Consider the following 56,895-nt stretch of genomic DNA (forward strand, 5'->3'; position numbering starts at 1 on the left):
GGGCGGGCCTCACAGGATCCAGAAGCCCTTCAGCGGACCGCCGAGGTCGAACAGGTACCACGACTCCGGGCCGATCAGCGTGTGCTCGACCTGGTACCCGTCGTACCGGGTCGCCTCGAACGAGATCACGTCCGACGGGTGGTAGTTGGCGATGCTCAACCCGTTGACGTAGTGGGAGTTGTCCGGGCTGCCCACCTCGAACACCTGGTTCTCCCCGCCGCACTGCGCCCCGCGCCACCCGAGCCCGCCGACCAGCGCGTCCACGCACAGCAGGGGCAGGCCCCACTGCTTGAACCGCAGCCCGCGCACCTTGCCGCCCTGCCCGTAGACCATGGGGTCCACGCTCTGGTCCCACCCGGTCTCGGTGTGCTGCCCGCACTTCCACCGGCCCCAGGTGCCGTTGACCCCGCGGGCCTGCGTGCACACCACGTGGTTGGAGTACTGCCCAGCCGGCGGCAGCCCCGGCCCCGCCGAGTCCGTCCACGTCGCCGACGCGGGCGCCGCCAGCCCGACCACACCCGCCGCCGCGGCCACCAGCGCCACCGCGACCCGCTTCACCGACCTGATCACGCGTGCTCCCCCCATCAGACGAACGACGACCAGGTCGCGGTGCCGTTGTAGAACGTGTTGATCTGCGTGCGCGGGTAGCTCCAGCCCCAGCACCCGTACTGGATCCAGCAGTGCTGCACGGCCTTCTGCATCACCGACACCGCGGACCGCCCACCCGGCCGGTCGGCGTAGTTGGTGTAGAACCCGGGCGAGAAGTTGGCCGTGCCGTCGTTGTAGTCGATGAAGTCCAGCCGGTTCTTCCACCCGGTGACGACCACGTAGTCGTAGTACCACTCCACGTACTGCCGCCACGTGTACACCTGGAACCCGGTGGTCGAGTAGTACGTCACCTTCACGTACGCCCAGTTGTACTCCGAGGCCTGCGCCCCGACCCCGGTCTTCGCCGCGGTCCCGGCACCGCCTGCGAGCGCCGCCTTGGCGGGCTGCCCCCGGTCGAACTCGACCTTGGTCCGGGCCGGGTCCACCACCTTGTCCGCGACCTCGGGCACCGACGCCAGCAACGCCCGATCCGCCGCCGAGGCCCGCAGGTGCACCACCCGGTCCGCTGCGGCGAACAGCTGCTCGGCGCTCGGCCCCGCCGCCGCGGAGGCCGGGCTGACCAGCCCCACCACCCCGAACACCGCGGCCAACGCGGTGATCACCCCGCCCCAACCCCTCCGCACGCCCATGCGACATCCTCCACTCCCCCGGCGCCCTCGCAGCCGGACCCCGACCCTCCCAACCCCCAGTGGCCCCCCTCTGGACGTCCTCTGGACGCGGGGTCAGCGGGGGTCAGCGGGGGATGCGGGCGGCGATGCCGTCGAGGAGGAAGTCGAGGCCCGCGTCGAAGGTCTCGTCGGGGGTGAGGTGGGGGCCGTCGTGGACGACCCTGGACAGGGCGGGGTACTTGCCCTCCGCGAACTGCCTGAGCAGGTAGGGGCCGTGGGCCACCTGCCACTCGCCCTTGTCCATCCCGGACGAGCGCTCCGCGCGGCGCTCGGCGGTCTCCTTGCGGACGGCGCCGATGACGTAGGCGTTGACGGCGGCGACGGCGGGGACGACGAGGTCCAGGGGGAGGTCGGCCAGGGCGGTGAGGACGGCGTCGCCGGTGGTGAGGGTGTTGGGGCCGAGGTGGGGGCGCCCGCCGAGCAGGTCGGTGAGCCAGTCGTGGCGGTGGGCGGCGCGGCGGGTGGCGGCGGCCAGGGAGCGCAGGACCTCGCGCCAGCCGTCGCCGGAGGGGCGGACCTCGGCGTGGACGGCGTCGAGCATGAGGTCGAGGAGTTCGTCCTTGGTGGCGATGTAGCCGTAGAGGCGCATGGGGCCGACGTCGAGGACGGCGGCGACCTTGCGCAGGGACACCGCGTCGAGGCCGTCCGCGTCGGCCAGCCGGATCGCCGCGCCGACGATGCGCTCGCGGCTCAGCGGGGCGGGCACCGGGCGGTCCGGCGGCTCCGGGCGCTCCCACACCACCATGCCGCAGACGGTACAGCGGGGTGCGCGATACGACGAATCGACTGATACAGTGTATTGACCAATACAGCGTATCGACTGATCGGGGAAGCGGGGTCGCCGTGGAGATCGCCATCGTCGGCGCGGGCCTGGGCGGGCTGGCACTGGCCCGCGTCCTGCACGTCCACGGCATCGGTGCCGCCGTCTACGAGCGCGAGCCGTCGCGCGGCGCCCGCGGCCAAGGCGGCATGCTCGACATCCACTCCGGGCAACGCGCCCTGGACGCCGCGGGCCTCACCGACGGGTTCCGGTCGATCGCCCGCACCGCGGGGCAGGACATGCGCCTGCTCGACCCGGACGGCACCCTCCTGTTGCAGGAGGACACCCCCGACGACGCCCCTTTCCTGCGCCCGGAGGTCGACCGGGCCGACCTGCGCGACCTCCTGCTGGACTCCCTCCCCAGGCACACCGTCCACTGGGGCCGCGCCGTCGCCTCCGCAGAAGGCGGCACCCTGCGCTTCACCGATGGCACCACTGCCCGCTACGACCTGCTCGTCGGCGCCGACGGCGCGCAGTCGCGCATCCGCCCCCTGCTCACCGACGCCCGCCCCACCCACACCGGCCAGACCATCGTCGAACTCGGCATCCCCGACGTCGACACCACCCACCCCGACCTCGCCGCCGCCCTCGGCCGCGGCAACTACTGGGTCCTCGGGGACGGCCAGAGCATCGGCGCGCAGCGCAACGCCAGTGGCCGCGTGCGCGTCTACGCCAGCTTCTACCGCACCGACGAGGACTGGATCACCACCAGCGGCATCCCCTTCGACGACCCCACCGCCGCCAAGTCCCGCCTCGTCGACCTGTTCGCCGACTGGCACCCCCAGTTCCACGCCCTCATCCAGGCCTGCGACGACGAGGTCGTCCCCCGCCAGGTCCACACCCTCCCCCCGGGCCTGACCTGGCCGTCCCATCCGGACACCACCCTCATCGGGGACGCCGCCCACCTCATGCCCCCCGTGGGCGAGGGCGCCAACATGGCCCTGCTCGACGGCGCCGAACTGGCCGGGGCGATCGCCGCCGACCCGGCCACCGCCGTCGAGCGGTACGAGCGGGAGATGTTCGCCCGCACCGCCGAGGCCGCCCACCAGTCGGCCCGCTTCCAGGAGCTGCTCTCGGCCCCCGGCGCCGCCCAGCGCATGCTCGCCTTCTTCCGACCCGGCTGAGGACCCCGCCCGCGAAACAGCGCGGACACCGGCGCGCAACCTCTGCGAACAGATGTGTACGCAAATCGTTGTCGAGGACGCGGCCATTGCGGTGAACGAGCTTCCGCGCCCCTCGGCGGCGGTCTTAACATCCCCCCTGGACCCGCCCTGACCTGGGCGTTTCCCCTGGTCAACCAGGCACATCGAACCGAGGCGGGGCCATGGGGTCGGTCGGGGTGGGTCGGGCGGGCAGGGCGGGCAGGGTGGGTCGGGCGGGCAGGGCGGTCGGGGCGGCCCTGGTGGCGGTCGCGCTGTGCGCCGGGGCGATCGTGCCGGTGTCGGCGGCGCCCGCCGCCGCGCCGGAGGAGGACAGCCGCACACCGCTGTCGGAGGTCGGCAAGACGCCCGAGCCCCAGGTGCCCGAACGCACCTGGGACGTGGGCGGGCGCGGGTCCTTCCAGGACCGGATCGCGATCTCCGTGCCGCCCTGGCACGACGTGGCGCCGGTGCTGTCGCTGGACTACGACTCCTCGGCGGGGAACAGCTGGGTCGGCATGGGTTGGACGCTGTCCGGCGCGAGCCGCATCACCCGCGTGGGCGCCAGGCAGGGCGCGCCCCGGTACGACGGGACCGACACCTTCACCGTCGACGGCCAGGAACTCGTCGCCTGCGCGCCGGGCAGCGCCAGCCCCAGCTGCGCGGCGGGCGGCACGCACTCGACCGAGAACGAGAGCTACGCGCGGTTCGCCCTGACCGGCACCGGCGCGGCGAGCCGGTGGACCGTCACCGCCAAGGACGGCTCGAAGCGCGTCTACGCGCCCGTGCTGCTCGCGGGCCCGGACCTGGTGCACCGGTGGGGCGTCAGCCAGGTCGTCGACACCTCGGGCAACACCACCACCTACACCTGGGGCAGCAACCGGTTCGGCTGCTGCTGGGACCACCTCGACTCCATCGCCTACAACGGCACCGCGATCACGCTGCACTACGAGCCGCGGCCCGACCCGGACCAGGAGGCCATCGGCAACGGCGCGCTGACCACCGCGCTCGGCCGGGTCAAGACCATCGACGTCACCGTCGACGGTGCCCGCCTGCGCTCCTACCAGCTCAGCTACACCACCAGCGCGAGCACGTCCCGCTCGCTGCTCACCGCCGTCCGCCAGTTCGGCCGCGACGCCACCCTCGACGCGTCCGGCACGGTCACCGGCGGCACGGCGCTGCCCGCCACCACCGCCACCTACCAGGCGGGCACACCCGGCTTCACCGCCACCGGCAACGACACCACCATGCCCTCGCACACCGGCGCCAAGTACCTCTCCCTGGACGTCAACGGCGACGGCAGGACCGACATGCTGGAGCTCTACCCCGGCTGGTCCTACGAGCGGAAGACGTGGCTGTCCACCGGCAGCGGCTTCACCCTGGCCTCGACCGCGACCGACCTGGCCTACAACGCCGACACCCGCTTCCTCGACGGCGACGTCACCGGCGACGGCAAGGCCGACCTCATCGAGCTGTTCCCGTACGGCACGAGCTGGGGCAGGCGGGTGTGGGTGTCCACCGGCACCGGCTTCACGGCGGGCGCGGTCGGCTACTCGAAGGGCCCGTTCAACAAGAATTCCCGCTTCCTCGACGTCGACGTCAACGGCGACGGCCGCACCGACGTGCTGGAGCTGTACTCCTGCGGCTTCTACCCGCTGAACTACTGCCGCGCGACCTGGCTCTCCGACGGCAGCGGCTTCACCCTCGGCGCCGACGAGGCGGGCATCCCCTACGACGTGGACCGGCAGTTCCTCCCGCTCGACGCCGACGGCGACGGCCGCACCGACCTGCTGGAGGTCTACTCGGCGGGCTTCGGCGCGGGCGGGCGGCACCTGTGGCTGTCCAACGGCACCGGGTTCACCTCGGGCGCGACCGACACGGCGATGGGGTGGAGCACGCCCACCGCGGACGGCAGCGGCAGCCGGTTCCTCACCCTCGACGTCAACGCCGATCACAAGACCGACCTGGTGGAACTGCTGCCCTCGGGTCTCACCTACACCCGCCGGACGTGGCTGTCGACCGGCTTCTCCTTCGTGCTCGGCGGGACGGACACCAGCATGCCCGCGGGCACCACCTCCCGGCACCTGGCCGTCGACGTCAACGGCGATCACCGGGTCGACTTGGTGGAGGTCTACCCCTGCTGCTTCAGCGCGTCGGCGCAGCGGCGCACGTGGGTGTCGACCAGCACCGGGTTCACCCTGGGCACGAGCGACACGGGCATGGGCAGCTTCTCCTGCAGCAAGGGGTCCTGCGGCAGCGACTTCCTCCCGATGGACGTCAACGGCGACGGCATGGTCGAGATGGTGGAGCTCTACACCTCGGGGTGGAACCGCGGGCGGCGGGTGTGGAGCATCGGGGGGTCCACCCCCGACCTGCTCACCTCCAGGACCGGCGAGTGGGGCGCCACCACCTCCGTGGCCTACACGCCCTCGTCAGCGTGGGCCAACTCGAACAACCCGCCGATCACCCAGTCCGCCACGGCCGTGACCGAGGGCGACGGCCGCGGCACGGACGCGACCACGCGGTTCGCCTACTCCGGCGGTGCGTACGACTGGTCGGAGCGGGTGTTCCTCGGCCACCGCGCGCAGCGCGAGACCCTGCCGTGCACGGCGGGTGAGACGGCCTGCCCGTACACCGAGACCCGGTACCGGCAGGACCTCGCCGCCATCGCCGAGCCGGAGCGGGTGGAGTGGCGCACGGGCGCGGGCGCGCTGCTCAGCTCCCAGGACTTCGAGTTCACCACCAACGGCGCGACGATCCCCCGCACGGCGCTGCTCACCGGCACGTGGGAGACCGCCTACACCGGCGCCGCGACTGCCTGCCCCGGCGCGGACTGCAAGCGCAAGCACACCAGCAGGCAGTACAACGCCCACGGCGAGGTGACCCAGGAGGTCGAGCACGGCGACGAGGAGGTCACCGGGGACGAGCGCACCACCGTGCGGACCTTTGTGCCGAACACCGCCGCATACATCGTGGGCAAGCCCGCCGTCGAGACCGTGCGCGCGGGCGTCGGCCCCTCGGGTGCCAAGCTCACCGAGAAGCGGCACCACTACGACGGCGCGACGACGTGGGACCAGGCACCAACCAAGGGGCTGGAGACCAAGACCGGCGACTGGCTGTCCACCTCGGACTCCTTCGTCGAGCAGACCCAGGAGCACGACGCGTGGGGCAACCTCACCGCGCGGGTCAACCCGCTCGGCGCCCGCACGGCCATGGCCTACGACCCGGCCCACCACCAGTACCAGGTCGCGGAGACCAACGCGCTCTCCCAGCAGGTGACCGCGGAGTGGGACGCGGTGTGCGGCCTGCCCACGAGGGTCACCGACGTCAACGGCCAGGCGACGACGATGACCTACGACGCCCTGTGCAGGCTGGCGCGCAAGGACTCCCCCGGCGGCGAGTTCGAGGCGCACAGCTGGGTGGACGTCGGCAACCCCGCCTCCCAGCACGAACGCGTGGAGGAACCCGCCGCCGACGGCACGGGCACCCCGCGGTGGACCAAGCGCTACCTCGACGGCCTCCAGCGACCGTGGCGCACCGTGGAGAAGGGTCCCGACGCCGCCACCGGGGACATCCACGAGGACACCACCTACAACCCCCGCGGGCAGATCGCGGCCACGACGGCCAAGTACTACTGGGTGGCGGGCCAGCCGAAGCCCACGACCTACGCGACCACCAACGACTACGACGCCATCGACCGGCTGACGAAGGTCACCACGCCGGACGGGGCCACGCAGACCAAGCGCTACGGCCTGTGGTCGACCACGACGACGGACGAGCGCGGCCACGTGTCGGTGGACCGGGTCGACGCGCAGGGCAGGCGCACCGCGCACGAGGAGGTGATCGGTGGCGCCACCACCACCGCCACCTACGCCTACGACCTGCGGGGCTACCTGACCCGCTCCACCGACCCCGCGGGCGGGGTGATCACCTACACCACGGACTCCCTGGGCCGGGAGACCCGCGTCGACGACCCGGACGCGGGCACGACCACCCACGAGTGGGACGCCGCAGGCCGCTCGACCGCCCAGGTCGACGCGCTCGGCCAGCGCACCGTGCACACCTACGACGCCCTCGACCGCAAGACGAGCAAGACCACCCGGGCGGGCACGGCGGGCGCCGTCACCGTCACCTGGGCCTACGACCAGCAGCGGGCGGGCTTCCACAACACGGGCGAGGTCACCTCCACCACCGACCCGTCCGGCACCTCCACCACCGACTACGACCAAGCAGGCCGCGCCGTGAAGCGGGTCCGCACGACCGGCGGGACGGCTTACACCTTCCAGCACGGGTTCGACCCCGCCGACCGTCCCCTGTGGACGACGTACCCCGATGGCACCACCGTCGGCACGCCCGCCGCCCCGCTGCGCTACGACGGCGCGGGCAGGCTCGCGGCGGTCCCCGGCTTCGTCACCGCAGCCCGCTACACCGCCGACGGCGAACTGGCCAGGCTGGAGAACGCGAACGGGACCGTCACGACGCGCTCGCACGACCCGGGGCGCGGCTGGCTGACCGGCATCTCCACCGCGCTCGGCGCCACGACGATCCAGGACCTCGCCTACACCAGGGACGCCCGGGGCAAGATCACCCGGATCACCGCCCCGACCCCCGCCGACTCGTGGACCTACACCTACGACGACGCCGGCAGGCTCACCGGCGCCACCAACGGCGTGGCGGCGAACAACCAGACCCTCACCTACGACGGCGCGGGGAACATCACCGGCAACTCACGCCTGGGCGCGTACGGGTACGCCGCCTCCCGGCCGCACGCGGCCACCTCGGCGGGTCCCCACACCTACGCCTACAACGCCGTCGGCGCGATGACCGCGGGCGCGGGCCGCACCCTGACCTGGGACGGCGACAACCGCCTGGCTGGCACGACCCGGGCGGGCACCACCACGACGTTCAGCTACGACGCGGACGGGGAGCGCCTGGCCCAGACCACGGGCGGCGCCACCCGCCGCTACTTCGGCGACGACTACGAGGTGGACGTGGCCACCGGCACCGCCACCGTCCTGGTCAGGGTCGGCACGACGGTGGTGGCGCGCTCCGAGGGCGGCGCCCGCCGGTGGGTGCACACCGACCACCTCGGGTCCGTGCAGGCCGAGACCGACGCCACCGGGGCGCAGGTCCACCGCTCGGCCTACCGCCCCTTCGGCGAGGTGCTGTCGGCCACCGGCACGAGCACCCGCGGCTTCACCGGCAAACCCACCGACGCCTCGGGCCTGGTGTACCTCGACGCCCGCTACTACGACCCGGAGCTGGGCCGGTTCACCGCGCCGAACCCCGTGGTGGACGGTGCGGACAACGTCGGCCTCAACCGCTACGCCTACGCCGCCAACGACCCGGTGAACCACACCGACCCCACGGGCCTCGACTGCGAGGAGGGCGGCAAGCGCTGCGACCGGGAGAACTACAACAAGCCCAACTGGCAGCAGAACGGCTGGTACTGCGGCCCGGCGGCGGTGCAGGTCGCACTGTCCGCGCAGGGCGTCATCAAGTCCCAGGACGAGATCGCCTCGGCCCTGGGCACCACCACCGACGGCACCGCGTCCTCCTACGACACCCGCCGCGTACTCAACCAGATGCTCGGCACCACCTACTACGACGTCAAGCTCATCGGCGGCAGCACGGCCACCCCCGAGCAGCGCGAGACCCTCAAGAACGACATCGTCCAGGGCGTCCTGCGCAACCACCTCCCGGTCGTCAACGTCGCGGGCACCGCCACCGACACCGACGGCGACTCCCACTCCTACGCGGGCGGCCACTACCTCACCGTCACCGCGTTCGACGACCACGGCGACAAGGTCAAGATCGCCGACTCCGCCGACTCGCACGGCGTCGGCTGGTACTGGATCTCGACCGGCAACCTGGCGGACTGGATCGCCACCCGCGGCTACGCCGCCTGACCGGCCCGCCGCCAGGGAGGTCAGTGCCGCTGGTCGACGGCGTAGTCGGCGGGGAGGGTGCCGAGCTTGGCGGCGATGCGGGCGAGGGCGGCGCGGTCGGCCTTGGTGAGGCGGTCGAGGACGAGCTCGCGGACGGCCCGGACGTGCACGGGGGCCGCGGCCTGGACGACCTCGAAGCCGAGGTCGGTGAGGATCGCGAGGGTGTAGCGGCCGTCGGCGGGGTCGGGGGTCCGGGTGACCCAGGAGCGGGCCTCCAGGCGCTTGACGACGTTGGAGAGGCGGGAGAGGGAGCCGTTGGTGAGGTAGGCCAGCTCGCTCATGCGCAGGGTGCGGGCGGGGGCCTCGGAGATCTGGCTGAGGGTCATGTACTCGAACAGGGTCAGGCCCGCCGCGCGGTGCAGGGGGGCCTCCAGCCTGCCCGGCATCAGCAGCGCCAGGGAGATCAGACCGGTCCAGGCGTCCTTCTCGGCCGGGTCGAGCCAGCGCGGTGGCGGGGGGTCTGCTGTCACCGCCCCACTGTACTGACCGCTGTTGGCACTGACCGCTTGTCGACACTGAGCACGGTTGACTTCAAGCGTGAACTCAAGGCATGCTGGTTTCAGTTCACGCTTGAAGTCAATCGGATCAGGAGCCGCACCATGGCCGTATCGTTGATCAACCCCGAGGGCCACGTCACCGTGCCCGTCTACCACCACGTCGCGGTGGCGACAGGCAGCAGGCAGGTGCACATCGCGGGCCAAGTCGCGTGGGACGGGGACGGCGAGCTGGTGGCCCCCGGCGACCTGGCGGGCCAGGTCGCACAGGTGTACCGCAAGGTCGCCAAGTCCCTCGCCGCCGCGGGCGCCACGTTCGCCGACGTCGTGCGCATCACCTGGTACGCGGCGGGGTGGAAGCGCGAGATGTACGACGACTTCCTGGCGGGCATCGAGCAGGCGCGCCAGGAGCTCGACATCACCACACCGCCCGCGGCCCTCATCGGCGTCGACGTCCTCTTCGAGCCCGGCATCCTGGTGGAGGCCGAGGTCACCGCGGTGCTGAGCTGATCGGCACCCCGCAGGAGCCCCCACCGCCGGAGGAGCGGCGGCGGGGGCTCAGTCGTGTCAGCGGAACGCGGCGACGTTGCGCGCCACCCAGTCCGCGAACGGCCTGGGCGCGCGGCCCAGCACGTGCTCCACGTCCGGGCTGATGCGCACCTCCGCGGGCAGCGGCGCGCCGATGATGTCCAGGGTGTCGTCGGCCAGGTCAGCGGGGACGGCCCGCACCATGAACGCCTTGGCCTGCTCCCTCGTCAGCTCCTGGAAGCCGACCGGCTCCCCGATGGCGTCGGCGATGGCAGCCGCCTGCTGCCGGGGGGTGATCACCTCCGGGCCGGTCAGCTCGTACACCGCCCCGGAGTGCTTGTCCGCCACCAGGCACGCCGCCGCGACCTCCGCGATGTCGAGCGGGTCGACCACCGGGATCCCCACGTCGCCGAAGGGCGCGGCGACGACCCTGTCCGCGCGCACCGACCCCGCCCACCCGAGCGCGTTGGAGGCGAAACCGCCGGGTCGCAGGATCGACCACGTGGCACCGGCCCCGCGGACCGCGTCCTCGATCTCCCGCACGACCACCCGCGTCGTCCCGCGCGGCCTGGTCGACACCCCCTGCGACGACAGCAGCACCACCCGTCCCACACCACCGGCCACCGCCCGGGCCACGACCTCGGACGGCCCCGCCGACCCGGCGTGCATGTCCCCGGACAGCAGCAGGAACAGCGCGGAGGCGCCGTCCAGCGCCCGCTCCACCTGCGCGGGGTCGGAGAGGTCGGCGGCCACGTGCCGCACCCCGGCGGGCACCTCCGCCGGCCGCCGCGACACCGCCGTCACGTCCTGCCCCGCCCCGGCCAGCACCCGCGTCAACGCGCCGCCCACGTTCCCGGTGGCCCCGGTCACCACGATCATGTCCCGCTCCTCGCTCGTTCTCCCTGTGCTCCGGCGACGCTAGGGAAAGCGGCTAACTCGTCGTAAGCACGTACCTCCGGGTAAGCTCCCGACATGGCGGAAGGCGCGCAGTTCACGGGCAGCGGCACCGGCGACCGCTATGACGTCTTTCACGCCGACTGCCCCGCGCGCGGGGTCATCGACCACATCACGAGCAAGTGGGGCATCTGGGTCCTGGTCCGGCTCCAGTCGGAGGACCTGCGCTTCTTCGAGCTGCGCGAGAGCATCCTGGGCATCAGCGAGAAGATGCTGTCGCAGACCCTGCGCGCCCTCATCGACGACGACCTCCTCTGGCGCCGCGTCGAGCCCACCACCCCGCCGCGGGTCACCTACGGGCTGACCGAGTTCGGCCGGGAGATCACCGAGCCGCTGCAGGAGCTGTTCGACCGGGTCACCACCCGGCTCGGCGGCCGGTAGCGCGCGCTCGACGCCCCGGGCGGCCAAGCGCCTGAAATTCGTCTAGACCATTGACCGGCCTCCGCGGCGCGTGCCACAGTGCAATCACCGTTCGTCGACGATGGTCGCCCCGTGCACCGCTTTTCGCATTCCCCCTCGGAACACCCACCCCGAACAAGGGAGTCGCCGTTGCGCACCCGTAGAAGGCCGCGTCTCCGCAGGAAGCTGTCGGCGCTCGTCGCCGCGCTCGCGACGACCACGTCGGTGGTGGTGCTGGGCGGCGCCACCCCGGCCGCCGCCGTCGGCCCCGCCCTGCTCCCCCTGTCCATCACGAACTCCACCGGCCGCGCCGACGCCGTGCACCTGTACGTGCTCGGCACGAACCTGAGCACCGGCAGGCTCGGCTACGTCAACGCGGCGGGCACCTTCACCGCGTGGCCCGCGGGCGGCAACCCGCCGACCCCCGCGCCCGACGTCTCCATCCCCGGCCCCGCGGGCGGCGCCAGCAAGACGATCCAGGTGCCGCGCGGGATCTCCGGGCGGGTGTACTTCTCGATGGGCCAGAAGTTGAACTTCTACCTGACCCCGGACGGGCTCGTGCAGCCGGCGCCCTGGGCCGCGGGTGACTCCAACCGCGACATCCTGTTCGACTGGAGCGAGTTCACCTACAACGACGCGGGCCTGTGGTTGAACAGCTCGCAGGTGGACATGTTCGCCATCCCGCACACGGTGAGCGTCACCCCCGGCTCCGGAGCGGTGAAGTCCACCGGCACGGTGGTCTCCGGCGGGCGCAACGGCGTCATCAACGGCATCAAGGCGCAATCGGGTTGGGGCGGTTCGGTGTACACCCGCTCCGACGGCACCGTGCTGCGCGTGCTGGCCCCCGGCAAGGCGGCCGACGCCGGGCTGCTCAGCAGCACCTACCTCGACCCGTACATCACCTCGGCGTGGAACGCCTACACCACCAAGACGCTGACCGTCGTGCCCTTCGGCGACCAGCCGAACCTGAAGTACTTCGGCCGCACCTCGGGCACCACGATGACCTTTACCAACGCGGCGGGCCAGCGGGTCGCCTCGTTCGCCAAGCCGTCCTCGGCCAACGTCTGGGGTTGCGACGGCGCCCTGGCCGCGCCGAACGACCAGGTCGTCGGCCCGATCTCGCGCACCCTGTGCGCCGCGCTCAACCGCGGCACGCTGGGCACGGTCGACACCCAGCCCAGCACCGACGCGAGCGCCTTCTACCGCAGCAACCCCACCAACCAGTACGCCCGGCTGGTGCACGCGAACATGCTCGACGGCAAGGCCTACGCCTTCGCCTTCGACGACGTCGGCGCCTTCGAGTCGCTGGTGCACGACGGCAGCCCCCGCGCGGCGGGCATCACCCTGGACAGCTTCACCGGCGGCGGCACCACCCCGCCCCCGTCCTCGGGCACCCGCCTCATCAGCGACTGGAACGGCAAGTGCATCACCGTGCCGAACCAGAGCTACGCCGACGGCACCCGCTTGCAGACCTGGGGTTGCGACGGCTCCGCCGCCCAGAGCTGGACCTTCACCGGCGGCACCATCAAGACCCAGAACAACATGTGCGTCGACGTCGCGTGGGGCTCCACGGCCAACGGCGCCGCCATCCAGATCGCCACGTGCAGCGGCAACCCCGCCCAGCAGTTCGTCCTCAGCGGCGCGGGCGACCTGGTCAACCCCCAGGCCAACAAGTGCGTCGACATCTCGGACTGGAACGGCAACAACGGCGCCGTCCTCGCCCTGTGGGAGTGCGCGGGCACGGCCAACCAGAAGTGGCACACCGGCTGACGCCCGCTCCGGTGTCACCAGAGGTCGACGTCGTCCTCGTCGTCGACCGGGTGCTGACGGGCGGGGCGGCGCGGTGGGGGTGGTTGCCTGCGCACGGGCGCCGGTTGGCGCAGCGGCGGAGGGTCTTCCGCCGCGTGGTAGAGCGTCTGGTCGGGTGCGTCGGGGACGCGGTCCGGCGGGAAGTGCTTGGTGATGATGGACATGGCCTCCGTCCCGGCGCCCAGGGGGGCGAAGGCCTCGGCCGCCCGGTGGGCCGCCTGGCTCCTGGCCGCGCCGACCGTCTGCTTGATCAGCTGGGTGAGGCGGGCGGGGCCGAGGTCGCAGGCGCGGTGGCCGAGGGTGATGTCCTCCAGGGCGCCGGTGATGCCGACGGTGACGGTGACCGACCTGTCCGGGGACGCGACGGTCACCTGCTCGGTGTGCACGCGCTCGGTGAGCGCGGCGGCGCGGGCCTGGATGTCGGCCACGCGGGCCCGCAGCTGGTCGAGGGGTTCCACGGTCGTCCTCTCAGTCCACCACCGCGGCGAGGCGGCGGGCGATGCGGGCGGGGTCGGCCGGGGCCGCGCTGAGCCAGCCGTTGTCGGAGATGGCCAGGTAGCGGCCGCGCGGGGTGTCGAACCAGGTGATGACCGGGGCCAACCTGGTGCGGGCGGCGGTGACGCCGAACTGGCCACCGGAGACCCGCTCGTCCACCAGCTCGGCGAGGCGGTCGGCGTCGGTGCGCTTGCCGTGCGCCCGCTCGAACCCGTCCGCCCAGTCCGGCTCGCGGCCGCTCTGTCCCACCGGGACGGACAGGGCCTGCCCCGGGCCCGCGGGCGCCTCGGGGAGCAGGGCCACGACCTCGTCGAGGACGGCCCCGGGGCGCGTGCCCAGGACCGAGAGGGCGCCGTCCGGGTGCATCACGCCCACGACGCCCTGCCCCCGGGCCACCGCGCCGCGGGCCCGCAGGAGACCGGACGCCCCCGTGGCCGGGCAGGGGCGGTCGAGGTAGCCGACGACGTCGACGGCGAGGTCGGACTCGGCCAGCACGCCCAGCAGGACCGCCAGTTCCGGGTCCACACCGCGCGCCGACCACAGCCCGCGCGCGGTGAGGCTGTCGCGGACCCGCTCCGCGACGCGGGCGCGCTCGGCCATCGTCGCGCCCGCGCTGGGGGCGCCGAGCGGGTGCGGCAGCCTGCCCAGCCCCAGCGCGGACCAGGTGATGTCCAGCTCGGCCTCGTCGAGCCGGTGGGTCGTGGCGATCACTGCGCCTCCCAGGTCGCGCGCTTCTTGAACGAGGCCCCGATGACCGGGGGCGGCAACCGCAGGTCGTCCTCGTCGTCGAACAGGGACTCACCCTCCACGTAGGAGGGTGCCTTGCGCTCCAGGTCCTCCGCGCCCTCGCGGGACCCGCCCGCCGCGCCGCCCGCGCCACCGGGCGGGACCTGGCGGGAACCCTGCCCGCGGGCGCCACCCGCGTGCTCGTCGGGGACGCCCGCCGCGCCGCCCGCCTGGTACCGGCCTGCACCCGCGCCCGCGCCCTCGCCGGTGGGCCCGAACCCGCGCGCGCCCTCGGCACCGCGGCCCCCGAGCCCGCCCACGCCACCAGAACCCGCACCGCCTGCACCGAGCCCGCCGACCGAGCGGCCGAGACCCGACCCGCCACCGACCCCGCCGGGCTCCCCCGCGAGGCCCGCGCCGGATCGCCCAGCGCCGGGCAGCCCCGTGCCGGCGCGCCCGGTCGCGGGCAGGCCCGTGGTGGGCTTGCCCGAACCGAGGCCGCTGGGGCCGCGCCCGATACCGCTGAGGTCAGCAGGCGTGCGACCAGAGCCGCCGATCCCCGCACCGCCCGCACCGAGCCCACCCGCGCCGGGCTCGACGAGACCGCCGGTCCCGCGGGGGCCCGAACCGATCCCGCCCAGCCCACCCGCGGGCAGCCCACCCGTCGCGGGTACGCCGACCCCACTGGGCCCGCTGCCGATGCCCGCCACCCCGCTCGCGCTCGTCCCGGCGGAGGACTGGGCGCCCGCGGACCGGCCGACGCCGCTCGGGCCCGCGCCGCCGGTGAGCCCGGCGGCGAAGGCCTGCGCGTCGAACGCGGGCGCCGACCCGGGGGCCGATCCGGTGCTGGGGCGGGTGATCGACCCCGGGCCCGCCCCGGCGGTGAGGTCACCGGCCCCGAACGCGGCCGCCGAGGTGCCCCGGTTGCCCGCGGGGTCGCCGCCCAGCCCCAGGGACCCGCTGAACGAGCCCGACGGCCCGCCGCCCCCGCCCGGCTGCGCGGCAGCGCCTCCCGGCGGGGCCCCGACGCGGGTCGGCACCGCGGGCGCGCCCACAGCCACCGGTCGTTCCGCCACCGCACCACCCGGGCCCACCGCCGAAGCCTCGGTGGGGGTCGTCGGAGAGAGCGTGCGACCGGGCTCGGACGCCGGGTCCGTGCTCGGCTCGACGAGCACCGCGTGCTTCACGCCGCCGTCGGTGGCGCCGAGCCGGTCCGGTGGCCGGTCGAAGGCGGGCAGGGCCGCGTCGACACCGCGCGACTCGGCCTCCAGCGACGTCATCACCTCCACCGCCTGCTGGTGGGCCTGGTCGGCCCGCGCGGACAGGGCGGACAGGTCCGCGAGCGCGGCGTAGAAGCCGACCGGGCCCGCCACGGCGATCCCCTGCGCGATGGTGGCGTCCCAGTCGAACAGCACCGGCTCGGGCATCAGCGCCCGCGCCCTGGCCGCCAGCTCGCCCTGGGCGTCGATGCCGCGCGCCACGTCGCAGGCCGTGGCCGCGGTGTCCTGGCCCCAGTCGGCCAGCTCCGCCGCCGCCCGCCGGGCCTGGTCGGCCGACTCGCCCTGCCACCCGGACTCGGTGCCGCGCACCTCCTCGGCGAACTGCCTGGTCGAGCGGCCGATGGCGTCGGCGAGGTCGACCCACTCGCCCGCCAGCGCCGCCGCCGCGGCCGGGTCGGTGTCGTCGTGCACCGCCCGGTACAGCTCCTCGTGCGACCGCGAGGCCCAGTTGACCTCCTCGGTGATCGCAGGCTCCCCCCGCCTCACCACGTCCCCTCCCCGCTGATCCGCCGGAACGCGCGCGCCGCGCCCTCGTCGCTGTCCTGGAACGCCCTGATCGCCGCGTCGACGGCCACCAGCGCCGCCGACACCACCGCGAGGTAGTCGGTGAGCACCCCGGCCATGGACCCGTCCGCGCCGTCGGCCGTGCCGCCGAACTTGCGCCCCATGGCCCAGCCCACCTCGTGCCCGCCCAGCGGCACCGGCCGGTTCAGCGACCGGGCCCGCGCCAGCCACCCGGCGGCGTCGTCGTGCTGCTCGCGCAGGGCCCGGCGCAACCGGTCCCCCGCCTCGGGGTCGAGCAGGACCCGCCCGGCGGCGACCTCCTCGGCCAGCGCGCGCACCGACGCGGTGGCCGCCCGCAGCTGCTCCGGCACGGCCCCCACCTCCCCGGTCACGTCGGTCTTCTCGGTCACCGCTGCCGCGTCCTCTCGTCCTCACGGGCCTCTTCGGCCTTCTTCTGCAGCTCCCCGAGCTGGCGCAGCAGCTCGATCGGGCCCTTGCCGAACTGGTCGGCCGCCCCGCCGTACCCGCCGCTGGACAGCGCGGCGTAGGCCTGCGGGTACTCGGTGCGCAACCGCTCCTGGACCCACGCGGCCCGCTCGCGCAGCACCTGCGGGCCCGAGCCCTCCCGCAGCCACTGGTCGACCTTCGTGTAGTCCTGGCGCGCCTGCTCCCAGGTCACCGGCGCGCCCTCGGTCCGGCCGGGGCCCGCCTCACCGGTCGGCCGCCCCTCGGGCGTTCCGTCCTCGGTGGGGCGCCCACCCGCGGCGCCGTCCTCCGGCGGGCGGGAACCCGCGCCGGGGAGCGCGGCAGGCGCGCTGTCCGTCCGCTGTGGACCAGGCGGGGGTGCCTGCGCGCCGTCGTTGGGCCGCGCCCCGGTGCCGGGGCTGCCCAGCGAATCCGGCGCGGTGTTCGTCCGCGGCGGCGGTCCACTGGGGACGGCATCCGGACGCGGCTGCGCACCCAGACCACCGGGCGCGGTGTTCGTCCGCGGCGGCGGCCCGCTCGGAGCGGCGTCCGGGCGCGGCTGCGCACCCAAGCCACCAGGCGCCGTGTTCGTCCGCGGCGGCGGCCCGCTCGGCACCGCATCCGGGCGCGGCTGCGCACCCAGAGCACCAGGCGCGGTGTTCGTCCGCGGCGGCGGGGCCGGGACAGCTCCGCCCTCGGGCAGGGTGTTCGCCCGCGGCGGCGGGCCACCGCCGGGTTCACCGGGGCGCGGCTGCGCGCCGAGCCCGGCCGGAGCGGTGTCGCTGCGCGGCGGAGGTCCGAACGACGACGGCTGCGGGCGCGGCTGCGCACCCAGACCCGCCGGGGCGGTGTCGCTGCGCGGCGGGGGCCCGAACGACGACGGCTGCGGACGCGGCTGCGCACCCAGCCCCCCAGGGGCCGTGTTCGTGCGCGGGGGCGGCGCCGGAGCGGCGTCCGGGCGCGGCCCCACGGGCAGGTTCCCGCTGAACCCGGTCGGCGCCGTGTCGGACCGCTGCGGCGGCGGCGGTGCGCCGTCCGCGCGTCCCCCGCCGGGCGGTGTGAGGCCGCTGGGGCTCGTGCCGCTGCCTGGCCCGGCCGACGCCGGACGCGGGGGTCCGCCGGTGGGGGCGTCCACCCTGCCCGGACCCGCGGGCGGCGGCGCGCCGTCCGCGCTGCCCGGCCTGGCCGGGCCACCGCCGGGCGCGTCAACACCGCTCGCACCCGACGGTGGCGGTGCGCCCGGGGAGCCGGGGCGGTTGGGGCCGCCGCTGGGGGCGTCGACACCGCTCGGGTTGGTCGGCGGCGGTTGCCCGTCCGCGGTGCCGGGTCGGGTGCCGCCACCGGGGGGCGCGTCGACGCCGGGCGGCCGGTTGGGCGGCGGGGCGCCCACGACGTCCGGGCGCGCGCCCGCGCTGCCGCCCGGCTTGCCGACGCCCCTGGTCAGCGAGAACAGGCTGGTGAGCCGCTGCGCGGACCGCACGAGGGCCTGCACGGCCTGGGTCAGCTTGGAGAGCAGCTTGATCGACAGCGCGCCCGCGTGCACGACGCAGTACTCCAGCGCCACCACCAGCGAGGCCCCGAAGGTGATCTCCGCGGTGGCCAGCCCGATGAGCACCACCGAGACGAAGTCGCCGATGGCGGCGGAGATCAGGTCGCGCACCAGGGTGCGCACCGCGGCCATCACCGCGTTGCAGGCGGCCAGGATCGTCGCCGCGGTCGAGGTCACCTTGGCGTGCAGGTCGAGCAGGGCGAGCCGGTCCTTCATCGTCGCCTGGAACGCCTCGGCGGCCGGGCCGGTCCACCCGGCCACGTCGCGGTTGAGCGCCTTCGCCAGGCCCTCCCCGGTCGTCGACAGCGCCTGGGCGACCCCGTTCAGCTCCGCGATCAGCCGCTGCACCTCGTCGGGGTCGCCGGTGACCAGGTCGAGGAAGTCCTGCAGGAAGCCGATGTGCTCGATCAGCCACCCCACGCCCGCCGAGATCGCCGCGCCGAACGGGTTGATCGCGGTCAACCCCAGCTCCACGACCGCGCCGACGACGCCGATCCCGATCGCCGCCCCCAGGAACCCCTTGTCCTGGGCGTCGGCCTCCTTCAGCGCGTCGATGTTGAGGTAGATGCTGTAGGCGGAGTCGGCGATGCCCGCCCCGCGCAGCCGGTTCTCCTTGTTGACCCCCAGCCACGGCTGGAACGGCTTGGTCATGCGCCCATCGACCCGGCGTTGGTGCCCTCGGTGCGCCGGTAGTCCTCGGCGGTGGCGCGCAGCGCGACCGCGTCGGCGGCCAGCGCCTCCAGCGTGTGCCGCAGCATGTCCTGCGCGGCCTGCATCGCGGTCCGCGCGGGCGCTGCGAACGCCTGCCCCAGCACCAGCCCGAAGGCGTGCCACTGGAAGCTGTTCACCGCCTCGACGCGCCTGCGCGCCTCCGCCACCTCGTCGTGCGTGCGGTCCAGCTCAGCGGCGAACGCGCTGAGCACCTCTGGCGTAACGCCGAACTGCCCACTGGTCATCGTGCTCCCCATCCCCCCGCGCCCGCCCCGTACGGCGGACGGTCACGATGCTGGCAGCCGCCAGTCAGATAGGGGAATGATTCGGATCATGTCGTAATCTGCTTGTAAGGGTCTCCCTCCCCGCTCCGACCTGTCGGATGTCGCCGTGGCGCTGCCGCCGCGCCGTGAGCCACCAGGATGTGTCCTGGGTCACCCAGGCTGCACCCGGGCCACCCGGTAGTCGTCCCTGCACCTGAGGCACGGACCGCGCTTTCCCCTCGATGACAGGAGAATCCCATGATCAAGCGCATCGCCACCGCGACCGCCGCACTGGCGGGCGCCGCCACCCTCGCCGCCTGCGGCCCGTCCGACTCCGCCACACCCGCACCCCAGAGCCAGGCCCAGAGCCCGCCCCGGACCACCTCGGCCCCCTCGTCCACCGAGTCCGCCAACGCCACGACCGCCGCGACCACCACCGGCGCGTCCACCGAGACCCCGCGCTGCGCGACCTCAGCCCTCAAGCTCGAAGTCGGCACCCCCGTGGAGGACCAGGACTCCCCCGGCCAGTTCACGATGGACCTGACCTACCGCAACACCTCCCAGCGCACCTGCGCCCTCTACGGCGTCCCCGGCGTCGACCTCCAGGGCCCCGACAACCCCAACGGCCCCGTCTACCACCTCCCCCGCGTCGACAACGGCGTCAAGTACAACGAGGTCCCCCCAGGCTCCGCCGCCTCGGCCTCCCTCACCTTCCTCGTCCCCGACGGCCCCGCCGAGACCTGGATCCCCACCACCATCGTCACCACGCCCCCCGGCCAGACCACCCAGCTGACCGCCCCCTGGCCCAACGGCTCCCCCGTCCTCCGCCAGGACGCCGCCACCCGCCCCGGCACCTACGTCAACGGCATCCTCGGCACCACCTCCTGACCCCCACCACCTCGATCACGGGGAAGTGGCCAGGGAGGCGATGTGGTCGAGGGCCGCCTCCAGGGCCGTGCGCATGGGGGTGATGTCCCGTTGTGCTTGCGCCAGCAGGATTCCCCCTTCGAGCGCGGCGACCAGCAGGGTGGCGAGCCGGTGGGGGTCGGCCGTGGGCGGGAGGACGCCGGTGGCGGTCATGGTGGTGAGCCCGGCGGCGAGGTGGGCGATCCAGTCGTGGAAGGCGGTGGAGAGGGTGGCGCGGGTCTGGGGGTCCGTCTCGGCCAGTTGGGGGACGAGGGAGCCGAGGCGGCAGCCGCCCGCGGCGTTGTCGGCGGCGATGAGGGCGATGTTGGCCTCGACCCAGGCGCGCAGGGCGGGCAGGGTGTCGACCGGGCCCTGGTTGGCCACCAGTTCCGCGGCGCGGTGGACGGCGACGGCCCGGAGGAGGTCGTCGCGGTCGGTGAAGTAGTGGTAGAGCTGCGAGCCGGAGACGTCGGCCGCCGCTTGGACGTCGGCCAGGGCCACCTGGGCCGCGCCGCGGTGGAACACCAGGTCGGCGGCGGCCGCGACGATGCGCGCGCGGGTCGCCAGGCCCTTGGCCGTCAGGGGTCGGTCGGTCGCCATGCCGAGAACAGTACCCGGCATTCCATTTTTCTGGGTTGCTCACCCCAATACGGTGGGACCACAGTCGACGAGAGGAAACCCGTGGTCCACCACCGCTACGCCACAGTGCAGGGGCGCAAGCTGTTCTACCGGGAGGCGGGCGCGCCCGACGCCCCCGCGATCGTGCTGCTGCACGGCTACCCGACCAGCTCGTTCATGTTCCGCGACCTCATCCCGCGCCTGGCCGACCGCTTCCGGGTCATCGCCCCCGACCACCTGGGCTTCGGCCTGTCCGACGCACCCCCGGTCGAGGAGTTCGACTACACCTTCGACGCGCTCGCGGACCTGACCGCGGGCCTGCTGGCCACCCTCGGCGTCGAGCGCTACGCCGTCTACACCCAGGACTACGGCGCCCCGATCGCGTGGCGGCTCGCCATCGCCGACCCGGCGGCCATCACCGCCGTCATCAGCCAGAACGGCAACGCCTACGACGACGGCTTCACCGACGACTTCTGGGCGCCGGTGTGGGCGTGGGGGCGCGAGCAGACCCCCGAGACCGAGGCGGGCGTGCGCCCCGCGCTGTCCCTCGACGCGATCCGCTGGCAGTACACCCACGGCGTCCCCGACCAGACCGCCATCAGCCCCGACACCTGGCTGCACGACCACGCCGCCGTGTCCCGCCCCGGCAACGACGCCGTGCAGCTGCGCCTGTTCGCGGACTACACCAACAACCCGCCGCTCTACCCCGCCCTGCACCAGGTCCTGCGCGACACCCGCGTCCCCGTCCTCGCGATCTGGGGCAGGCACGACGAGATCTTCGCCCCCGCTGGCGCGCAGGCCTTCCTCCGCGACGCCCCGCACGCCGAGGTCCACCTGCTCGACGGCGGCCACTTCCTTCTGGAGAGCCACCTCGACGACGCCGCCCCGATCATCGTCGACTTCCTGGCCCGCAACGCGGTCTAGGCGGGGTTCCACACCCCGCCGCCCACCCTGCGGCGGCGCCCCCGTCCGTCCGCTCGGGATTCGGCCCGCGCGCCGACGGTGGTCGCCGCGCTCCCACCGGGTAACGGGAGCGCGCCGGAAAGCGAGCTGAGCCTGCCCGAGCTGCGGGAGGTGTGGCTCATGCTCAAGGACGTCGAGTCGTTCCACTTCACCGCCGACCGCAAGGCGGAGCTGCGCAGGGACCTCGACGACCGGGAGGACCCGGTGAAGACCACCGAGCGCGAGCGGGTGGCGCGCGAGCGCGCCGAGGCGCAGCAGGCGGTCGAGCGGCGGCTGCGCCTGCAGGGCTTGGCCGCCCTGGGCGGGGACGGGGCCACCTGGACGGCCCGCCGGGAGCAGATCGAGGAGTGGTGGGCGGGGGTGAAGGCGGCGGAGGCCGGGGAGACGTGGGCGGGCGCGTACGCGGCCAACCGCCTCTCCGCCCGGCAGATCGGCGCCAACCACAAGGACGCGCTGGGCCTGCACGACCTCAGCGCCTCCCTGCTGGACGGGTCGAAGCCCACGGTGCTGGAGCAGCTGAAGCACTACGGCGACGCCATCGTGGTGTTCATGCCCGTGCCCAGCGAGACCGACGCGCAGGTCTTCCACGCCATCTCCACCCTCGCGGAGCCGGACGAGCCGGTGCTGCGCGGCTACCGCAACAACCTCACCCGCGTCCGCTTGGCCCAAGGCAGCGACATGCACACCATCTTCGTCGACGACGGCGCGGGCCCGCCCGCCCCGGTCCGCGCCCGCTACGGCATCACCGGCCGCGTGCAGCGCGCCAAGGGCGCCCCGGAGGTCCTCGCCGACGAGGTCGACATCGATGCCCGCCGCACCAACGCCCTCCAGCACAGCAAGATCCTCGGCGCGGGCGCCACCCAGGCGGTCAACGAGATCGTCGTCGCCTACCGCAAGCACGCCTCCCCGGTCTTCCCCTGCTTCGCCAAGTGGGACCAGGCGACCCAACGCTTCAACGTCCTCAAGGACGGCAACCCCTCCACCCCCACCGGCGCCTACATCACCAACACCGGCACCTGGCACGACGCCTGATCGGCGGGCGGGCCCGCGCCCCGGCGTGGGCCCGCCGCGGTTGCGAGCGCGGGGGTCAGAGGGTGGTCTGGTAGTCGCGGGCGCCTTCGACGAGGAGTTGGTGCATCGCGAGTTCGGCGGGGGCGCGGAGGCGGTCCTGGCGGTGGGCCAACAGGATTCGGCGGGCCGGGACGTCGCCGGTGAGGGTGAGGACGCGGACGTCGGGGTGGGGGTTGCGGACCGCGGTGCGGGGGGCGAGGGCGATGCCGAGGCCGACGCTGACCATGGCTTGCGCCTCCTGGTAGTCGTTGGCCTCGAAGGCGATGCGGGGGGTGAAGCCCGCGGCCCGGCAGCTGCGGTCGAGGACCTCGCCGACGGGGTGGTCGTGGCCGCGCACGACCCAGTCCTCCTCGGCGAGCTCGGCCATGGCGGTCTGGCGGCGGCGGGCGAGGCGGTGGTCGGCGGCGACGATGAGGACCGTGGGGTCCTCCAGCAGCGGGGTGAGGGCGAACTCGGCCGGGTCGGTGCGGCTCCACTGGTAGTCCCAGAGCAGGGAGATGCCGACCACGCCGCTCTCCAGCAGGGCGATCAGCTCGTCGAAGCGGGCGCTGCGCACGTCCAGGCGCAGGTCGGGGTGTTCGCGGCGGAAGCGGCTGACCACCCGGGGCAGCAGGGCGCTGGCGGCGGTGGGGAAGGTGCCGACCGACACCGTGCCCCGGCGCAGGCCCGCCAGCTCGGCCAGGTCGGCCTCGGCGGCGCGCAGCCTGCGCAGCACGTGCCGGGCGTGGTCGGCCAGGACCACCCCGGCCTCGGTGGGGCGCACGCCCCGGGGCAGGCGGTGCAGCAGCGGCTGCCCGGCCTCGACCTCCAGCCTGCGCAGCTGCTGGGAGACCGCCGAGGGCGAGTAGCCGAGCTGGTCGGCCGCCGCGGTCATCGAGCCGGTGTCCACCACCGCGGCGAGCAGCGCCAACCGCCTGACGTCCAGCACCGGGGGCCTCCCGCGTCGACTCGTTCCACTGCTCCGCATGACGTCCTGAGCCACATCCGTGCGGATCTGCTTCACCCTAGAACACCAGGCCAACGCGTCACAGCCCTGCTGAACACACCATCTGGTCGAATGAAACGTGAAGCAGAGCTTCATGGCAGTCCACAAACTCGCGATTGTGCTACAGCGTCGCCGGGGTCACCGTTGCCGTCATCCGAACCCGGTGAGGGCGGCGGCCACCGCCCCGGAGGAGTGGTTGTGCGAGAGATCCCCGCGACGTGGATGCGCGGCGGGACCAGCAAGTGCTGGGTCTTCGACCGCGAGGCGCTGGCCGTGCCCGGCCGGTCGCTGGACGAGGTGCTGCTGCGCCTCTACGGCAGCCCGGACCCGCGCCAGGTCGACGGGGTGGGCGGGGCGACCTCCACCACCAGCAAGGCCGTCGTGCTCTCCCCCGGGCAGCGCCGCGGCGTCGACGTCGAGTACACCTTCGCCCAGGTCGGCATCACCGACGGGCGGGTCGACTGGACCAGCAACTGCGGCAACTGCTCGGCGGTCATCGGCCCGCACGCGCTGCGCCGGGGCTGGGTGCGCCCGACCGGCGACCGCACCGAGGTGCGGGTGCGCAACACCAACACCGACCAGTTGATCGTGATCGAGGTGCCGACCCCCGGCGGCCGCCTGGTCGAGGAGGGCGAGGACCGCGACCCCGGGGTCGCCCAGCCCGGCCTCGGCGTGCGGCTGTGGTTCGTCGACCCGGCGGGCCGCACCACCGGCGCGCTGCTGCCCACCGGCCACGCCGTCGACGTGCTGCACGGCGTGCGGGTCTCCCTCGTCGACGCCGGGGCGCCGGTGGTCGTCGTCCCGGCCCCCGCCCTGGGCCTCACCGGCCTGGAGGCGCCCGCCGACCTCGACGCCGACACCGACCTGCTCGACCGCCTGGAGCGGCTGCGCCGCGCCGCCGCGGTGCGCATGGGGCTGGCGAGCACCCCGGAGGCCGCCGCCCGCGCCACCCCCAAGCTCGCCCTGGTCGGCCCCGGCGTGCCCGGGCGCTCCGACGCGGCGGTCCGGATGCTGTCCATGGGCCGCACCCACCCCGCGCTGGCCATCACCGGCAGCGTCGCGCTCACCCTCGCGGCCGGAAACACCGGCACCGTGGTCTCCGATTACACCGGCATCCCCGAGGAGGTGCTGCGCCTGGACACCCCGGCCGGGGTCGTCACCACCCACCCCGGCACCCGCGACGGCCTGCCCGCCGTGGCCGTGCGGCGCACCACCCGCCGCCTCGGTGACGCCACCCTCGCCCTGCCCGAGGCCCAGGGCACCGGTTCCCGCACCGCCACCGCCGCCTGACCCCGACCCGCCGCCGGGCCGCCGGGGCCGCCGGGCGCCTGATCCCCCGAGGACAACGATGTCACCGCAGATTGTCGCCATCCTGGTTCTGGCGGGCGTGTTCGCCACCGCCACCGTGCTCCCGATCAACATCGGGATCCTCGCCCTGATCGCCTCCTTCGTCGTCGGCACGTTCGTGTTCGGCCTGGAGGAGAAGGAGATCTTCGCGGGGTTCCCGGTCTCGCTGTTCATCACCGTCGTCGGCGTCACCTACCTGTTCTCGGTCGCCAAGCTCAACGGGACGATCGACCTGCTCGTGCGCGGCGGGGTCCGGCTCGTGCGCGGGCGGGCGAACCTGGTGCCGTGGGTGCTGTTCGTCGTCGCCGCCCTGCTGACGGCGCTGGGCACCTTCACCCCCGCGGCCGTGGCGCTGCTGGTGCCGATCGGCATGAGCTTCGCCTTCGCCCACCGGATCAGCCCGCTGATGATCGGCATGATGGTCATCTGCGGGGCGCACGCGGGCGCGTTCTCCCCGATGGCGGTGTCCGGGGCGCTGGTGTTCGGCATCGCCGCCGAGTCGGGCCTGGTGGTCTCGCACGCGGTGCTGTTCTTCGCCAGCCTCGGGTTCAACCTGCTGCTCGCCGCGATCACCTACGCCCTGCTGCGCCGCCGGGGTGAGGAGAGCTTCGTCGAGCGGCCCCCCGCCGACGACGCGCACCCCGAGGTCGACCTGCCCGCGGGCGGTGGCGGGGTCGCCACGGCCGTGCGGACCGCGCCGACCACCGTCACCTGGCACCAGCGCCTGACGCTCACCGCCCTGGTCGGCCTGGTCGTGGGTGCCCTGGCCTTCCACCTGCAGATCGGCTTCCTGGCCCTCGCGGCGGGCGCCGTGCTGGCCCTGCTGGACCGCGACGTGCTCGGCAAGGCCGTCGAGGGCATCAGCTGGCCGACGATCCTGCTGGTCGCGGGCATGGTCACCTACGTCGGCGTGCTGGAGCACTCCGGCACGATCGACTGGGTCTCCCACGGCGCCGTCGGCGTCGGCGCGCCGCTGCTGGTCGTCCTGGTGCTCTGCGTGCTCGTCGGGGTGACCTCGGCGTTCGCGTCCTCGACCGCCATCCTCACCGCGGTCATCCCGATGGCGGTCCCGCTGCTGCTCACCGGCGCCCTGCCCGCCGCGGGCGTCATCGCGGCGATGGCCATCTCCACCACGATCGTCGACGTCTCGCCCTTCTCCACCAACGGCGCCCTCGTGCTGGCCAACGCCCGGGGGGTGGACCGCACCCGCTTCTACCGCCAGGTCATCGGCTACACCTGCGCGATCGTCGGCCTCGGCCCGATCGCGGCGTGGGCCGTCCTCGTCCTGCCGGGGCTGGTCTGAGCGCCGGTCAGTGCACCAGCACGACCTTGCCCCGGGCGTGGCCGGTCCCGATCAGCTCGTGCGCGGCGGCGACGTCCGCGAGCGGGAACGACCCGGCGACCGGGATCCGCAGCCCGCCCTGCTCGGCCAGCCGGACGGCGGCGTCCAGGCCGTGCAGGGCGGGCTCGTCCGGCGGGCCGAGGGCGGTTCCCGGTGTGGTGTGGGAGAAGTGGACGCCGTGGGCCGCGGCGGCGGTGTCGGCGATGGTGACGACCCGGGCGGGGTCGCCGGTGAGGCGGATGAGGTCGGGCAGCGCCCCGCCCGCGCTGTCGAACACCGCGTCGACCCGGGGGGCCAGGGCGCGGACGCGCTCGACCAGGCCGGGGCCGTAGGTGGTCGGCTCCGCGCCGAGGGTGCGCAGGAAGTCGTGGTTGCGCTCGCTCGCCGTCCCGATCACCCGGGCTCCCCGCGCGACCGCGACCTGCACCGCGATCGACCCGGTGCCGCCCGCCGCGCCGTTGACCAGCACGGTCTGCCCGGCGGTCACGCCGAGGCGGTCGAGGACCCGGAAGGAGGTCTCCACCGCACCGGTGGCCCCCGCCGCCTCCTCCCAGGTCCAGGCACCGGGTTTGGGCGCCCACAGGGACAGGACGGTGAAGTCGGCGTTGGCCCCGCGCTCCGCCGTCGTCGTGGCACCGAAGACCTCGTCACCGACGCGCACACCGCGCACCCCCGCCCCGACCTCGTCCACCACCCCCGCGGCGTCGAACCCGGTGCGGAACGGGAACTCGACCGCCAGCACCTCCCGCATCGACCCGGACCGCACGCGGACCTCCCCCGGCGACACCGCGGAAGCCCGCACGGCGATCCGGACCTGCCCCGCCCCGGCGTGCGGCTCGGGGACGTCCACCACCCGCAGGACGCTCGGCGGGCCGTACTCGGAGAACTCGACTGCTCGCATGAGCCCGACCCTAGGCACCGTCCACCCCGGCCGACCGCAAGTGAGAGCGATGCCGACCGAGGTGGATCAGTCCGCCGCACCCGCTCCCCATCAGGGGTAACGGCGCCGAGAACGGGCCGATGAAGACACTGTCGATCACCGAACCCCCGAAGGCGGCCCCGTGACCCCTGACGCGACCACCCCACCCGACTCCGACGACCCCGCCGCGGCGGCGCGGTCGACCAGCCCCGCGGGCGGCGGCAGGACGGGCGGCACCGACGGCGCGAAGAGCAGCAAGTTCCGCCCGCCCCTGCCCGGTGCGGGCGCGCCGGTGCCCCAGTCCGGCAAGCAACTCGGCACCGGCGCGGGCATCGGTGACCTCGGCAAGGCGGCCCCCGGCACCGGGGACAGCGCCGCTGACGCCGCCCTGATGCAGGGGTTCGGCGGCGGCAAGGCGAACACCACCGCGAACCGCGGCGGCGCCCAGTCCACAAACGGCTGACACGCGCGTCCGGGGTGGCCGCCGAGCCGCCCCGGGCGCGTGCTCCCGGGCCACCACCGTCCTCTGGGAACCGCCGGACCGACTGTGGCGCCGGTCACGTCCGCGTGACGAGTCGCCGTCGCGCGGTGTCTGTACACCGCACGGACCAGGAGGGGTAGCGGTGACGGAGGTGCGATGTCGGCGCGGGACCGAGGATTCCCGGCTGTGCTCGACGCGCCGCTGGCCGAGTACCTGCGGCTCCGGATCCCCGTGGTGGTCGAGAGCGTTGTCGCGGCTGTCCGTTCGAGCGCGCCTGGCTGCCAGGCAGACGCCGGGGAACTCCGCGCCGCGGTAGGGGTGGCTGTCGAGCACGGTGTCGCGCTGGCATCGGAGACAGGTGCGGATCAGCAGCGGTGGGTTTCTGCCATGCGGGCAATGGGTTCCACCGCCGCCGCACACGGTCTCAGCGCTACCGACTTGTTCTCCGCTGTCCACACCGGGGCTCGCGCAGCCCTGCGAGACATGCACAACCTGACTGACACCTCGCTAGTCGACCAACGACAACTGTTAGCACTGACGGACGCAGTCTTCGCTTACACCGAAGCGTTGTGCAGTGTCGTCGGTGAGGGTCATCGCGCGAGACAGGCCGCCGTGTCGTCGTCGGGAGCGCGGGATGCGTTGGCCGCGTTGTTGCTGGGAGCCCAGCCGGCCTCCCGGGAGCGCGTCATCGAAGCGGCTGCTGCGGCGCACTGGGTGGTGCCTGACAAGGTGGTCGTTGTGGCGTTCGCGGGCGAGGGATTGCCCGAGCACCAGTGCGACGCCGAGGTGCTGACGCTGGAAAGCGCTCCCGCCCCGAGCCTTGTCGTCCCCACCGGGCACAAGATCCTCACCGAGGTCGAGGACGTGAGCGGTCTCCGCGTTGCCCTCAGCCCGGAGGTGGACCCCGTCGACGTCCAGCACGGTCACCGGCTCGCCAGGCGAGCCCTCGAACTGGCGACCACCGGCGCCCTCCGCCCGGCGGGGGTCATCCGGTGCGAGGAGCACCTGACGGCGTTGATGCACCCGGCCGGTCGGATGCTCGTCGAGCAGTTCGAGCGGTCGATCGACAGTGCTCTCGCAGGCCTCCCGGAATCGCGCAAGCGGCGGTTGCAGCACACGCTGCGCGCGTGGGCTCAGGCGCGCGGGCACCAGGCGGGGATGGCCCAGGTGCTCGGGGTGCACCCGACCACCATCAGCTACCGGATGGCTCAGCTGGAGAAGGTCCTGGGCGACCGCCTGCACGACCCGCAGTGGCAGTTCATGCTCAGGCTCGCCCAGCGCGAGCAGGACTGAGCCCTGTCCGTCCGATGGGGACACCGGAGTACCGAACATCGTGCGCACATCGGCGACTGGCTGCCTACGAAGGTGAGCAAGGAGCGCGTTGCGCAGGCGTGAACCGCATAACCGCCGCTCAGAGCGTTGTCACCGCCGTCTCCGGCGCCCTAACGTGGGCGCTTGAAACCGCTGCGGCGTCGAGGGGGTCGGGATGCTCAGGGGACTGCGCACGCCACCCGGACGCCTGCCGTGATGTCGGCGGAGAGCCCCGTCGGAGGGCCTAGAGCGCACCAGCACACCTACGACGACGACTTCGACGTGGTGTTGGTGGGGTTGATCGACCGCGACCGCGCGGGGGACACCACGGCGCTGACGCGGTTGGTGGAACTCGTGCGCCCGCACGTGGTGCGCTACGCGCGCAACCGGCTGGGCGTGGGCAGCACGGCCCAGTCCAGCGCGGAGGACGTGGCGCAGGAGGTGTGCCTGGCCCTGCTCGGTGCCCTGCCGGGCTACCGCCGCGAGACGCGACCGGTGATGGCGTTCGTCCACGGGATCGCCGCGCACAAGATCGCTGACGTGCACCGGGCCCGCGGCCGGGACCGGTCGGACCCGGTGTGGGAGATCTCGGACTCCGTCGACACCGCGCCCGGGCCCGAGCAGGTGGCGTTGCAGAACGAACTGGGGGACACGGCCCGGAAGCTGATCGCGGTCCTGCCCCTCGCGCAACAGGAGATCCTGCGGCTGCGGCTGATGGTGGGGTTGAGCGCGGAGGAGACCGCCGCGCGGATGGGCTCCACAGCGGGCGCCATCCGGGTCGCCCAGCACCGGGCCCTGGCCGCGCTGCGCCGGAGCCTGCGCGACGGCCGCGCGGCCCGGCTGGGGCTAGAGCCTGTCCGTCAGCGCCGCGGCTCGGGGCGCGCGGAGGCAGGCGGGAGGACGAGCCAGAGCGCCAGGTAGAGCAGGACGCTGCTGATGGGGAACAGCGCCAGGGCGGCGAACAGCGCGCGCAGGACCCACGGGGACACCGGGAGGCGAGCGGCCAGCCCGGCGCAGACGCCGCCGAGGACCTTGCCGTGCGCGGCGCGGGTGATCCCCAGGCCCGCCAAGGTGCGGTGGACGGGTCCGCGGGCCTTGACGGCCAAGCCGACGAGGTTGGTGGTCATGGCTGCTCCTTCGGTGGGGAGACGTCGGCGCCCGCGCGCGGGTTCGAGCGCGCGGGCGCCGGTGGTCGGGAGGGGCGGGTGCCCGTGTCAGAGGGCGCGGGCGCCGGTGCTGGTGGAGAAGCGGAACTCGATGCCCGCGGGCAGCTCGTCGAGGTCCAGCGCCTGGCGCAACCGGGGCAGTCCCTCGGTCTCGATGCGGTGGCGGATGTCGGCGGGGTCGCCGTCCTGCTCGACGGTCACCCGCAGCACCACGGCGGGGTTGGCGCGGGTGCCGGTGAGGGTGCCGTGCGCGGCGTGCACGCCCGGGTACGCGCCGACCTCGGCCAGCAGCGGCTCGACCGCGGTCTTCGCCGGGAGCTCGGTGCGCCCGGTGCCCGGGTCCGCCTCCAGGTGCCAGGTGTGGGTCTTCGGGGCGCGGGCGAGCTGGGCGACGAGCCAGCGCAGCGCCAGCAGCCCCAGGACGACCGCCCCGGCGGCGACGGCGTAGAGCACCCAGGTCGGCGGGGGCTGCGTGCCCGGGACCAGGGTGGTGCCCGGGTCGAGCACCCGCAGGACGCGGAAGTGGGTGGCCAGGGCGAACGCCCCGGCGGCGGCGAGGACGAGCCCGGTGACCGCGAGCAGGCCGCGGTTGAGCCGGGCGGGCCGGTTGTGGGTCGTCATGGCGCGCTCCTCTCGGCGTGCGCGGTGACCGCGACAGTGGGTCGGACGGCCGGGTCGATCTGGTCGAGCCGGTGCTCCACGGCGGTGCGCACGGCGTCGGCCATGCCCTCGGTGGAGATCCGGTGGGTGCGCACCCGCACGGTGACCCGCTTGCGGGACAGCGACACCTTCGCCTTGGCCACGCCGTCGACGCGCTCGGCGGCGATGCGCAGCGTGGAGCGGTAGCTGTGGCGGGACGCGCCGGAGTCGGGCGTGCCCTGCAACGGCAGCACGACGGGCTTGCCGGGCAGCACGGCGGCGAGCACGAGGACGAGCCCGACCACGGCGAAGGCCCCGCCCGCGATCGCGGGGGCCAGGTCGGTCCACCGGGTGCCGTGCAGCGCACCGGCGACGGTCTCGTACCGGACCCACGGCGCCTGCCCGAGCAGCATCTGGATCGCGACCACGGCGACGAGCACGCAGGCCGCGAGGACGACGAGCGCGGTCAGCGCGGCGGGCGCGCTGCGGCGGGGGTGGCGCTTCACCGGACCCTCCTGGTGGTCGTGGCGCCGCTGAGCAGCGCGGTGACGGTGATGTCCACGCGGGACACGTCCAGCCCGGTCAGCTCGTGCACCCGGCGCACCAGGTGCTCGCGGGCGGCGTCGGTGGTGCGGGCGACCGAGGCCGGGTAGGACACCGACAGCCGCACGTCCAGGCTCGCCGTCCCGCCCGCGACCTTCGCGGTGACCTTGGCGCTGTTGTCCAGGTCCTCGGCGCCCACGGCGATGCCCAGCACCCGGCCCGCCGCACCCCCGACACCGTCGACCTCGCGGGCGGCGCGGGCCGCGATCCGCTCGACGACGGTGCCGGAGACGGTCAGCGCGCCCCGCTCCCCCGGTTCGACCGGGCCGCTCTGCGCGGTGGTGGGCATGGTCAGCCCCTGTCCCGGCCGGTGAGCTGGGCGAGGTCGAGCTTGCCGTCGAGGTAGCGCCCGACGAGCAGCCCGACGGCGCCGAACAGCAGCACGATCAGGAACGCGCCGAAGCCGCCGAACGCCGCGGTGGCGCCGAGCGCCACACCGGTGAGCAGGCCCAGGGTGGACGAGGACATGGGATCTCCTTGCTGGGTGCCGAACGGCCCGCGAGGAGAGGGAGCCGATCGGGGGTGGTCAGGAACTGGGGTCGTCGGGCGTGGCGGGGGCGTAGTCCGACACCAGGACGTGCACCGGGCGGTCGAGCGGGCCGACCGCGGCGCGCACGTCCGTGCCGATCTCGGCCACGGTGGCCGGGTAGCGGCCGACCACGCTGACGGTCACCTCGTCGGGGCGCACGCGCACCCCGGTGACGCGCCTGCCGGGCAGCAGCGTGGCGACCTCGCCGAACCGCCCGCCGTGCAGGTCCGCCACCCCGGGGGCGGCCCGCACGGCGGCGGCGATCACGTCTGGGTCGAGCCGGGGGCCGGTCACTGGACCCGGGCGGGGGTGGTCTTGGTGTCCTCGTCGTCGTTGTCCCCGGGGATGTGCACGTCGGAGACGTTGATGTTGACCTCGACGACCTCCAGGCCGGTGGTGCGCTCCACCGCGGTGATCACGTTGCGGCGCACCGAGGCGGCCAGGTCCGCGATGGACACCCCGTACTCGACGAGGATCTCCAGGTCGACCGCGGCCTGCTTCTCCCCGACCTCGACCGACACGCCCTGGCTCACCGACGCCGAGGCGCCCGGGATGCGCTCGCGGATCGCCCCGAACGCGCGGGAGATGCCGCCGCCGAGGGCGAACACCCCCGACACCTCGCGGGCGGCGAGCCCGGCGACCTTGGCGACCACGGTGTCGGCGATCGTGGTGGTGCCGTGGTCGGAGGACAGCTTGCCGCCGGTGGTGGCGACCTGGCTCGACGCGGCGGTGTTCTTCGTGGGGGCGGTCATGGTTCCTCCTCCTTGCGATGGCTTCCCGCGCAGCGGGCTGACTACGGGGCCGAGCGGGCTCCGCTCGACGTCCACACCGGTAGGACACGGCCATCGCGCAGAACGTCACGACCTCATTCGTGTGTCCCCCGTCACCATCGGGTGCTCACCGCGAGTGAGCGCCATCACGCATCAGAGCCCGTGACGAACCGCCTGCCCCCGGTGTCCTAGCTGGTGCACGGGGCTCGACCACGAGCGCCGCCGAGCAGGAGGAGAGCGTCATGTCGTTGGGCGACAAGATCAGCAACAAGGCCGAGGACCTCGGCGGCAAGGCCAAGGAGGCCACCGGCAAGGTCACCGGTGACGAGGAGCTCCAGGCCGAGGGCAAGTCCGACCAGGCCAAGGCGGGCCTCAAGGACGCCGTCGAGGACGTCAAGGACGCCGTGGGCGAGGCCGTCGACAAGGTCAAGGGCGTCTTCAAGAAGTAAGCCCGCACCACCGAGCCACGGGCCCGGACGCCGCATCCGCGGCGCCGGGCCCGTTCGCCATTCCGCGACTCGTCGCGCCGCGACGGGCGGTGTCAGGCGCCGACCGTGCGGTCCAGCTCGCCCGGTTCCGAGGGGTCGAAGGCGGCCTTGTCCACGTCGGCGGCGACCAGGTGGATGTCGGCGGCCTCCCACGCGGTGCCGCGCACCGCCTCCCGGACGGCCTCGCCCGCGGTCGCCAGCAGCGGCGCCAGCGGGAAGGCGAGGACGACGAGGTGGACGGTGATGCCGCGGTCATCGATGTCGATGGCGAACGCGTCGGCCTCGAACGGCACCCAGGACCCGGTGACGGGCGCGGCGGGCCGCACCCCGGGCACGTGGCGCAGGGCCGCGAGGATCGCGTCGACGGCCTCGGTGCGGGCGGTCACGGCGCACCCCTGTCGGTGATGGTCAGCACGGACACGGCCACCGCCCGCAGGCGGATGCCGGTGGCGTGCAGGACCCGGTCGCGCACGGCCCGCTGCACCGCCCTGGCCACGGCCGTGACCTGGTCGAACCCGTCGACCGCGAGGTCGAGTTCGACCTCGACCCCGCCGTCGCGCTGGTCGACGCGCACCCGCACGCCGTCGGCGGGGGCGGGGGTCACCCCCGCCAGCCGCAGCCTGGCCTGGTGCACCACGGTGCCCACGAGGTCGGTCACCCCCACCTCCAGCCGGACCACCCCGGCCACCCCGGCGGCCGCGTCCGCCGCCAAGGCGGCGAGCACGGGTGTGCCCACCGCCCACGTGCACCGGCTGTCGGTGCCCGCGGTGGCCTCCACCGGCGGAACTGCCACAGTCAGCACGGCTCTCCTCCTAGCGCGTCACGGGTCGAGCAGGTCGACCACGGTGAGGTCAAGGGTGACGTTGGGCCAGCCGATGCGCGCGGTGACCGCCGCCAGCACCCGCTCGCGCACCACCCGCACGGTCGCGGGCGACAGGTGCTCGCCGTCCACGGCGATCTCCAGGTCCGCCCCGATCGCCCCCGACCCGGTCTCCGACACCCGGCACCGGCGGGCCTGCACGCCCGGCACGCCGTCCGCGGCCCACCGGATCACCGCCGCGGCGGCCTGGGCGCTGATCCTGGCGGTGTCCGCGCCCTCGGTGAACAGCTCCACCCGGTCGCCCCGGCGCAGGTCGGCCCGCACCGCGGACATGATCCGCGACGTCAGCCCCGGCGGGGGTTCGAGGTCCTCCTCGGCCAGCTCCGCCGTCGCCTGCCGCAGCACCAGCAGGCTCGCCCGGACCGCCGTGCAGTCCGGGCAGCTCAGCTGGTGCTCGTCGGGGTCGTCGAGCCCGGCCCACACCCCCTCCACGTCGCGCCCGCACGGCAGCGCGTAACCCCGCGTGTCCGGCTCTAACGCCACGGCGACATCACCTCGACCAACTGGGCGCGCGCCCGCGCGATCCGCCCCCGCACGGTGGCTCCGCTGACGCCCACCACCTGCGCGATCTCCTCGTAGGACCGGCCGTGCACTTCCCGCAGCAACCAGCACACCCGCAGCTGCGGCGACAACCCGGCCAACGCCTCGGTCAACGCGCGCATCCCCGCACCGGCCTCCGCGGCGCGCGACGGGTCGCCCAAGGCCCCCACCGCGGGCAACCGCTCCGCGTCGGCCTCCTCCGCCACCGGTCTGCGCGACCGGATCAGGTTGAGGCACCGGTTCGACGCCGTGCGGAACAACCACCCGGAGAACGCCGCGTCGGTCTGCAACTGCGACAACCGCCGCCACGCCGCCACGAACACCTCCTGGGTCACGTCCTCCGCATCCGCGCGGGAGCCGAGCATACGGACCGCGAACCGGAAGATCGGACCCTGATACCGCACCACCAACCGCTCGTAGGCCCCCACGTCCCCACCGCGGGCGCGGGCCACCAGGACCTCGTCGCCGTCCGCGGGGTCCTCGGCTCTCCCCGGGGAGCCGTCGAGTTCCACCGCGCTGCTCGTCATACCCACGGTCTCCTCGCCGCCCGGTCCGAGATGGACACCTGGGAAGAACCCCGCACGCCCGTTGCTCACACAATCACCGGCGTGACTCTGGTCACAATCGCTTGGTCGACCACGTCCCCGTCGACGTGACGCGCCTCGCACCGAACTTGTTAGGACTCCTACCGACCTTGTGGCAGGGTCGACGTCGTCGCCACCGGACCCCGACCGGACCAGCAACCAGCGAGGAGAACGACCATGTCCCGCATCGCGCTCGTCGACCCCAAGACCGCCGACGGTGAGGCCGCCGCCCTGCTCACCGAGATCACCCGCGCGTTCGGCACCGCGCCCGCCATGTTCCGGGCCGTCGCGAACTCCCCCGCGGCCCTGAAGATGATGTGGGCGGGCTTCGGCGCCCTCGGCGGCGGCACGCTGGGCGCGCGGCTCGGCGAGCAGGTGGCCGTGCTCGTGGCCGACCGCAACAGCTGCGAGTACTGCCTGGCCGCGCACACCGCCCTGGGCCGCAAGGCGGGCGTCTCCGCCGAGGACATGGCCCAAGCGCAGGCAGGCCACTCCCACGACCCGCGCACCGCAGCGGCCCTGGCCTTCGCCGCCAAGCTCGTCGAGGACCGCGCGCAGGTGACCGACGAGGACGTGACCGCCCTGCGCGCCGCGGGCTTCGACGACGAGCAGGTCGTGGAACTGCTCGCGCACGTCGCGCTGAACCTGTTCACCAACTACGTCAACGTGGCCCTGGCCGTGCCAGTGGACTTCCCCAAGGTCGCGCTCACCAAGTCCGCGTGATCGCGCTCGCGGGGGCGGGCGGGCCCACCCGCCCCCGCGGGTACGATCCCCGGCGAGCGGTCCCGGACGAGGCGGTGGGCATGGCCGAGCAGCAGACCGGCGACGGCGAGCCCCTCGACCGCCGCCTGGCCGACGCCATCGAACGGCTCGGCCACGGCCTGCGCTCCCTGGCCCAGCGCACCGCCCGCGAACACGGCCTGACCCCGTTGCAGCAACAGGCGGTCCTGGCCTTGTCCCGCCACCCCTCCGTGCGCCGCGAGGTCAGCGCCCTGGCCGCGGAGTTCGACGTCACCACCCCCACGATGTCCGACGCCATCAGCGCCCTGGAGCGCAAGGACCTCATCACCCGCTCCCCCGGCCCCGACGGCCGCCGCCGCCTGCTGACCCTCACCCCCACCGGCGCCGACATCGCCCGCCAACTGCAACCCTGGGACGGCCCCCTCCTGGCAGCCCTCGACGCCACCCCCAAGCCCGACCAGGCCACGACCCTGCACACCCTGCTCAACGCCATCGCGGTGCTGCAACGCCAGAACGTCGTCCGCCTCATGCGCACCTGCACCAGCTGCCGCTTCTTCGCCCGCGACACCTACGAAGATCCCGCGGCCCCCCACCACTGCAACCTCCTGCGGCTCCCCCTCCCCCTCGCAGACCTCCGCACCGACTGCCCCGAGCACGAACCCGCCTGACCCCGCGCCTGGCCCTACCCCCGACCGCGCTCGGCGGCGCGGTGCCGAGCAGCCGCTTCCGCGAAAACGAGGAAGCTCACCGTCGCCACAGCGTCCACGGCCAACGCGGGCTCGTGCGCGGCGAGAGCAGCCTCCACCGCAGCGGCGAACACCGCCGACGACGCCGAATCCGGCACGTCCGCGCACGTCGCCTCGGCCTTCGCCACCACCGCGAGCACCGCGGGGAGCTGTTCCGGTTCCACCGCACCGGGAACGCGCCGCGGCACCGTCCCGCCGTGCAGGTAGCGCCCGGTGTACTTGAGCAGCGCCGTGTCGAGCGGCCCGAGGGTCACGCCCCGCCGAGCACGATCCCGATTCGCGTCGTACTCCCACACCAGGTCCTGATCACCAATCGCACGCGCCCCCGCCTCGAACGCCGCGAACAGCTTGCCCTCGTTCAGCAACTCCGGCCGAGCCCCGTGCGCGATGAGCTGCCGCCACCCCACCCCCTCCCGGGCGAAGTACGCCTCAACCTCGTCCTCCGACCCGCCCAGCACCACGCCGATCGCCCGCTGCACCGCCACGGTCCCCGGCGCGGCTCCTCCCCCTGAGCGCCCCGCCGCCAGGCACAAGTCCTCCAGCACCCGCCAGAGCAGCAAGTGCCGCACCAGGTTCCCCCGAAGGACGTCGAACTGCTCGACGGTGATCGGAAAGCGGAACTCCCGGATGTCATACCCCCGGTTGAAGTCCACCCCGATCTCGACCAGCAGCACCTCCCCATCCCGCACGACCCGTGGAGCCCACGGGCTCCCCACCACCCTGTGCACGACCTCGCCCATGCCGCCAGTCCACCACAACGGGACCTGCGCGAGGATGTCGCCATGGACCTGCGCGATCTGAGCGACCTGATGGAAATCCTCGGCGACCAAGGGGTCGCCACACTGCTCCAATTCAACCAGGAGCGGTTGGCCGACAACGGCAAGCCGTGGACCGTCATCCTCACCGGACCCGCTGTGGGGCCCATCAGGATCATCGACTACGACGGGGACACGCTGCCGGAGTGCCTGAACGTCGTGCTGAACAAGCTGCGCGAACAGCCCGGGGACTGGTCCTGGCTCCCCATCGACTTTTCGTAGCGCCTTCCAGCAGGCGTGAAAGGGCCGGTACCAGAAGTCATCCGGTACCGGCCGCGTCCCTCCCCAGCGCGCGTTCAGGCCCCTACGGGGTCAGGCAGGTCCACACGATCCCGTTCATACCCGGTAATCGTTTTCGCATTGTTTGACGGCATGGCGGTGCACGCTACAGGGGCGGATAACCGCCCCGGTCGCGCTACGGCGTCGATTCCTAAAACTTCCCCAAGCAGTCGACCGCCACAGTGATCGCGACTTTCGAGCCCGCCGCGACCAACCCGCGCGGACCCACGCCGGTGGTCATGCACCTGCCCTCGTCGAGGGGCAGGTAGTAGCCGTCCGGCACCCGCACCTCGGCGACGACACCGAGTCGGACCAGCCGGTCCATGGCAACGGGCGCGGGGAGGCCCAGGTAGTCGGCTTCCTCGATCCGCACCATGGCCGCCTCTTCAGCGGTGGTCGCGGCAGCAGTGGTCGGAACCGCGGAAGAACTGGTCGCCCCCGTCGGCCCGACGTGATCGTCACCCTGATTGACAATCACGACAAATACGACTGCGAACACCACCGCCACGACCGCGAACCACGCCCACCGGAGCCCACCGGCCGATTCAGGCGCAACACTCGACGCGCTCACCCCCGGCGGGACAACTGCCAAGGACCGGGTGCGCACCGAGGGCGCACGGCAGAGATGGATAGGCCCATCGACCTGCTGCATGCTCGTCGGGGTCTGACTCCCGCCACTGCGCGCCCGAACCCGATCGCGCACGAAGTCGAACAACTCACCGGTGTCGACCACCCCATCCCCGCCGAGGTCGGCCTCACCGGTCCGCAACCCCTCCACCACCGCCCCCGTGAACAACGACGGCTCCGACTTCCCCCGCAGCTCATCCCCGCTCTGCTCATAGGCGAACTGGATCCGGGTGGAGGCCGTCATCACCACCCACCCACGCCCCTCCCGCGCCAACTGCTCCAGCACGTCGACGTCCCCGCCCCCCTTCACCCCCGCCGGGAACGCCCCACCGAAGCAGCAATCCAGCAGCAGGACCACCCGCTGCGCGCGGGTCTGGTCCGTCAACACCCGCACGAACTCAGCCGTCACCGCCGTCGAAGCCAGCAGGTCGTGCCGCGTGTCAGTGGCGACGAAGTTCAACCGCCCCGCCCGGTCCTTCACCCCATGACCGGAGATGTAGAGCAGCACCAGGTCATCCCGCTCCGCCCGCGCGAAGAACTCGTCCAGCCGAACGCGCAACCGATGCGCGGGCACGTTGCGCAGGACCTCAACCTCATACCCGCCGATCTCGGGATCCACCAACACATCCCGGAGCGCAGCGGCATCGTGCGAGGGCGCCCGCAACCTCCGGAAGGCCGCGTCCTCATGCCGATCAGTGGCGATCAACAACGCGCGCCGAACCCCAGACCCCGTGACCACACCCCCAGTATCGCCCACGGCTCCATCAGGTGCGTTCACCGCAGACGATCTGCGTCTGCCAACAACCCCAATGCCGCGGAACAGCACGAAACACCTGGTCGCCCGATTCCACCCGCCGTCGTCAGCGCTCACACGGCGTGGGTGTTGTCAGAAATGTTTTCACTTCGCTATTGTCGCTGTCGGGGGGAGCGCCGACGCACTGGGGAGTCTGATCGGTGACTGCTGGGATCCGGGGTACATCCGAGGAGCAGCTCCAGCGTGGGTTTGACCGGACCTGCGGGGAGGGCGCCCTCCCCGCAGGCTCGTCCGCACTCGGGGGGATCAGAGCTTGGCCACCAAGAGCTTGAGGTTCGTGCTGGTCGCGAACTGGGTGTTCGCGTGCTTCCTCGCGTTCACCGCACTCGTCTTCTGGGACGAGGACACACCGCTCCCCGTGCAGGGGGGTGTGGTCGTCGGCGCGTGGGACAAGGGCAGACCGGCAGGCGAGGTGCGCGCGGACGTCGAGCGCTTCGCGCTCGAACACCACATCACCATGGGCCGGATGACGTCGGAGCTGGACGGGGGGCGCACGCTCTACCTCGTCGACGGGGACCCGGCTGTGGGGGCGGGCGAGTGGTTGCAGGGCCGGTACACCGACTTCTCGCACTCGGCCAGGACGGTCGTGCGGCCGTTCGACGAGGCCGGGGAGCGGGAGCCCACAGGCCGCTACGTCGTGTTCGGCAGCGACGGCAAAGCCGCGGAGCTCACCGGCTTCTTCACCACGCACGGGTTGACGGTGACGCGGTCGTTCACGCGGTGGAGCCTCGATCCGCGCGACCTGCTCATCCAGGACTCCCAACTGGTGGCGCTGGGGATGATGGTGCTGGTCTCGGTCGCGGTGGCCGCGGCGGGCGTTCTCGTCGGCGCCAGGGCGTACGGCGTGAACCGGCTGCACGGGGTGGGGTACCGGGGCTTGCTGGGCAACGACCTCCGCCAGATCGGGACGTGGTGGGCGGGGTCGGGGGCGGTCGCGCTCGTCGCCGCGACAGGGGCGCTGTCCTTCTACAACGGACTCTCCAACTTCGGGCTGTACTTGGTGGTGGCACTGGCCATCGGTGCGGCGCTCGTCGCGGCGGCCGTCTGCGCGCACGCGCTGGTGCTGCTGTTGATGATGCGGTTGCGGGTTCTCGCGGCGGTCAAGGGAGAGCTGCCGGGCCGGTCGGCCGCCGCGGTGGCCTACGTGCTGCGCGTGGTGACCGTCATCGCGACCGTGGTCCTGGTGCAGCAGGCGATCTCCACCGGCCTGGACCTGGGCAGGCGATCGGAGGTGTTCGCGGCCTACCAGCGGGCCGGGGCCACGTCCAAGGTGTCGCTGGGCAACGTGTGGTCCCAGGATGACCAGCAGGCGATCCGCGCGCGGGTCGGGTCGTGGCTGCGCGCCGAGGACCAGGGCGGGCACCTGCTGCTGGCCGGGCGCCAGTACCTCCAGGGCGCGGGCTCGGACCTGGTGTTCGTCAACGACAACTTCCTGCGCGACCAGCCCGTTCGGCTCGCGGACGGGGCCTCCTTCGTGCCGGACCGGCCGACCGCGCTCATCCCGCCGCAGCTGTGGGGGCGGCGCGACGAGGTGCTGGCGGGGGTGCGGGAGAACCCCAGCCTGGGCCCGGACGTGGCGTTCGCGGCGGTCAAGTCCGCGGGCTCGGACGTGTTCACCTACACCTCCGCCGGTGTCGGCCCCGCGCAAGCCCGATCCGACGACAACTCGTTCGCCACCGACCCCGTCCTGGTGTACCTGCCGTCGAGGATGGGTCTGCTGACCGACTACGGGTACATGGCCTTCGCCTCCCAGGCGCGCGTGCTGTTCCCAGACCCCGCCGCGGTGACGTCGGCGGTCGACCGCGACCCGGCCCTCGGCGCCTTCGTCGTCGGCGTCACGCCCATCGCCGACCAGGCCGCGGCCGAGCAGCGCTCGATCCTCCAGGACTTCCGGTTGGCCCTCTTCAGCTCCCTGGCAGGCGTGCTGGTCCTGCTCATCACCGGCGTCGGCGCGGTGCTCATCCACACCCGCCGCAACGCGCAGTGGATCTTCGCCCGGCACGTGAGCGGCTGGCGCTTCACCGCCGTGCACCGGTCGCTGCTGGCCTTCGAGGCGGTGGTCACCCTCGTCGTCCTCGGCTGGTTGCCCTACCAGGCCTGGAAGGCGGGCCGTGACCTCGACGAGTACCGCGCCCTGGGCATCCCGGCCCCGTTCGAGGCCACACCCCTCGGTGCCGCCGAGTGGGCGGCCACCGGCACCCTCGCCGCCCTCACCGCGGGCGGCGTCCTGATCTCCCTGGCCCGAGCCCACCACCGCGTCGTCCGCGACGGCGCCTCCGAGGCCTGAACACCGAACGGAGCCACCGTGCTGACCACCCGAGCCCTCACCATGGCCTACGGCCCCCGCACGCTCTGGCGCGACCTCGACCTGACCGTCGAGCGCGGCAGGCTGACAGCGCTGACCGGCCCGAGCGGGTCGGGCAAGTCCACGCTCCTCAACTGCCTCGGCCTGCTCGAAACCCCCACCGCGGGCCGGATCACCTTCCACGGCACCACCCTGACCGGCCTGCGCCCCGGCGCGGTCCGCCGCTTCCGCCGCGACCACCTCGGCTATCTCTTCCAGAACTACGCCCTCGTCGAGAACGCCACCATCGCCCAGAACCTCGACGTGGCCCTCCGAGCCCGCGGCCACCGCGGCCGCCCGGCCCGCGCCGCGGCCGCCCACGCCCTCACCCGGGTCGGCCTCGCGGACCGGGAACAGGACCGCGTGAGCAAGCTGTCCGGCGGCGAACAACAACGCGTCGCCGTCGCCCGCCTCATGGTCAAGCAGCCCAGCCTGGTCCTGGCCGACGAACCCACCGGCGCACTGGACCACGCCAACACCGCCACGGTCGTCACCCTCCTCCGCGCCATGGCCGACGAAGGAGCCTGCGTCGTGATCGCCACCCACGACACCTGGGTCCGCGACCAGTGCGACGACGTGATCGACGTGGGGTAGGAAAGTGGCCGGACGTGGGGGAGTCCCCCTGACGCTCCCGACACCGTCCGATGGCAGCGCGCACGCGTCCGTTCGCCGGAGGCCCCGGGCACGTCAACACCACGGCCGGGGTTCTGTGCTGTCAGAAGTCGTCCGGCAGCCAGGACCAATCCCCAGGCTGGTCGCACAACTTGTTCAGCACGACGTACAGGCACTCCGGCAACGTGTCCCCGTCGTAGCGGATGAACCCGTTGGGACCCACACCCGGTCCGGTGAGCACGGCGGTCCACGGGTCACCGTTGTCGGCCAACCGCTCCTCGTCGAACTTCACCAACACGCTCACCCCTCGCGTGCCGAGACCCTCCATCAATCGGGCGAGGTCCATGCCGGTCATCCTCTCAGCACCCGCGCAACGCCGCAGAGATCTCTTCAAGAGCTTCCCAACTTACCTTTGCCCACCTCGCTGGAGCGTTCGGAGTTGCGCAGTATGGCGACCAGGTCGGCAGCGATCTCGGCCCAGTCCCGGTAGACGACGCGGGCTCGCGGGAGCACAGGTCGCGGGTATCGACGGCCTGGTCGGACACGGTGCCGACGCGGCCCTGTTCGGCTTGGCGCAGAAGTGAGAGCGCGGCGCGGCGTGAGGTGAGGAATCCACGCAGTTCCTGGTCGTGGTCACGGCATCGAACGTCACCTGCGGGCCCGCCGCCGCGCAGGCCCCGAGTGGCCGCGCTGGCTCGTGGCGAGCAGGTCGTGGCGACCGCGCTGGTGACCTGGCGGGCTCGACCGGCGTCACCGCCTGACCGAGAAACGCCTCTCCACCGACGTCCGCTTCGAGGACGTCGCCGAGGTGAGCCTGGCACCCCGCACCCTGGCCCGCCGCTTCGCCACCGAAACGGGCATGACCTGGCGCGCGGCCCCGCGCCGGATGCGGATGCTGCGGGCGGTGGAGGAACTGGCCGCGGCCGACACCCCGTGACCACCATCGCCTTCCGCATCGGCTACGCCTCACTCTCAGCCTTCAACGCCGCCTTCCAGGACCTCACCGGCCGCACCCCGAGCGACTACCGCGCCAGCTTCCGCCCCTGACCCACTCCCCCTGCGCCAACGGCACAACAGGATCTCGGGACGCCCTTGGTCTCAACTGGTCGATGCGCCGACCGCGGGATGATCTTGTCCGGGCCGGTGATCGGAGACTGTCGAGTTGGCGTGCAGAACCGTGTTAGGACCCGAGGACCGGGAGGTCACCTCCCGCGAATTGAGGTGGAAGAACTGCCGCTCGAACACGTTGGCGCAACGATCGGTTGGGACCAAGCTCCCCTCCACAGGGCGGAGATGCGGAGTCTCGGCGACTGCGGTGAGCAGTCGCGCTTTCAGTCGACCACCTCTGTGATCCTCAAGATGCCCACGGTGCGAGGTCCTTCGAGGACGAGGACGACAACGCCCACTTGGAGCTTGGGGCGCGCCAACTGCTCGGCCAGGAAGCCGACCCTTGTGGCAGACCAGTCACCGGGGACAGCGGGCTGGAGGAGAATGCTCAACCGCTCAGCGGACGGCTCGGATTCGCGCTGCCCTTCCTGCGTGGTGAACTCGCAGGTCGCCGCATACACCGTCGCGGTGGGAGGGCCGGACACCCGGCCCCCCTCGGTCGCGTCGAGCCAGGCGACGGAACCGAAGGCGGCCGGGTGGTCGATGCGATTCATGAACCGAAGATCCTCACGTTCTGCGAGTACTGGTTGATGCGTTCGAGCATACCTTGATCGGCGTAGACCCCAGGGCCGATGCCATCCAAGTTGCCAGTTTCGTGGTGCAGTTCGTCGAACAACTTCCTGGGAATCTTGGTCTCGATGGTCAGGGCGTCGTCACCGTTCATCACCTGCCCCCACTTGTCGGCATCCTTCCCGCTCAGCGCGAACCACTTGCCTTCCATCTGGCCTGCGCCGAGGGTGAACTTGTTGCCTGCGTCGGCGATGGCGTCGAACTCCCTGCCGTCGACCGTGCGGTAGATGGAGACCATGTCCTCTGCACCAGCGGCGGTGCCTTCCGCCCGGCTTGCGGCGTTGGCGCCCTTGGCGGCGTTGGTCTCGGCCTTGGTCCCCGCGGAAATGGCCTCGTCGACGATGTGGATGCCCTTGGCGGTGGCGACGAGGCCACCGGGGGCGACGACGACCGGGGGGCCGGTGGCTTCGATGAGGCCGAGGGCGATGGCGCCGCAGGGTTCGGCGATGGCGCAGATCGTGCCTGCGACGACGCCTCCGAAGATGAGCCAGCGGGTGCCGTTGCTGAGCTCCTCCGGGGGTTCGTAGCCGGGGAGGGGGTCGAGGGCGTAGTCGTGGTCGACGAGGGGGTACCACTCGCCGAGGTCGTTGTAGAAGTGCTGGCGCAGGTCTTGGAGCTTGGGGGGTGTGGCGAGCTTGGTCACGTCGAGGGCGAGTTTGCCGTTGTTGCCGACCTTGGCCGGGTAGCCGCCGTGGCCGGAGGCCCAGCCCTTGCCGCCGTTGCAGGAGTCGCACTTGCTGACGGTGCTGGTGTTGCCCTGGCTCTTGGGTGCGCTGGGCGGTGGGGCTGTCGCCGAGCACAGCAGGCAGCCCCAAGCGCTCATCGGCTTGCCCGCGAGGAACTCGCAGCTGTCGCAGAACAGGCCCGTGGGGTCGGCGTGGTCGACGGGGTTGTTGTTGGCGTAGGCGTAGCCGTTCCAGGACTGGGGGTTGTCCGGGTCCAGGATCGGGTCGACCGAGGTGAAGCGGCCGATGGTGGGGTCGTACTCGCGGGCGCCGACGTGCACCAGGGTCGTGGTGTCCTGGTAGCCGCCGATGAAGGTGTGCTTGTCCGACCAGGAGGACGGGGCGGTGCCGCGGGTGTTGCCGTAGGGGTCCTGGTAGCGGCGGGTGACGGCCAGGTTGGACGCCTTGACCGTCGCGGTGCTGGTGCCGTGGTGGTCGAGGACCTTCCAGGTCAGGCCCGCGGTGGTGCGGACGGCGACCTGGGTGCCGCCGTGGGCGTAGAAGCGGGTGCCGGAGGCGGTGGTGGTCCCCGCGGCGACGAACAGCTCGGTGTCGCCGACGGCGAGGGTGGTGCCGGTGTGGTCGCGGGTGATCAGGCGGTTGCCCGCGGCGTCGTAGAGGTAGCTGGACTGCTTGCCGGTGTTGTCGGTCGCGGTGGCGACGTGGCCCTCGGCGTCGTAGGTGAAGGTGTGGGTGGTGCCGCCCTTCGCCCTGGTCAGGGTGTTGCCCGTGGCGTCGTAGGTGTAGGAGTCGGTGGTGGTGCCCCCGGGTCCGGTGGTGGTCGCGGAGGTGACCGCGTGCGGCTTGGCCGCGCCCGCCGCCGGGTAGGTGAGGGTGCTGGTGGTGTCCCCGGCGCTGGTGTGGTCGGTCTCGGTCAGCCGGTTGCCGGTGGCGTCGTGGGTCCAGTCGGTCCAGAACGGCGCCGCGCCGCCCAGGCCCGCGGTGGTGGGCGCCGCGAGGCAGTCGCCCGAGGCCGGGGTCCAGGCCCGGTTGAGGCGCTGGAGGTGGTCGTAGCCGAAGCACTGGGTGTCGTTGACGTCGGTGATCTTGGTCAGCGACCCGGACGGGGTGTAGGTGTAGCCGCGGTTGGTGACCCACTGGTCGGTGGTGGTGGCCCGCACCGTCGCCGAGGAGGCCAGGCGGCCGGTCGCGTCGTCGTAGGTCCAGGTCGTGGAGACCTGGTTGGGGTCGTTCTGGTCGGCCAGGTTGACCCGCAGCGGCTGGCCGAAGGCGTTGTACTCGGTGAGCGAGACCAGGTGCGTCCCCGTCCCGCCCCCGCCGTTGGCCGCGTACAGGTCGGTCGGCTTGCCCAGGGCGTTGTAGCTGCGGAACTGGGTCTCGGCGGGCAGCCCGCCGATGCCGGGTGAGCTCTCCTTGGTCACCGCGCCGGTCAGCGGGTCGTACTCGACGCCGAAGGTGTAGGTGCCCGACAGGCCGGTCTCCCCGCTGGGGATGGTGATCTTGCTGCCGGTGGAGCGCCCGGCGGCGTCGTAGCCCGCCGCGGCCACGACGTAGGCCTTGCCGCCGGAGAACCGGACCGCGCTGGTCTGCTTGCCCTTGAGCAGGGTGTCGTAGACGAACTGGGTCAGCTTGGTACCGGAGGTGTTGGTGTCGTACGAGGCGGTCTTGCGGCCGAGGTTGTCGTAGGTGTAGGCGATGGTCTTGCCGCGGGCGTCGGTGGAGCTGGTGAGCTGCCCCGCGTTGTCGTAGGTGTAGGTCGACGAGCCGGTGTCGGGGTCGGTCTGGGCGACCTTGTACCCGCGCAGGTCGGTGGTGAACGACCAGGTGTTCTGCCCGGTGGCGTCGGTGACCGTGGCCAGCGCGCCCGCGCGGTCGTAGGTGAACGTGGTGGTGTCGGCCGGGTCGGTGGGCCCGGTGTTCAGGCGGTTGTGGAACAGCAGCACCTTGGTCCGCTGCCCGGTGCCGTTGTTGACCGTGGCGGTGGCCGTCCCGCCCAGGGGCGGGATCGTGGTGACCCGGTCACCCCCGTAGGTGGTCAGCGTCTCCCACTGGAACTGCCCGTTGCGCTGGAAGGCCGACCGGGTGGCGCGGTTGGCCGAGTCGTAGGTGTTCACCGTCGTGCGCGGCACCGCGCTGTCCTGCACGACCAGCAGCGTCCCCTGGGGTGCCGCGCTGTTCCAGTAGGAGTCGTGCTTCTTCCAGTCGCGGCCCTGCGAGTCGTAGAACTGGTCGGTGACCAGGCGCCCACCCGCCGAGTACGAGGTGGGTTCCTGGGTCTGCACGGTGCGGCCGAGGCCGTCGATGATCGTGTAGGTCGCCGAGTACTGCCCGTTGGCCAGCAGCCGCGATGAGGTGGTGGTGTTCGGGGCGGTCGTGCTCACCGAGTACGCGAAGGTCGCGTCCGCCGGGGCACCACCGGCCCTGCTGTGCCCGGGCAGCCAGGTGGCGGTCACCCTGCCCAGCGGATCGTAGGCGGTGTCGGTGCGCAACCCGGCCGGGTCGGTCTCGGTGACCGGGAGCCCGGAGACCGGGTCGTAGTCGGTGGACGAGGTCAGCGGGGTGGGCACGTTCGAGATCGTCACCGGCGGGCTGGTCTTGGTGACCTTGGTGACCGGCCCGGTGGCGGGGGTGTAGGCGACGGTGGACACCCGGCCGAGCGCGTCGGTCGTCGACACCGGGCGCCCGTAGGTGCCGTCGTAGGAGGTGCTGGTGGTGGTGAAGGCCTCAGCGCCCCCGGTCGGCCACGCCGACAGCGACGCGACCTGGGTGGTCTTGCCCGCCGTCGGCGCGGCGCCGAAGGCCTGGCCGTCGTAGCTGTTGCGGGTGTCGGCGATGATGTTGCCCGGCCCCGCGGGGTTGTTCGCGCACTGGCCGGACACCTTCTGCACCGAACTGGGGTAGGAGTGGATCCACGCGGCGGTGTTGGCGACGTAAGCGGTGCGCGTGCAGGTGGTCTGGCCGGGGTCGGCGGTGTCGCCCTCCTCCTGGAGCTCGGTGGGCAGGCCCTTGTCGTTGTGGGTGGTCACCTTGCGCGAGGTGCGCCAGGTGTTCGTGGCGTTGATGAACGTGCGGGTCCGGCTGGTGGCCGTGCCGGTCAGGAACGAGCGCAGGCCCGCGGCGTCGGTGCCGGTGGCCGCCGAGGACCAGGGGTCGTTCAGCGTGGTGGTGATGACGTTGCCGTCGAGCAGCGACTGGGCCTCGCGGGTGAACCCGGCGTGCTGGTCGGAGTCCGGGATGGACTCGTTGAGCGAGTTGGTCACCTGCACCGAGCGGGTGCCCGTGGCGGCCTTGTCACCGTCCATCCCCCGCATGAACCGGTGCTTGACGACTGTGCGCGGGCCTGCGGGGTCACCGGGGTTGCCCGTGGTGGTGGTGACGTCGGCGAACCCGCGCCACAGCGACCAGGTGCGGTAGGCGGGGTCGCCGAGGGTGTTCTCGTCGAAGTGCCAGGCGCCGCCGCCCTCGTAGTCGTAGTGCGTGCGGTTCTGCACCGAGTTGACCGTGCGGCCGTCGGAGTAGACGTCGGTGACGACGTACTTGTTGAACCAGTCGAGCACCGGGTTGGGCGTGCTGCCCGGCGACCAGTACACCGGGTAGCACAGGGTGGTGTTGGTGGCCGGGGTCGGTGCCCCGCCCTGGCAGTCGGGCGCGGAGTAGTCGACGGTCAACGTGCCGCCGAGCTCCCCGGTGACGTTGGTGATGCGGTACCGCGACAGGCTGGTGTAGTTCTGGCTGGCGTAGGTGCGGTTGGACTTGGCGGTGCCGCCGAAGGTGGTGGGCGGCATGCCGGCCGAGCCGCCGACCAGGCCGGTGCGGGTGATCCCGGAGAACCACAGCGCCGGGCTGCCCCCGTCCCCGGTGGCCGGGAACGAGTGCGTGAGGTTCCACCGGTCGCGGTCGGCCCAGCCGCTGCCGCTGGCCACCTGGGTGGTGATCGCGGTCAGCCGCTTGCGGGTGAAGAACACCGGCGCGACGCCCTGGCAGGTCGCGCCCTGGTTGCAGATCTGGTCGGCGGGCACGTCCGGCCATGAGGCCGCGTTGGCCGGGGTGAGCTGGGCGGGGTCGCAGGTGACCGACCCGGAGGGCAGGCAGCGCTCCGCGGTGTCGAAGACGACGCGGGCCGGGGCCTGGCCGTAGGCACCGCCGCCGACGCCGCTGTTGAGCCCGTACTCCATGCGCAGCAGGTAGCTGCCGCGGGTGTAGGCCGTGCCCGCGGAGGTGGTGTTGAGGTTGCGGCCGTAGTGGTTGACCTCGGGCTGGTAGTAGTAGGTGATCTGGTTGCCGTTGGTGTCGACGACGTAGTCCAGGTTCCAGCGGTAGGCCTGCTGGCACCACGATGCGGCGAAGGTGGCCGCGTTGCACGGCTCACCGGCGTTGTTGCCGAACACCGGGACGGTGTTGGTGGACTGGGTCTCCGGCTTGCCCGCGACCCAGCCGGGCAGCCGGTTGAGCCCGAAGTAGTACTGGGTGCCGTCGGTGGTGGTGACCCGCCAGTGCTCGCCGTCGCGCGCGCCGTTGTTGGCACCGGTCAGGCGCTCGACCCGGGACCCGTCGTCGTTCTTGGGGTGCCAGGCACCGGTCGCGGCGTCCTTCACCAGCGGGCCGCTGGCCGAGCCCAGCGACAGCGAGGCGTTGTCGGTGGCCCAGCACTGGTCGCCGGTCTTGGTCTGGCCGTTGTTGCCGCCGAGGTCGGCGGCGCAGGACTTGTAGGTGCGCTCGATGTAGCCGCCCACCGACAGGCCCCACCCGTCGCCGACCCAGGAGGCCTGGTTGTTGGTGGCCGAGGTGGCCCCGTCCACGCTGCCGGAGCTGTAGTCCAGCGACAGGCCCGGCGCCTTGCCGAACGGGGGCGCGGGCAGGGTGATGGGGTAGTCGTAGGTGAACGCTCCGCTGGACCCGCCCGCGCTCCAGGAACCGGCGGGCGAGAGCGAGGTGGCGGCCAGGTTGCCGCCGCCGCCGGAGGCCTCGGGCACCGCGGCGACGACCATCGGCGTCGCCGCGAGCTGCTTGCGCTGGGCGTCGCCGGACCCGGTGGTGGTCACCGCGGTCGGCAGGGTGGCCTGGCCGCGGACGTGGTTGTCCAGCGAGTTGGTGGCGGGCAGCTTGGTGGCCACGCGGCACTGGGGCTTGTCGGGCGTGGTCAGGATGCAGCCGGGGTAGCCGACCAGGGTCAGCCTGCGCCCGTAGTCGGCACCGTAGCTGCCCGCGATCGCGCTGTAGTCGACGTCGAGGGACAGCGGTCCGGTCACCTCACCGGACACCGGGGTGACCGTCATGAGCAGGCCGGGCACGCGCGCCCGGTCCGAGGCGGCCCGGTCGAGGGTTTCGAGCTTGACCCGACCGGGGGCGCCCTTCGCCGCGGCCCGGCCGAGCGTGGCCGGGCCCGCGGCGCGCGCGGTGGCGGCCAGGTCGACCTCGACGGCCGCGGCCGCGGGCCAGGCCACCGCCGGTGGGGTGGTCAACGCCTGCTTGACCGACTGCGGCGCGGGCAGCGGGCGCAGCGGGGCGGTCCCGCCGTCCACCGAGCGCTGCGCCTGGGTGCCGGGCAGGTTCCACCCCAGCCCGTGCCACCCCGACTGGTCCGGTGCGGCCAGCGCCGTCACCGCCGTGCTCAGCAGCAGCCCCGCCATCGCGACCGTGGTCGCGAGCGTCCGCCGCCGCCATCGTTGCGTGCCCGTCCTGCTCCGCGTCATGCCGCACTACCCCCAAGGAAGTTCGGTCGGGCAGCACCCGCGCCGCGCGCGGGTGCTGCCAGGACTGCTCTGCTGCTGCCGACTGCTGGTGCTCGACTGGTCGTGCCCGTGGGAGGGCCGGGCCTCAGGTGCCCGCCCTGAACAGGGCCCGCGGGTCGTCGGTGGTCTGGTCGTCCTTGATCTGCTTCTCCACGCGCAGCCCCGCGTAGAGCCGGATGCCCGCGAGGCCACCGCGCCACGGTGTCGTCGGGGTGCCGGAGGCGTTGCCCGCCCCGGCCACGACCTGGCCCCAGTTGTTCTGGCTGCTGACCCCGGTCGAGCACCCGGTCACCCCCTGCGCAGCGCCGGAGGACGTCCGCTCGGTGGCTTGGAGCTGGCCGTTGACCCAGAAGCAGGCGGTCTTGGTCGTGGCGTCGTAGCTGCCCGCCAAGTGCGTCCAGAGACCCGTCGGGGCGGCGTCGCTGAACAGCGTGCGCCCGCCGGGACCGGTGATGGTGAACGCCCACCGGCCACCCGCCTCCGAGCGCCGCTCCAGCGCCATCGGCGAGCCGGAGGCGTCGGCGATGGTCACCGCGGTGCCCGTGCCGGTGATGCCGTCGTCGCGCACCCACGCCTCGACCGTGTAGGACTTCGTGGTGTAGAGGAAGTCCGGTCGCGTCCAGGCCACCCGGCCACCGGAACCGGTGAACTCGGTGTAGGCGGCGTCGGCGGTGGCCACCTGCGCGACCGAGCCGCTTGCCGTGGCCGTCGGCGTGCCCAGGCTCCAGGTGCCGTTGGAGTAGGAGCGCCCGGCCAGGCCCGCGACCTGGCTGGCCGTCAGCGCCCGCTGCCACAGCTGCACGTTGTCGATGTCGCCGTTGAACGGGTGCACCGGGTTGCCGCTGAACTCGTAGGCGCCCACGGTCACGTTGCCGGTCGCGTCCCAGGGCACCCCGCCGTAGGACCGCTGGGCGACCAGCACCCCGTCGAGGTACATCAGCAGCTGCTTGGAGTCGTTGTTGTAGACGCCGGTCACCATCGTCCACGTCCCCGTGGTGGTGGCGCTGCCGTCCCGGTACACCCAGTCGGTCGCCGTGGAGCTGGAGTCCTCGCGGTTGAGCCCGAAGATCCAGGCCTGCACGTCGGGCGAGTACCGCAGCTGGAAGCCCGGCCGGGTGGTGCCGGACTGGCCGACGACCGCCTGGTAGCCCTGCAGGCTGCCCAGCTTCACCCACGCCGAGACGGTGAACGACTGGGAGGTGTTGACCGCCCGGGAGGTCGAGTGGCTGAAGCTGCCGGTCGTGCCGTTGTAGCGCAGCGCGGTGCCGGTCTTGCCCGGCACCCACTGGGCGCCGGTGGTGATCATGTTGTTCTCGTAGCCCGCCCCGTTGTTGCTGGAGTCGGCGGTGGTCGTGCCGGTGCCCTCGTCGAACTTCCAGTAGCCCTGCAGCGAGGGCACCGGCGCGGGCACGTAGTCGCCGTCGAACTCGTTGCCGGTGGCACCGGTGGCCAGCTTCGGGCCCGCGCCCTCACCCAGGCCGTAGGCGGCGCGCGGGACGGCGGTGTTGGCCAGGTCGTGCACGTCCTGCGGGGACAGCACCCGCTGCCAGGCCTGGGCGTCGTCGACGGTGCCGGGGAAGTGGTCGACCCGGTTGCCGTTGTACTTGCCCGCGCCGAAGACGAACGGGCCGGTGGCGTTCCACGCCGCGGTCGACCCGGTCGCCGACCCGACCTTGCGGCCGTCGACGTAGAGGGAGACCTGCTTGGCGGGCGCGTCGTAGGTGGCGGTCAGGTGCGTCCAGGTGTTCAGCAGCGGCACCGCCGAGCTGTCCGAGGACGTGGCCACCGTGGCGGCGACGCCGGACTGGTCCGTGGAGGGCATCACGACGGCCCACTTGTTCTGTGTGTGGTTGTACTGCAGGAAGAACGAGCTGACGGAGTTCCCGTCCTGCGACAGCACGGTGTGGAAGGTGTTGGCGTCGGTCATGTACACCCACGCCGCCACCGAGAACGACTGCGCGGTGTTGAGCACCGGTGCCGAGGTCTCCAGGAACCCGGTGGAGGTCAGGAACATCCCGCCCCGGGTGCCGTCCTTGAGGCCCAGTTCGTCGGTCTGGGTCCAGGAGTTGCCCTTGCTCCAGCCCTGCGCCCACGCCGCGTCGCCGCGCAGCGCCAGCGGGTGCGGGGTCTGGCCGGGGTTGAGCGCGCCGACCTGGTCGCTGGCCGAGGTGCCCCAGGTGTCGTCGATCGACCAGGCGCCCTTGAGCAGGGCGGCCGAGGTCAGCGGGGCCACCACGTACGCGCAGGACGCGCCGCTGGCCACCAGGCCGCCCGCGCAGCTCGCGTTGGGCCCGGGGGTCCCCGCCTTGTTCACCGCGCGGACCTTCACCAGGTTCTGCGTGGCGTACACCGCGGTGGTGTTCAGCGCGGCGGTGGCGATCGGCTTGCCCGCGCTGTCGGTGCCCTGCACCGCCGCCACGGACGGGGAGCCCTGGGTCGACGGCTCGCTGCCGTCGGTGGTGTAGACGAACCGGTCGATGTCGTAGAAGCCGCTGGTGGCCATGTCGACCTTCACCGTGAACGCCGCGGTGTCACCCTGGTTCTGCGGGGAGTTGGACGGCGCCAGGACGGGGGCCAGCGGCACGGTGCTGTCCACGGAGAACTCGCAGTCCCAGTCCCACCGCGGCGACTCCCGCTCGCCGTCGGTGACCTTCACCGCCCACTTGTAGATGCCGTCGGCGCCGATCCACCCGGCGGGCACGGTCACCTGCGCCAGCGCCCCCGCGTTGGGGCCCGGGGTGCCGATCCACGGCACCGAGCTGAAGTTGTCGCGGTAGGAGCCGGGGGTGTCCTGGCCGTACGGGCCGCCGCTGGTGGCCACCTTCACCCCGAGCGAGCCGCCGTCGGGGTCGGACACCCAGGCCTGCACGGTCGGGGTCTTGGTGGCGATCCACGGCCGGTTGGCACCCTTGACGCACGGCACGGACCCGCGCTCCATCGCGTGCCCGACGGGGTTGTTGGGCACGGAGTTGTAGTGCACCTCCAGGTAGGGGTTGAGCCCGAACCTGCGCCACGAGTAGGTGTTGCCCTCCTGCTCGCCCTTGAGCAGGAACGTGATGTCGGGCCACCCGCCCGCCGCCGACGAGGTCGCCGCCGCCGTCGCCGGGAACTGCATGGCGACGTTGGCCGCCTGGCCCTGGTTGGTGGTGTTGCTGTTGCCCTGGTAGACCCACCCGCCCGGCTGCGCGTTCCACGTCGTGCCGGGGCCGATCGGGTTCACCAGGTAGAGCTCGGTGGGCTTGGCGTTGGCCGACCCCCACCAGGAGTAGTTCAACGTCGTGTTCAACGTCGCCCACTTGATGTCCTTGCCCGCGATGGCGCTGCTGTTCATGCGCAGGTAGGTGCGGGAGATGCCGGAGGAGTCGGTGGTCTGGTACCCCGACTTCAGGTCGTTGAGCGAACCGCCGGTGGCGTTCCAGTTGGCCGCGTTCGGGTAGCCGGACTGCACCACGGTGTGCGCCGCCTTGCCGCATGCCGAGCAGCTGTAGTCGGGGTCCAGGAACACCGGGTAGGTGGTCGCCGGGTCGTTCAGGAAGGCCTGGTCCGGCACGATCGACACGGTGCCCGCGCCCAGCTCGGTGCCCATCGCCGCGGTGCGGCGGCCCTTGCCCGCGCCCCGGCCGCCGTCGTCACCGGAGTCCCACATCCGGGTGGAGCCGCCGGTGAACACCGGGGCGCCCGCGTCGTCCAGCACCTCCAGGTTCGGCTTGTCGGCGCTCGCCGCACCGGGGACGGCCCGCACCCGGGTGCCCTTGGTGTGCGACCGGAACGACACCTTGCGCAGCGCGGGGTTGCGCGCGGCCTCGGCGCTCTTGACCACCAGGACCTCCGAGAACCCCAGGACGTCCGCGGTCACCCGCAGGTCCACGCCCGGCAGGACCTCGGGGTAGGTGGCGACGGGCCCGTCGAGCCGAGGCACCGGCAGGTCTGACGACCACCCGAGCCCCACCTCCTTGCCCTGGTGGGCCATGCGCACCAGGGGCTTGGCCGCGGAACCCGCACCACCCCCGGAGATCGCCAGGTCCACCGCGGCGGCCCGGGGCGCGATGGTCCCGTCCGACCGCACCACCAGCGTGGTGTCCACCGGCGTCCACCCCGCCCCCGAGCGCACCCGCACCGGCCGCTCGTAGGAGCGCAGGGTGAAGCTGCCATCGGGGTTGGCGACGACCTCCTCGGTCTCGGTCACCTTCCCGCCGACCACCACAGGAGCGCCCGACCGCCGGGCAGCCGCCTGAGCGGACACCTCGTCCACAGCTCCCGTCGCCGCAGCGGGTGCCGCGGTCCGCGTCTCAGCGGACGCGGGCACGACGACACCCACCACCGTCACCGCGGAAGCGCACAGCGCAGCCAGGAGTCCCCTGGACAGGGACGTGCGCATGCCAAGTACAGCCTTCACGTGGAAGCCCCCAGAGCCATCCAGGCCCCATGCGGGACCCATTCGCCAAGACCGGGGAAGTGAAGCACGAATAAAGCGAACGCGTAACTAGCCCATTGGAGTTACCCCGAACACCACGCGACACTGAAACAAGAATCAGTTCGGTAAAAACACACCGCAATATCGAGAAGGCGCCGACAACAGAGACTCCTCGATTTACCCGGCAGCAGGTCATCACTGTGATGACGCTGCGGTAGTCCCAGTAGCAGCGATGGCCCCAGCGCGTCGAGCAACCCGTTTGCGGGGGGTGCGGACCACCGCGAATAGTCCTCGCACGTTGGTGGACACCTGGCGCAGACACCAGATTGGTGTGGGCGTGGACGGCGGGGCAAGTGACCGGCTCCTGATCGGAGTCCCCAGCACCAGAGCCCTTCGGGCTCAAGCCGCGATCGCCCGTGATCAGGCATTCGCCCTCCCAGGCGGCCCACCTGAGTCCCGCGCTCGCGCGGCTGCCGATGATGGCTGCCGTCGTTTTGGGATGTTCCCCGTGGTTGCCCACTGGTCGTCCGACGGCGGAAACCCGCGCAACGGGCCGCCATCACTGGTTCTCGATCTTGACGAGTTCCAGCAGATCACGTCGGACAGCGGCGGGCTTGGCCGCGAAGATGCAGCGCCACAGCAGCGAGGCCGCCACGGGGAGGGCCGTCGCCACCAGTGCGGCGGCGTACAGCCAGGACGACCCGGTGGTGACGGCGGCACCGACCAGGGCAGAGGGGGTAGCCGCGAATGCGGCTCCGGACAAGGCGTGTCGCTTCTTCATGCCCAGAGAGTGCGGCCGCACCGATGACGTCTCGAACGACTTGAGCGGTGACATCCCGGTGACCCCCGCCAGGACCGTCACCGCGGGCGCGCGCGACTGGTCACCAAGCCGTCATCCTCCCTGCTCGGCCTCGTTATGATCACCGCATGCGGGCGCCCCTGTCGAGCGGTTTTCGCGTGGCCATCCTCGGCCCACCGACCGTCCTGCTCCCTGACGGGGAGCGCACGGCCCTGCGCAAGCTCAACGCCGACCTGCTCGTCGCGCTGGCCCTCGCGGGCCCGGCGGGGCGGACGAAGGCGTGGTTGCACGAGGCGATCTGGGGCCCGCAGGAGAGCAACCACGTGGCCAAGGCCGTCAGCAGGTTGCGGCGGATCGTCGATGTCGCGTCCCCCCCGGCGGGCGGCCCGTACGTGCTCAAGGTGGATGTGGCGGAGATCGACGCGTGGGCGTTCCGGAGCGGGGTTGACGAGCTGACAGCGGGGTCGGCGGTCGAGGAGGTCGATGCGCTGCTCGGGATGTGGCGGGGCAACCCCGCGGACAACCAGTTGGCCATCCGGGCGGGGGCGTGGGTGGAGGTGATGTCCGCCAGGAACCGGTTGGTCGACCACGTCCTCGGCATGACCAGCGGCGCACGGGCGGGGTTGACCCGGTGGGCGGCGTTCTGCGAGGTGTTCCACCGGGAGTCGGGGCGCTGGTCGGGCGCGTCAGCCGCGCGACCGGACCGCAAACGGGTCCTGGTGGTCGACGACCTGATCGGGCAGAGCGTGGCACTGGTCCTCGGGGCTCGCTACGACTGCCACGTGGTGGAGTCGATCGCGCAGTGGAACACGATGGTGCGGGAGCAGCACCCGCTCGACTTCGCCTGCGCGCTGGTCGACCGCCACCTCACCGACGGCATGGCCGACGCCTACGGCGAAGCCGTCGTGCGAGACCTGCGCGCGCTGCGACCGGGCATGCCGATCGCCTTCATGTCGGCGGGGCTCCCGCACGGCGACCTGGACAACATCAAACTCCGGCTGGGCGTGGACAGCGTGATCATCAAGGCGAACGACGAGCACGGCCCG

At 72.9% G+C, this 56,895-nt stretch carries 54 protein-coding genes (1 of these 54 only partly in view); 22 read left to right on the forward strand and 32 right to left on the reverse strand.

The genetic code is table 11. The features are described 5' to 3' along the window. Positions 1-9: 9 nt before the first annotated feature. From BJP25_RS18390 to BJP25_RS18400, 3 genes are all read right to left on the reverse strand, one after another. Positions 10-570, reverse strand: coding sequence for a hypothetical protein (locus tag BJP25_RS18390; protein WP_075976214.1), 561 nt, complete (start codon positions 568-570; stop codon positions 10-12). 14 nt (positions 571-584) lie between these two features. Next, positions 585-1,238, reverse strand: a complete 654-nt coding sequence (locus BJP25_RS18395; RefSeq protein ID WP_143219167.1) for a hypothetical protein — start codon at positions 1,236-1,238, stop codon at positions 585-587. 103 nt (positions 1,239-1,341) lie between these two features. Then, entirely contained in the window at positions 1,342-2,022 is a 681-nt protein-coding gene (locus tag BJP25_RS18400) for a TetR/AcrR family transcriptional regulator (RefSeq protein WP_075976216.1), read from the reverse strand. 98 nt (positions 2,023-2,120) lie between these two features. Here BJP25_RS18400 and BJP25_RS18405 point away from each other — a divergent pair, with 98 nt between their 5' ends. Together BJP25_RS18405 and BJP25_RS18410 are read left to right on the forward strand one after the other, a co-directional pair. Further along, on the forward strand, positions 2,121-3,221 hold the full coding sequence (locus tag BJP25_RS18405; protein ID WP_075976217.1) for an FAD-dependent oxidoreductase: 1,101 nt from the start codon (positions 2,121-2,123) through the stop codon (positions 3,219-3,221). 200 nt (positions 3,222-3,421) lie between these two features. Continuing rightward, positions 3,422-9,145, forward strand: a complete 5,724-nt coding sequence (locus tag BJP25_RS18410; RefSeq protein ID WP_075976218.1) for an RHS repeat-associated core domain-containing protein — start codon at positions 3,422-3,424, stop codon at positions 9,143-9,145. Between the two features lie 20 nt (positions 9,146-9,165). Here BJP25_RS18410 and BJP25_RS18415 read toward each other — a convergent pair whose 3' ends face one another. Then, positions 9,166-9,654, reverse strand: a complete 489-nt coding sequence (locus BJP25_RS18415) for a MarR family winged helix-turn-helix transcriptional regulator (protein ID WP_075976219.1) — start codon at positions 9,652-9,654, stop codon at positions 9,166-9,168. A gap of 129 nt (positions 9,655-9,783) precedes the next feature. Between BJP25_RS18415 and BJP25_RS18420 the strand changes: the two genes are divergently transcribed. Then, positions 9,784-10,188 (forward strand): RidA family protein, encoded by a 405-nt coding sequence (locus BJP25_RS18420; RefSeq protein WP_075976220.1) that lies wholly within the window; start codon positions 9,784-9,786, stop codon positions 10,186-10,188. Positions 10,189-10,245: 57 nt separating this feature from the next. Here the strand turns inward: BJP25_RS18420 and BJP25_RS18425 are convergent, their stop codons facing one another. After that, positions 10,246-11,085 carry an SDR family oxidoreductase gene (locus BJP25_RS18425; protein ID WP_075976221.1) on the reverse strand — a complete coding sequence of 280 codons (840 nt, stop codon included), beginning with the start codon at positions 11,083-11,085 and terminating at the stop codon, positions 10,246-10,248. A 93-nt stretch (positions 11,086-11,178) separates the two neighbouring features. Here BJP25_RS18425 and BJP25_RS18430 point away from each other — a divergent pair, with 93 nt between their 5' ends. Beyond that, positions 11,179-11,541 (forward strand): winged helix-turn-helix transcriptional regulator, encoded by a 363-nt coding sequence (locus tag BJP25_RS18430; RefSeq protein WP_075976222.1) that lies wholly within the window; start codon positions 11,179-11,181, stop codon positions 11,539-11,541. A gap of 168 nt (positions 11,542-11,709) precedes the next feature. Next, positions 11,710-13,329, forward strand: coding sequence for a glycoside hydrolase family 64 protein (locus BJP25_RS18435; RefSeq protein WP_075976223.1), 1,620 nt, complete (start codon positions 11,710-11,712; stop codon positions 13,327-13,329). A 14-nt stretch (positions 13,330-13,343) separates the two neighbouring features. On the opposite strand, the gene BJP25_RS18440 is transcribed toward BJP25_RS18435, so the two are convergent. The 6 genes from BJP25_RS18440 to BJP25_RS18465 are packed head-to-tail and all read right to left on the reverse strand — an operon-like array spanning position 13,344 to position 19,343. Beyond that, positions 13,344-13,826, reverse strand: a complete 483-nt coding sequence (locus tag BJP25_RS18440; RefSeq protein ID WP_075976224.1) for a YbaB/EbfC family nucleoid-associated protein — start codon at positions 13,824-13,826, stop codon at positions 13,344-13,346. Between the two features lie 10 nt (positions 13,827-13,836). Beyond that, complete coding sequence (locus tag BJP25_RS18445) at positions 13,837-14,574, reverse strand: ESX secretion-associated protein EspG (protein WP_075976225.1); 738 nt, start codon at positions 14,572-14,574, stop codon at positions 13,837-13,839. Continuing rightward, complete coding sequence (locus BJP25_RS36265; RefSeq protein WP_075976226.1) at positions 14,571-16,358, reverse strand: PPE domain-containing protein; 1,788 nt, start codon at positions 16,356-16,358, stop codon at positions 14,571-14,573. Before BJP25_RS36265 ends, BJP25_RS18445 begins: the two co-directional genes overlap by 4 nt. After that, positions 16,352-16,783 carry a hypothetical protein gene (locus tag BJP25_RS18455; protein WP_075976227.1) on the reverse strand — a complete coding sequence of 144 codons (432 nt, stop codon included), beginning with the start codon at positions 16,781-16,783 and terminating at the stop codon, positions 16,352-16,354. The genes BJP25_RS36265 and BJP25_RS18455 overlap by 7 nt, the downstream gene beginning before the upstream one ends. Next, entirely contained in the window at positions 16,780-19,038 is a 2,259-nt protein-coding gene (locus tag BJP25_RS18460) for a WXG100 family type VII secretion target (protein WP_075976228.1), read from the reverse strand. The genes BJP25_RS18455 and BJP25_RS18460 overlap by 4 nt, the downstream gene beginning before the upstream one ends. Then, positions 19,035-19,343, reverse strand: a complete 309-nt coding sequence (locus BJP25_RS18465; RefSeq protein ID WP_158075678.1) for a type VII secretion target — start codon at positions 19,341-19,343, stop codon at positions 19,035-19,037. Before BJP25_RS18465 ends, BJP25_RS18460 begins: the two co-directional genes overlap by 4 nt. Before the next feature lie 276 nt (positions 19,344-19,619). Between BJP25_RS18465 and BJP25_RS18470 the strand changes: the two genes are divergently transcribed. Next, a complete protein-coding gene (locus BJP25_RS18470) occupies positions 19,620-20,249 on the forward strand; it encodes a DUF4232 domain-containing protein (RefSeq protein ID WP_075976230.1) in 630 nt (209 codons plus the stop codon). A gap of 15 nt (positions 20,250-20,264) precedes the next feature. Here the strand turns inward: BJP25_RS18470 and BJP25_RS18475 are convergent, their stop codons facing one another. After that, complete coding sequence (locus BJP25_RS18475) at positions 20,265-20,867, reverse strand: TetR/AcrR family transcriptional regulator (protein ID WP_075976231.1); 603 nt, start codon at positions 20,865-20,867, stop codon at positions 20,265-20,267. An 81-nt stretch (positions 20,868-20,948) separates the two neighbouring features. Between BJP25_RS18475 and BJP25_RS18480 the strand changes: the two genes are divergently transcribed. Both BJP25_RS18480 and BJP25_RS36270 read left to right on the forward strand, forming a co-directional pair. Continuing rightward, positions 20,949-21,809: an alpha/beta fold hydrolase gene (locus BJP25_RS18480; protein ID WP_075976232.1), complete on the forward strand. Its 861-nt coding sequence runs from the start codon at positions 20,949-20,951 to the stop codon at positions 21,807-21,809. Positions 21,810-21,968: 159 nt separating this feature from the next. After that, on the forward strand, positions 21,969-22,880 hold the full coding sequence (locus tag BJP25_RS36270; RefSeq protein ID WP_075976233.1) for a hypothetical protein: 912 nt from the start codon (positions 21,969-21,971) through the stop codon (positions 22,878-22,880). A 55-nt stretch (positions 22,881-22,935) separates the two neighbouring features. Here the strand turns inward: BJP25_RS36270 and BJP25_RS18490 are convergent, their stop codons facing one another. Further along, on the reverse strand, positions 22,936-23,847 hold the full coding sequence (locus BJP25_RS18490) for a LysR family transcriptional regulator (RefSeq protein WP_075976234.1): 912 nt from the start codon (positions 23,845-23,847) through the stop codon (positions 22,936-22,938). A 255-nt stretch (positions 23,848-24,102) separates the two neighbouring features. Here BJP25_RS18490 and BJP25_RS18495 point away from each other — a divergent pair, with 255 nt between their 5' ends. Further along, positions 24,103-25,194 carry a PrpF domain-containing protein gene (locus BJP25_RS18495; protein ID WP_075976235.1) on the forward strand — a complete coding sequence of 364 codons (1,092 nt, stop codon included), beginning with the start codon at positions 24,103-24,105 and terminating at the stop codon, positions 25,192-25,194. 58 nt (positions 25,195-25,252) lie between these two features. Beyond that, complete coding sequence (locus tag BJP25_RS18500; RefSeq protein WP_198943548.1) at positions 25,253-26,554, forward strand: SLC13 family permease; 1,302 nt, start codon at positions 25,253-25,255, stop codon at positions 26,552-26,554. 7 nt (positions 26,555-26,561) lie between these two features. Here BJP25_RS18500 and BJP25_RS18505 read toward each other — a convergent pair whose 3' ends face one another. Beyond that, positions 26,562-27,494 (reverse strand): NADP-dependent oxidoreductase, encoded by a 933-nt coding sequence (locus BJP25_RS18505; protein ID WP_075976236.1) that lies wholly within the window; start codon positions 27,492-27,494, stop codon positions 26,562-26,564. Between the two features lie 160 nt (positions 27,495-27,654). On the opposite strand from BJP25_RS18505, the gene BJP25_RS18510 reads away from it, so the two are divergent. The 3 genes from BJP25_RS18510 to shbA all read left to right on the forward strand — a co-directional run bounded on the left by BJP25_RS18510 (position 27,655) and on the right by shbA (position 30,225). Then, positions 27,655-27,975, forward strand: coding sequence for a hypothetical protein (locus BJP25_RS18510; RefSeq protein ID WP_075976237.1), 321 nt, complete (start codon positions 27,655-27,657; stop codon positions 27,973-27,975). 204 nt (positions 27,976-28,179) lie between these two features. Continuing rightward, entirely contained in the window at positions 28,180-29,286 is a 1,107-nt protein-coding gene (locus BJP25_RS18515; RefSeq protein ID WP_075976238.1) for a helix-turn-helix domain-containing protein, read from the forward strand. Positions 29,287-29,520: 234 nt separating this feature from the next. Next, positions 29,521-30,225: an RNA polymerase sigma factor ShbA gene (gene shbA / locus BJP25_RS18520; protein WP_084794203.1), complete on the forward strand. Its 705-nt coding sequence runs from the start codon at positions 29,521-29,523 to the stop codon at positions 30,223-30,225. Here shbA and BJP25_RS18525 read toward each other — a convergent pair. The 7 genes from BJP25_RS18525 to BJP25_RS18550 form a co-directional block, all read right to left on the reverse strand. Next, positions 30,165-30,431 carry a PspC domain-containing protein gene (locus BJP25_RS18525; RefSeq protein WP_084794161.1) on the reverse strand — a complete coding sequence of 89 codons (267 nt, stop codon included), beginning with the start codon at positions 30,429-30,431 and terminating at the stop codon, positions 30,165-30,167. The two genes, shbA and BJP25_RS18525, sit on opposite strands and share 61 nt — an antisense overlap. Positions 30,432-30,518: 87 nt before the next feature. Further along, positions 30,519-31,091 carry an Asp23/Gls24 family envelope stress response protein gene (locus BJP25_RS18530; protein ID WP_075976240.1) on the reverse strand — a complete coding sequence of 191 codons (573 nt, stop codon included), beginning with the start codon at positions 31,089-31,091 and terminating at the stop codon, positions 30,519-30,521. Further along, the gene (locus BJP25_RS18535) at positions 31,088-31,615 is read right to left on the reverse strand and encodes a DUF6286 domain-containing protein (protein WP_075976241.1); all 528 of its coding nucleotides are present in this window, start codon (positions 31,613-31,615) and stop codon (positions 31,088-31,090) included. The genes BJP25_RS18530 and BJP25_RS18535 overlap by 4 nt, the downstream gene beginning before the upstream one ends. Continuing rightward, positions 31,612-32,001: an Asp23/Gls24 family envelope stress response protein gene (locus BJP25_RS18540; protein ID WP_075976242.1), complete on the reverse strand. Its 390-nt coding sequence runs from the start codon at positions 31,999-32,001 to the stop codon at positions 31,612-31,614. The genes BJP25_RS18535 and BJP25_RS18540 overlap by 4 nt, the downstream gene beginning before the upstream one ends. A 2-nt stretch (positions 32,002-32,003) precedes the next feature. Further along, positions 32,004-32,180, reverse strand: coding sequence for a hypothetical protein (locus tag BJP25_RS35055; protein ID WP_198943549.1), 177 nt, complete (start codon positions 32,178-32,180; stop codon positions 32,004-32,006). A 58-nt stretch (positions 32,181-32,238) separates the two neighbouring features. Next, positions 32,239-32,535: a hypothetical protein gene (locus BJP25_RS18545; RefSeq protein ID WP_075976243.1), complete on the reverse strand. Its 297-nt coding sequence runs from the start codon at positions 32,533-32,535 to the stop codon at positions 32,239-32,241. After that, positions 32,532-32,993 (reverse strand): Asp23/Gls24 family envelope stress response protein, encoded by a 462-nt coding sequence (locus BJP25_RS18550; protein WP_075976244.1) that lies wholly within the window; start codon positions 32,991-32,993, stop codon positions 32,532-32,534. The genes BJP25_RS18545 and BJP25_RS18550 overlap by 4 nt, the downstream gene beginning before the upstream one ends. 260 nt (positions 32,994-33,253) lie before the next feature. Between BJP25_RS18550 and BJP25_RS18555 the strand changes: the two genes are divergently transcribed. Then, positions 33,254-33,460 carry a CsbD family protein gene (locus BJP25_RS18555; RefSeq protein ID WP_075976245.1) on the forward strand — a complete coding sequence of 69 codons (207 nt, stop codon included), beginning with the start codon at positions 33,254-33,256 and terminating at the stop codon, positions 33,458-33,460. A gap of 92 nt (positions 33,461-33,552) precedes the next feature. Here BJP25_RS18555 and BJP25_RS18560 read toward each other — a convergent pair whose 3' ends face one another. Genes BJP25_RS18560 through BJP25_RS18575 form a run of 4 tightly spaced genes read right to left on the reverse strand, consistent with a single transcriptional unit; the run spans position 33,553 to position 35,446 of the window. Then, positions 33,553-33,885 carry a hypothetical protein gene (locus tag BJP25_RS18560; RefSeq protein ID WP_075976246.1) on the reverse strand — a complete coding sequence of 111 codons (333 nt, stop codon included), beginning with the start codon at positions 33,883-33,885 and terminating at the stop codon, positions 33,553-33,555. Then, positions 33,882-34,301, reverse strand: a complete 420-nt coding sequence (locus BJP25_RS18565) for an Asp23/Gls24 family envelope stress response protein (protein ID WP_233158148.1) — start codon at positions 34,299-34,301, stop codon at positions 33,882-33,884. The genes BJP25_RS18560 and BJP25_RS18565 overlap by 4 nt, the downstream gene beginning before the upstream one ends. 18 nt (positions 34,302-34,319) lie before the next feature. Then, positions 34,320-34,862, reverse strand: a complete 543-nt coding sequence (locus BJP25_RS18570) for an anti-sigma factor (protein WP_075976248.1) — start codon at positions 34,860-34,862, stop codon at positions 34,320-34,322. Next, positions 34,853-35,446, reverse strand: coding sequence for an RNA polymerase sigma factor (locus tag BJP25_RS18575; protein ID WP_075976249.1), 594 nt, complete (start codon positions 35,444-35,446; stop codon positions 34,853-34,855). Before BJP25_RS18575 ends, BJP25_RS18570 begins: the two co-directional genes overlap by 10 nt. A gap of 234 nt (positions 35,447-35,680) precedes the next feature. On the opposite strand from BJP25_RS18575, the gene BJP25_RS18580 reads away from it, so the two are divergent. Next, the gene (locus tag BJP25_RS18580) at positions 35,681-36,226 is read left to right on the forward strand and encodes a carboxymuconolactone decarboxylase family protein (RefSeq protein WP_075976250.1); all 546 of its coding nucleotides are present in this window, start codon (positions 35,681-35,683) and stop codon (positions 36,224-36,226) included. Then, a complete protein-coding gene (locus BJP25_RS18585) occupies positions 36,223-36,912 on the forward strand; it encodes a MarR family winged helix-turn-helix transcriptional regulator (protein WP_233158149.1) in 690 nt (229 codons plus the stop codon). Before BJP25_RS18580 ends, BJP25_RS18585 begins: the two co-directional genes overlap by 4 nt. A gap of 14 nt (positions 36,913-36,926) precedes the next feature. On the opposite strand, the gene BJP25_RS18590 is transcribed toward BJP25_RS18585, so the two are convergent. Continuing rightward, on the reverse strand, positions 36,927-37,820 hold the full coding sequence (locus tag BJP25_RS18590) for a DUF6357 family protein (RefSeq protein WP_143219168.1): 894 nt from the start codon (positions 37,818-37,820) through the stop codon (positions 36,927-36,929). On the opposite strand from BJP25_RS18590, the gene BJP25_RS18595 reads away from it, so the two are divergent. Beyond that, a complete protein-coding gene (locus tag BJP25_RS18595) occupies positions 37,773-38,027 on the forward strand; it encodes a hypothetical protein (RefSeq protein ID WP_075976252.1) in 255 nt (84 codons plus the stop codon). The two genes, BJP25_RS18590 and BJP25_RS18595, sit on opposite strands and share 48 nt — an antisense overlap. A 208-nt stretch (positions 38,028-38,235) precedes the next feature. Here BJP25_RS18595 and BJP25_RS18600 read toward each other — a convergent pair whose 3' ends face one another. Further along, positions 38,236-39,582: a caspase family protein gene (locus tag BJP25_RS18600; RefSeq protein WP_084794163.1), complete on the reverse strand. Its 1,347-nt coding sequence runs from the start codon at positions 39,580-39,582 to the stop codon at positions 38,236-38,238. A 196-nt stretch (positions 39,583-39,778) separates the two neighbouring features. On the opposite strand from BJP25_RS18600, the gene BJP25_RS18605 reads away from it, so the two are divergent. After that, a complete protein-coding gene (locus BJP25_RS18605) occupies positions 39,779-41,812 on the forward strand; it encodes a hypothetical protein (RefSeq protein ID WP_075976254.1) in 2,034 nt (677 codons plus the stop codon). A gap of 18 nt (positions 41,813-41,830) precedes the next feature. Next, on the forward strand, positions 41,831-42,463 hold the full coding sequence (locus BJP25_RS18610; protein WP_075976255.1) for an ABC transporter ATP-binding protein: 633 nt from the start codon (positions 41,831-41,833) through the stop codon (positions 42,461-42,463). Between the two features lie 121 nt (positions 42,464-42,584). Here BJP25_RS18610 and BJP25_RS18615 read toward each other — a convergent pair whose 3' ends face one another. Then, positions 42,585-42,779 (reverse strand): hypothetical protein, encoded by a 195-nt coding sequence (locus BJP25_RS18615; RefSeq protein WP_143219169.1) that lies wholly within the window; start codon positions 42,777-42,779, stop codon positions 42,585-42,587. Between the two features lie 510 nt (positions 42,780-43,289). Here BJP25_RS18615 and BJP25_RS36275 point away from each other — a divergent pair. Then, positions 43,290-43,418, forward strand: a complete 129-nt coding sequence (locus BJP25_RS36275; RefSeq protein WP_269844555.1) for a hypothetical protein — start codon at positions 43,290-43,292, stop codon at positions 43,416-43,418. Then, a complete protein-coding gene (locus BJP25_RS35060) occupies positions 43,415-43,528 on the forward strand; it encodes a helix-turn-helix domain-containing protein (RefSeq protein ID WP_198943550.1) in 114 nt (37 codons plus the stop codon). Before BJP25_RS36275 ends, BJP25_RS35060 begins: the two co-directional genes overlap by 4 nt. Positions 43,529-43,812: 284 nt before the next feature. Here BJP25_RS35060 and BJP25_RS18625 read toward each other — a convergent pair whose 3' ends face one another. The 4 genes from BJP25_RS18625 to BJP25_RS18640 form a co-directional block, all read right to left on the reverse strand. Then, positions 43,813-44,142, reverse strand: coding sequence for a hypothetical protein (locus tag BJP25_RS18625; RefSeq protein ID WP_075976257.1), 330 nt, complete (start codon positions 44,140-44,142; stop codon positions 43,813-43,815). Beyond that, positions 44,139-50,534 (reverse strand): RHS repeat-associated core domain-containing protein, encoded by a 6,396-nt coding sequence (locus tag BJP25_RS18630; protein WP_075976258.1) that lies wholly within the window; start codon positions 50,532-50,534, stop codon positions 44,139-44,141. The genes BJP25_RS18625 and BJP25_RS18630 overlap by 4 nt, the downstream gene beginning before the upstream one ends. A gap of 187 nt (positions 50,535-50,721) precedes the next feature. Further along, the gene (locus BJP25_RS18635) at positions 50,722-54,822 is read right to left on the reverse strand and encodes a LamG domain-containing protein (RefSeq protein ID WP_143219171.1); all 4,101 of its coding nucleotides are present in this window, start codon (positions 54,820-54,822) and stop codon (positions 50,722-50,724) included. A gap of 787 nt (positions 54,823-55,609) precedes the next feature. Further along, the gene (locus BJP25_RS18640) at positions 55,610-55,831 is read right to left on the reverse strand and encodes a hypothetical protein (RefSeq protein ID WP_143219172.1); all 222 of its coding nucleotides are present in this window, start codon (positions 55,829-55,831) and stop codon (positions 55,610-55,612) included. 146 nt (positions 55,832-55,977) lie between these two features. Here BJP25_RS18640 and BJP25_RS18645 point away from each other — a divergent pair, with 146 nt between their 5' ends. Next, positions 55,978-56,895: the 5' portion of a DNA-binding transcriptional response regulator gene (locus BJP25_RS18645; RefSeq protein WP_143219173.1), read on the forward strand. Its footprint extends 42 nt past the window's final position; 918 of the gene's 960 nt are visible here — the first part of the coding sequence; the start codon lies at positions 55,978-55,980; its stop codon lies beyond the right edge, outside the window.

It is taken from the genome of Actinokineospora bangkokensis (genome assembly GCF_001940455.1).
Lineage (GTDB): Bacteria > Actinomycetota > Actinomycetes > Mycobacteriales > Pseudonocardiaceae > Actinokineospora > Actinokineospora bangkokensis.

What these genes read in the sequence shown, in the direction of transcription:
- BJP25_RS18540 (WP_075976242.1), bottom strand. Translation starts at nt 32,001, where the DNA reads ATGCCCACCACCGCGCAGAGCGGCCCGGTCGAACCGGGGGAGCGGGGC.
- BJP25_RS18470 (WP_075976230.1), top strand. Translation starts at nt 19,620, where the DNA reads ATGATCAAGCGCATCGCCACCGCGACCGCCGCACTGGCGGGCGCCGCC.
- BJP25_RS35055 (WP_198943549.1), bottom strand. Translation starts at nt 32,180, where the DNA reads ATGTCCTCGTCCACCCTGGGCCTGCTCACCGGTGTGGCGCTCGGCGCC.
- BJP25_RS36270 (WP_075976233.1), top strand. Translation starts at nt 21,969, where the DNA reads ATGCTCAAGGACGTCGAGTCGTTCCACTTCACCGCCGACCGCAAGGCG.
- BJP25_RS18475 (WP_075976231.1), bottom strand. Translation starts at nt 20,867, where the DNA reads ATGGCGACCGACCGACCCCTGACGGCCAAGGGCCTGGCGACCCGCGCG.
- BJP25_RS18460 (WP_075976228.1), bottom strand. Translation starts at nt 19,038, where the DNA reads ATGACCAAGCCGTTCCAGCCGTGGCTGGGGGTCAACAAGGAGAACCGG.
- BJP25_RS18640 (WP_143219172.1), bottom strand. Translation starts at nt 55,831, where the DNA reads ATGAAGAAGCGACACGCCTTGTCCGGAGCCGCATTCGCGGCTACCCCC.
- BJP25_RS18420 (WP_075976220.1), top strand. Translation starts at nt 9,784, where the DNA reads ATGGCCGTATCGTTGATCAACCCCGAGGGCCACGTCACCGTGCCCGTC.
- BJP25_RS18555 (WP_075976245.1), top strand. Translation starts at nt 33,254, where the DNA reads ATGTCGTTGGGCGACAAGATCAGCAACAAGGCCGAGGACCTCGGCGGC.
- BJP25_RS18430 (WP_075976222.1), top strand. Translation starts at nt 11,179, where the DNA reads ATGGCGGAAGGCGCGCAGTTCACGGGCAGCGGCACCGGCGACCGCTAT.
- BJP25_RS18580 (WP_075976250.1), top strand. Translation starts at nt 35,681, where the DNA reads ATGTCCCGCATCGCGCTCGTCGACCCCAAGACCGCCGACGGTGAGGCC.
- BJP25_RS18425 (WP_075976221.1), bottom strand. Translation starts at nt 11,085, where the DNA reads ATGATCGTGGTGACCGGGGCCACCGGGAACGTGGGCGGCGCGTTGACG.
- BJP25_RS18595 (WP_075976252.1), top strand. Translation starts at nt 37,773, where the DNA reads ATGGACCTGCGCGATCTGAGCGACCTGATGGAAATCCTCGGCGACCAA.
- BJP25_RS18550 (WP_075976244.1), bottom strand. Translation starts at nt 32,993, where the DNA reads ATGACCGCCCCCACGAAGAACACCGCCGCGTCGAGCCAGGTCGCCACC.
- BJP25_RS18505 (WP_075976236.1), bottom strand. Translation starts at nt 27,494, where the DNA reads ATGCGAGCAGTCGAGTTCTCCGAGTACGGCCCGCCGAGCGTCCTGCGG.
- BJP25_RS18400 (WP_075976216.1), bottom strand. Translation starts at nt 2,022, where the DNA reads ATGGTGGTGTGGGAGCGCCCGGAGCCGCCGGACCGCCCGGTGCCCGCC.
- BJP25_RS18395 (WP_143219167.1), bottom strand. Translation starts at nt 1,238, where the DNA reads ATGGGCGTGCGGAGGGGTTGGGGCGGGGTGATCACCGCGTTGGCCGCG.
- BJP25_RS18530 (WP_075976240.1), bottom strand. Translation starts at nt 31,091, where the DNA reads ATGACGACCCACAACCGGCCCGCCCGGCTCAACCGCGGCCTGCTCGCG.
- BJP25_RS18465 (WP_158075678.1), bottom strand. Translation starts at nt 19,343, where the DNA reads ATGACCAGTGGGCAGTTCGGCGTTACGCCAGAGGTGCTCAGCGCGTTC.
- BJP25_RS18625 (WP_075976257.1), bottom strand. Translation starts at nt 44,142, where the DNA reads ATGAATCGCATCGACCACCCGGCCGCCTTCGGTTCCGTCGCCTGGCTC.
- BJP25_RS18410 (WP_075976218.1), top strand. Translation starts at nt 3,422, where the DNA reads ATGGGGTCGGTCGGGGTGGGTCGGGCGGGCAGGGCGGGCAGGGTGGGT.
- BJP25_RS18500 (WP_198943548.1), top strand. Translation starts at nt 25,253, where the DNA reads ATGTCACCGCAGATTGTCGCCATCCTGGTTCTGGCGGGCGTGTTCGCC.
- BJP25_RS18525 (WP_084794161.1), bottom strand. Translation starts at nt 30,431, where the DNA reads ATGACCACCAACCTCGTCGGCTTGGCCGTCAAGGCCCGCGGACCCGTC.
- shbA (WP_084794203.1), top strand. Translation starts at nt 29,521, where the DNA reads ATGTCGGCGGAGAGCCCCGTCGGAGGGCCTAGAGCGCACCAGCACACC.
- BJP25_RS18575 (WP_075976249.1), bottom strand. Translation starts at nt 35,446, where the DNA reads ATGACGAGCAGCGCGGTGGAACTCGACGGCTCCCCGGGGAGAGCCGAG.
- BJP25_RS18630 (WP_075976258.1), bottom strand. Translation starts at nt 50,534, where the DNA reads ATGGCGGGGCTGCTGCTGAGCACGGCGGTGACGGCGCTGGCCGCACCG.